The 56,653-nt window shown below is 48.9% G+C and carries 57 protein-coding genes (1 of these 57 running past the window's edge); 15 read left to right on the top strand and 42 right to left on the bottom strand.

Annotation, left to right across the window (positions count from 1 at the left end):
• A partial coding sequence (gene uvrC, locus IEX98_RS17360) for an excinuclease ABC subunit UvrC (protein ID WP_229692239.1) occupies positions 1-1,422 on the bottom strand: 1,422 nt, incomplete at its 3' end.
• 146 nt (positions 1,423-1,568) lie between these two features.
• Between uvrC and IEX98_RS17365 the strand changes: the two genes are divergently transcribed.
• Positions 1,569-1,715, top strand: coding sequence for a YqzM family protein (locus IEX98_RS17365; protein ID WP_188890474.1), 147 nt, complete (start codon positions 1,569-1,571; stop codon positions 1,713-1,715).
• 101 nt (positions 1,716-1,816) lie between these two features.
• Here the strand turns inward: IEX98_RS17365 and IEX98_RS29220 are convergent, their stop codons facing one another.
• From IEX98_RS29220 to IEX98_RS17425, 12 genes are all read right to left on the bottom strand, one after another.
• On the bottom strand, positions 1,817-2,080 hold the full coding sequence (locus tag IEX98_RS29220) for a YezD family protein (RefSeq protein ID WP_229692240.1): 264 nt from the start codon (positions 2,078-2,080) through the stop codon (positions 1,817-1,819).
• A gap of 87 nt (positions 2,081-2,167) precedes the next feature.
• Positions 2,168-3,049 (bottom strand): sulfate ABC transporter permease subunit CysW, encoded by an 882-nt coding sequence (gene cysW / locus IEX98_RS17375; RefSeq protein WP_188890475.1) that lies wholly within the window; start codon positions 3,047-3,049, stop codon positions 2,168-2,170.
• A 13-nt stretch (positions 3,050-3,062) separates the two neighbouring features.
• On the bottom strand, positions 3,063-3,911 hold the full coding sequence (gene cysT, locus IEX98_RS17380) for a sulfate ABC transporter permease subunit CysT (RefSeq protein WP_042165292.1): 849 nt from the start codon (positions 3,909-3,911) through the stop codon (positions 3,063-3,065).
• Positions 3,912-3,948: 37 nt separating this feature from the next.
• A complete protein-coding gene (locus IEX98_RS17385; protein WP_188890476.1) occupies positions 3,949-5,058 on the bottom strand; it encodes a sulfate ABC transporter substrate-binding protein in 1,110 nt (369 codons plus the stop codon).
• 1,003 nt (positions 5,059-6,061) lie between these two features.
• A complete protein-coding gene (locus IEX98_RS17390) occupies positions 6,062-7,054 on the bottom strand; it encodes an ABC transporter ATP-binding protein (RefSeq protein WP_188890477.1) in 993 nt (330 codons plus the stop codon).
• Positions 7,055-7,061: 7 nt separating this feature from the next.
• Entirely contained in the window at positions 7,062-8,081 is a 1,020-nt protein-coding gene (locus tag IEX98_RS17395) for an ABC transporter ATP-binding protein (protein WP_188890478.1), read from the bottom strand.
• Positions 8,048-9,034, bottom strand: coding sequence for an ABC transporter permease (locus tag IEX98_RS17400; protein WP_188890479.1), 987 nt, complete (start codon positions 9,032-9,034; stop codon positions 8,048-8,050). Before IEX98_RS17400 ends, IEX98_RS17395 begins: the two co-directional genes overlap by 34 nt.
• Positions 9,031-10,002, bottom strand: a complete 972-nt coding sequence (locus IEX98_RS17405; RefSeq protein WP_188890480.1) for an ABC transporter permease — start codon at positions 10,000-10,002, stop codon at positions 9,031-9,033. Before IEX98_RS17405 ends, IEX98_RS17400 begins: the two co-directional genes overlap by 4 nt.
• 101 nt (positions 10,003-10,103) lie before the next feature.
• Positions 10,104-11,831 (bottom strand): peptide-binding protein, encoded by a 1,728-nt coding sequence (locus IEX98_RS17410; RefSeq protein ID WP_374705360.1) that lies wholly within the window; start codon positions 11,829-11,831, stop codon positions 10,104-10,106.
• A 515-nt stretch (positions 11,832-12,346) separates the two neighbouring features.
• Positions 12,347-13,303 (bottom strand): primosomal protein DnaI, encoded by a 957-nt coding sequence (gene dnaI / locus IEX98_RS17415; RefSeq protein WP_188890482.1) that lies wholly within the window; start codon positions 13,301-13,303, stop codon positions 12,347-12,349.
• A gap of 36 nt (positions 13,304-13,339) precedes the next feature.
• Complete coding sequence (locus IEX98_RS17420; RefSeq protein WP_188890483.1) at positions 13,340-14,863, bottom strand: helicase DnaB; 1,524 nt, start codon at positions 14,861-14,863, stop codon at positions 13,340-13,342.
• A gap of 145 nt (positions 14,864-15,008) precedes the next feature.
• Positions 15,009-15,296 carry a YuiB family protein gene (locus tag IEX98_RS17425; RefSeq protein WP_188890484.1) on the bottom strand — a complete coding sequence of 96 codons (288 nt, stop codon included), beginning with the start codon at positions 15,294-15,296 and terminating at the stop codon, positions 15,009-15,011.
• 164 nt (positions 15,297-15,460) lie between these two features.
• Between IEX98_RS17425 and hemQ the strand changes: the two genes are divergently transcribed.
• Positions 15,461-16,207, top strand: coding sequence for a hydrogen peroxide-dependent heme synthase (gene hemQ, locus IEX98_RS17430; RefSeq protein WP_188890485.1), 747 nt, complete (start codon positions 15,461-15,463; stop codon positions 16,205-16,207).
• A 316-nt stretch (positions 16,208-16,523) separates the two neighbouring features.
• Here hemQ and IEX98_RS17435 read toward each other — a convergent pair whose 3' ends face one another.
• From IEX98_RS17435 to IEX98_RS17445, 3 genes are all read right to left on the bottom strand, one after another.
• A complete protein-coding gene (locus tag IEX98_RS17435) occupies positions 16,524-17,186 on the bottom strand; it encodes a DUF559 domain-containing protein (RefSeq protein ID WP_188890486.1) in 663 nt (220 codons plus the stop codon).
• Between the two features lie 738 nt (positions 17,187-17,924).
• Positions 17,925-18,188, bottom strand: coding sequence for a hypothetical protein (locus IEX98_RS17440; RefSeq protein ID WP_188890487.1), 264 nt, complete (start codon positions 18,186-18,188; stop codon positions 17,925-17,927).
• Positions 18,188-19,381 carry an NAD(P)/FAD-dependent oxidoreductase gene (locus IEX98_RS17445; RefSeq protein WP_042165335.1) on the bottom strand — a complete coding sequence of 398 codons (1,194 nt, stop codon included), beginning with the start codon at positions 19,379-19,381 and terminating at the stop codon, positions 18,188-18,190. Before IEX98_RS17445 ends, IEX98_RS17440 begins: the two co-directional genes overlap by 1 nt.
• A gap of 360 nt (positions 19,382-19,741) precedes the next feature.
• Here IEX98_RS17445 and IEX98_RS17450 point away from each other — a divergent pair, with 360 nt between their 5' ends.
• On the top strand, positions 19,742-20,749 hold the full coding sequence (locus IEX98_RS17450; RefSeq protein WP_188890488.1) for an NAD(P)/FAD-dependent oxidoreductase: 1,008 nt from the start codon (positions 19,742-19,744) through the stop codon (positions 20,747-20,749).
• Positions 20,750-20,856: 107 nt separating this feature from the next.
• The gene (locus IEX98_RS17455) at positions 20,857-21,096 is read left to right on the top strand and encodes a hypothetical protein (protein ID WP_188890489.1); all 240 of its coding nucleotides are present in this window, start codon (positions 20,857-20,859) and stop codon (positions 21,094-21,096) included.
• Between the two features lie 7 nt (positions 21,097-21,103).
• Here IEX98_RS17455 and sda read toward each other — a convergent pair whose 3' ends face one another.
• The 3 genes from sda to IEX98_RS17470 all read right to left on the bottom strand — a co-directional run bounded on the left by sda (position 21,104) and on the right by IEX98_RS17470 (position 24,746).
• On the bottom strand, positions 21,104-21,247 hold the full coding sequence (gene sda, locus IEX98_RS17460; RefSeq protein ID WP_042165342.1) for a sporulation histidine kinase inhibitor Sda: 144 nt from the start codon (positions 21,245-21,247) through the stop codon (positions 21,104-21,106).
• A 361-nt stretch (positions 21,248-21,608) separates the two neighbouring features.
• Entirely contained in the window at positions 21,609-22,280 is a 672-nt protein-coding gene (locus tag IEX98_RS17465) for a YheC/YheD family protein (RefSeq protein WP_229692241.1), read from the bottom strand.
• 306 nt (positions 22,281-22,586) lie between these two features.
• Positions 22,587-24,746, bottom strand: coding sequence for a DNA topoisomerase III (locus IEX98_RS17470; protein WP_188890490.1), 2,160 nt, complete (start codon positions 24,744-24,746; stop codon positions 22,587-22,589).
• A gap of 183 nt (positions 24,747-24,929) precedes the next feature.
• Between IEX98_RS17470 and IEX98_RS17475 the strand changes: the two genes are divergently transcribed.
• Positions 24,930-26,087 (top strand): metallophosphoesterase, encoded by a 1,158-nt coding sequence (locus IEX98_RS17475; protein WP_188890491.1) that lies wholly within the window; start codon positions 24,930-24,932, stop codon positions 26,085-26,087.
• A gap of 11 nt (positions 26,088-26,098) precedes the next feature.
• Here IEX98_RS17475 and IEX98_RS17480 read toward each other — a convergent pair whose 3' ends face one another.
• The 9 genes from IEX98_RS17480 to IEX98_RS17520 form a co-directional block, all read right to left on the bottom strand.
• Positions 26,099-26,626, bottom strand: coding sequence for a hypothetical protein (locus IEX98_RS17480; protein ID WP_188890492.1), 528 nt, complete (start codon positions 26,624-26,626; stop codon positions 26,099-26,101).
• A gap of 27 nt (positions 26,627-26,653) precedes the next feature.
• Positions 26,654-27,391 carry an AAA family ATPase gene (locus tag IEX98_RS17485; RefSeq protein WP_188890493.1) on the bottom strand — a complete coding sequence of 246 codons (738 nt, stop codon included), beginning with the start codon at positions 27,389-27,391 and terminating at the stop codon, positions 26,654-26,656.
• Between the two features lie 54 nt (positions 27,392-27,445).
• Positions 27,446-27,883 carry a hypothetical protein gene (locus IEX98_RS17490; protein ID WP_188890494.1) on the bottom strand — a complete coding sequence of 146 codons (438 nt, stop codon included), beginning with the start codon at positions 27,881-27,883 and terminating at the stop codon, positions 27,446-27,448.
• Positions 27,884-28,009: 126 nt separating this feature from the next.
• The gene (locus tag IEX98_RS17495; RefSeq protein ID WP_188890495.1) at positions 28,010-29,944 is read right to left on the bottom strand and encodes an ABC transporter permease; all 1,935 of its coding nucleotides are present in this window, start codon (positions 29,942-29,944) and stop codon (positions 28,010-28,012) included.
• A complete protein-coding gene (locus IEX98_RS17500) occupies positions 29,919-30,695 on the bottom strand; it encodes an ABC transporter ATP-binding protein (RefSeq protein WP_042165358.1) in 777 nt (258 codons plus the stop codon). The genes IEX98_RS17495 and IEX98_RS17500 overlap by 26 nt, the downstream gene beginning before the upstream one ends.
• A gap of 116 nt (positions 30,696-30,811) precedes the next feature.
• The gene (locus tag IEX98_RS17505) at positions 30,812-31,870 is read right to left on the bottom strand and encodes a HAMP domain-containing histidine kinase (protein ID WP_188890496.1); all 1,059 of its coding nucleotides are present in this window, start codon (positions 31,868-31,870) and stop codon (positions 30,812-30,814) included.
• Positions 31,867-32,604 carry a response regulator transcription factor gene (locus tag IEX98_RS17510; protein ID WP_188890497.1) on the bottom strand — a complete coding sequence of 246 codons (738 nt, stop codon included), beginning with the start codon at positions 32,602-32,604 and terminating at the stop codon, positions 31,867-31,869. The genes IEX98_RS17505 and IEX98_RS17510 overlap by 4 nt, the downstream gene beginning before the upstream one ends.
• 130 nt (positions 32,605-32,734) lie before the next feature.
• A complete protein-coding gene (locus IEX98_RS17515; protein ID WP_188890498.1) occupies positions 32,735-33,625 on the bottom strand; it encodes a pirin family protein in 891 nt (296 codons plus the stop codon).
• A gap of 79 nt (positions 33,626-33,704) precedes the next feature.
• Positions 33,705-34,154, bottom strand: a complete 450-nt coding sequence (locus IEX98_RS17520; RefSeq protein ID WP_188890499.1) for a MarR family winged helix-turn-helix transcriptional regulator — start codon at positions 34,152-34,154, stop codon at positions 33,705-33,707.
• Positions 34,155-34,442: 288 nt separating this feature from the next.
• Between IEX98_RS17520 and IEX98_RS17525 the strand changes: the two genes are divergently transcribed.
• The 4 genes from IEX98_RS17525 to pstA all read left to right on the top strand — a co-directional run bounded on the left by IEX98_RS17525 (position 34,443) and on the right by pstA (position 38,603).
• Entirely contained in the window at positions 34,443-35,807 is a 1,365-nt protein-coding gene (locus IEX98_RS17525; protein ID WP_188890500.1) for a stalk domain-containing protein, read from the top strand.
• 20 nt (positions 35,808-35,827) lie between these two features.
• Complete coding sequence (locus IEX98_RS17530) at positions 35,828-36,679, top strand: phosphate ABC transporter substrate-binding protein (protein WP_188890501.1); 852 nt, start codon at positions 35,828-35,830, stop codon at positions 36,677-36,679.
• 71 nt (positions 36,680-36,750) lie between these two features.
• Complete coding sequence (gene pstC / locus IEX98_RS17535; protein WP_188890502.1) at positions 36,751-37,713, top strand: phosphate ABC transporter permease subunit PstC; 963 nt, start codon at positions 36,751-36,753, stop codon at positions 37,711-37,713.
• Positions 37,710-38,603 (top strand): phosphate ABC transporter permease PstA, encoded by an 894-nt coding sequence (gene pstA / locus IEX98_RS17540; RefSeq protein WP_229692242.1) that lies wholly within the window; start codon positions 37,710-37,712, stop codon positions 38,601-38,603. The genes pstC and pstA overlap by 4 nt, the downstream gene beginning before the upstream one ends.
• 1,385 nt (positions 38,604-39,988) lie before the next feature.
• On the opposite strand, the gene IEX98_RS17545 is transcribed toward pstA, so the two are convergent.
• Entirely contained in the window at positions 39,989-40,594 is a 606-nt protein-coding gene (locus IEX98_RS17545; protein ID WP_188890503.1) for a TetR/AcrR family transcriptional regulator, read from the bottom strand.
• 189 nt (positions 40,595-40,783) lie between these two features.
• Here IEX98_RS17545 and IEX98_RS17550 point away from each other — a divergent pair, with 189 nt between their 5' ends.
• Complete coding sequence (locus tag IEX98_RS17550) at positions 40,784-42,013, top strand: YhgE/Pip domain-containing protein (protein WP_188890504.1); 1,230 nt, start codon at positions 40,784-40,786, stop codon at positions 42,011-42,013.
• 62 nt (positions 42,014-42,075) lie between these two features.
• On the opposite strand, the gene IEX98_RS17555 is transcribed toward IEX98_RS17550, so the two are convergent.
• Complete coding sequence (locus IEX98_RS17555; RefSeq protein WP_188890505.1) at positions 42,076-42,585, bottom strand: PCYCGC motif-containing (lipo)protein; 510 nt, start codon at positions 42,583-42,585, stop codon at positions 42,076-42,078.
• Positions 42,586-42,636: 51 nt separating this feature from the next.
• The gene (locus IEX98_RS17560; RefSeq protein ID WP_188890506.1) at positions 42,637-43,458 is read right to left on the bottom strand and encodes an alpha/beta hydrolase; all 822 of its coding nucleotides are present in this window, start codon (positions 43,456-43,458) and stop codon (positions 42,637-42,639) included.
• A gap of 406 nt (positions 43,459-43,864) precedes the next feature.
• On the opposite strand from IEX98_RS17560, the gene IEX98_RS17565 reads away from it, so the two are divergent.
• The gene (locus IEX98_RS17565) at positions 43,865-44,818 is read left to right on the top strand and encodes an alpha/beta hydrolase (RefSeq protein ID WP_188890507.1); all 954 of its coding nucleotides are present in this window, start codon (positions 43,865-43,867) and stop codon (positions 44,816-44,818) included.
• An 827-nt stretch (positions 44,819-45,645) separates the two neighbouring features.
• On the opposite strand, the gene IEX98_RS17570 is transcribed toward IEX98_RS17565, so the two are convergent.
• The 4 genes from IEX98_RS17570 to hxlA form a co-directional block, all read right to left on the bottom strand.
• Positions 45,646-46,179: a cysteine hydrolase family protein gene (locus IEX98_RS17570; RefSeq protein WP_188890508.1), complete on the bottom strand. Its 534-nt coding sequence runs from the start codon at positions 46,177-46,179 to the stop codon at positions 45,646-45,648.
• 41 nt (positions 46,180-46,220) lie between these two features.
• Positions 46,221-46,394: a hypothetical protein gene (locus tag IEX98_RS17575; protein ID WP_188890509.1), complete on the bottom strand. Its 174-nt coding sequence runs from the start codon at positions 46,392-46,394 to the stop codon at positions 46,221-46,223.
• Positions 46,395-47,128: 734 nt separating this feature from the next.
• Positions 47,129-47,716 carry a 6-phospho-3-hexuloisomerase gene (hxlB, locus tag IEX98_RS17580; protein ID WP_188890510.1) on the bottom strand — a complete coding sequence of 196 codons (588 nt, stop codon included), beginning with the start codon at positions 47,714-47,716 and terminating at the stop codon, positions 47,129-47,131.
• A 6-nt stretch (positions 47,717-47,722) separates the two neighbouring features.
• On the bottom strand, positions 47,723-48,355 hold the full coding sequence (gene hxlA / locus IEX98_RS17585) for a 3-hexulose-6-phosphate synthase (protein WP_188890511.1): 633 nt from the start codon (positions 48,353-48,355) through the stop codon (positions 47,723-47,725).
• A gap of 188 nt (positions 48,356-48,543) precedes the next feature.
• Here hxlA and IEX98_RS17590 point away from each other — a divergent pair, with 188 nt between their 5' ends.
• Complete coding sequence (locus IEX98_RS17590; protein ID WP_308421804.1) at positions 48,544-48,921, top strand: winged helix-turn-helix transcriptional regulator; 378 nt, start codon at positions 48,544-48,546, stop codon at positions 48,919-48,921.
• Positions 48,922-49,023: 102 nt separating this feature from the next.
• Here the strand turns inward: IEX98_RS17590 and argC are convergent, their stop codons facing one another.
• Both argC and erpA read right to left on the bottom strand, forming a co-directional pair.
• Positions 49,024-49,971 (bottom strand): N-acetyl-gamma-glutamyl-phosphate reductase, encoded by a 948-nt coding sequence (argC, locus tag IEX98_RS17595; protein ID WP_188890512.1) that lies wholly within the window; start codon positions 49,969-49,971, stop codon positions 49,024-49,026.
• A gap of 337 nt (positions 49,972-50,308) precedes the next feature.
• Positions 50,309-50,668, bottom strand: coding sequence for an iron-sulfur cluster insertion protein ErpA (gene erpA, locus IEX98_RS17600; RefSeq protein WP_188890513.1), 360 nt, complete (start codon positions 50,666-50,668; stop codon positions 50,309-50,311).
• 411 nt (positions 50,669-51,079) lie between these two features.
• On the opposite strand from erpA, the gene mqnE reads away from it, so the two are divergent.
• On the top strand, positions 51,080-52,183 hold the full coding sequence (gene mqnE, locus IEX98_RS17605) for an aminofutalosine synthase MqnE (RefSeq protein ID WP_188890514.1): 1,104 nt from the start codon (positions 51,080-51,082) through the stop codon (positions 52,181-52,183).
• Between the two features lie 75 nt (positions 52,184-52,258).
• Positions 52,259-53,329 carry an NAD(P)/FAD-dependent oxidoreductase gene (locus IEX98_RS17610; protein WP_188890515.1) on the top strand — a complete coding sequence of 357 codons (1,071 nt, stop codon included), beginning with the start codon at positions 52,259-52,261 and terminating at the stop codon, positions 53,327-53,329.
• A gap of 6 nt (positions 53,330-53,335) precedes the next feature.
• Here IEX98_RS17610 and IEX98_RS17615 read toward each other — a convergent pair whose 3' ends face one another.
• The gene (locus tag IEX98_RS17615) at positions 53,336-53,599 is read right to left on the bottom strand and encodes a DUF1450 domain-containing protein (protein WP_188890516.1); all 264 of its coding nucleotides are present in this window, start codon (positions 53,597-53,599) and stop codon (positions 53,336-53,338) included.
• 86 nt (positions 53,600-53,685) lie between these two features.
• Between IEX98_RS17615 and IEX98_RS17620 the strand changes: the two genes are divergently transcribed.
• Positions 53,686-53,931 (top strand): NifU family protein, encoded by a 246-nt coding sequence (locus tag IEX98_RS17620; protein WP_042165422.1) that lies wholly within the window; start codon positions 53,686-53,688, stop codon positions 53,929-53,931.
• Here the strand turns inward: IEX98_RS17620 and IEX98_RS17625 are convergent.
• From IEX98_RS17625 to IEX98_RS17640, 4 genes are all read right to left on the bottom strand, one after another.
• Positions 53,855-54,757: a helix-turn-helix domain-containing protein gene (locus IEX98_RS17625; RefSeq protein ID WP_188890517.1), complete on the bottom strand. Its 903-nt coding sequence runs from the start codon at positions 54,755-54,757 to the stop codon at positions 53,855-53,857. The two genes, IEX98_RS17620 and IEX98_RS17625, sit on opposite strands and share 77 nt — an antisense overlap.
• A gap of 294 nt (positions 54,758-55,051) precedes the next feature.
• Positions 55,052-55,822, bottom strand: a complete 771-nt coding sequence (locus IEX98_RS17630) for an SDR family oxidoreductase (protein ID WP_188890551.1) — start codon at positions 55,820-55,822, stop codon at positions 55,052-55,054.
• A gap of 25 nt (positions 55,823-55,847) precedes the next feature.
• On the bottom strand, positions 55,848-56,561 hold the full coding sequence (locus IEX98_RS17635) for a Cthe_2314 family HEPN domain-containing protein (protein ID WP_188890518.1): 714 nt from the start codon (positions 56,559-56,561) through the stop codon (positions 55,848-55,850).
• A gap of 33 nt (positions 56,562-56,594) precedes the next feature.
• Positions 56,595-56,653, bottom strand: the 3' portion of a protein-coding gene (locus IEX98_RS17640) for a UbiD family decarboxylase (RefSeq protein ID WP_188890519.1). Its footprint extends 1,708 nt past the window's final position; 59 of the gene's 1,767 nt are visible here — the last part of the coding sequence; the start codon falls outside the window, past its right edge; it ends in the stop codon at positions 56,595-56,597.

The following is a 56,653-nucleotide window of genomic DNA, read 5'->3' on the forward strand; positions in this document are numbered from 1 at the left end:
GCGTCTGCGGACGACCTCGCGCATTGTCTCGTAGTCATCGGGTCCCTGAACCGTCTTGATCTTATACTTGCGGTACTCTTTCTTGTCGGCTTTGCCGTCAGTGAAGACAACCATCGCAGATACCGGATTCGTCCCCTGAATGTTCGAGTTATCGAACGCTTCGATCCGGCGAACCTCCGGCAGCCCCAGCCAGCCGGCAAGCGCTTCGGAAGCTTTCACACTGCGTTCCTCATCCCGCTCGATTAGCCGGAACTTATCGGACAGCATAATTTTCGCATTGTCGATGGCCATCGACACCACTTCGCTTTTGCGGCCGCGCTGCGGCATTAACACTTTAACCTTAAGCCAGTTATGCAGTGAAGACATCACTTCATCGGCATATTCCGCCTCAACAGCCTCCTCCCCTTCAGCAGTCGTCGTTGCGGCCTCCACTACGGCTGCGGATGCCGGCGGCTGCGGCAGGAAAATCTGCTTCGGCAAAGCCGGATTATCGCTGTAATATTGGGTCACGAACGTCATGAAATCTTCGTATTCCTCGCCGTAGTACGGGAATGTCGTTCCCCGGCGTTCGATCAGCTTGCCTTGGCGCATGTACAGAATTTGTACGCACATCCAGCCCTTCTCCACCGCATAACCAAAAATATCGCGGTCGAGGGCGTCCGCCATCGTAATCTTCTGCTTCTCGATAACGGCATCGATCGCTACAATCTGATCACGGTACTCCTTAGCCCGTTCGAATTCGAGCTGCTCCGCTGCCGCGGCCATTTTACGCTCCAGATCCTGTTTGACCACATCATGGCCGCCGTTCAGAAATTTCGTAATTTCTTGAATCATGGAATCATAAGTGTTTTGCTCCACCTCAAACTCACAAGGCGCGATGCATTGCCCGAGATGATAATAAAGACAAACCTTATCGGGCAGCGTATTGCACTTGCGCAAAGGATATAGCCGGTCCAGCAGCTTTTTCGTTTGCTGAGCCGCGAAGGCGTTAGGATATGGACCGAAATATTTGCCTTTGTCCTTGATAACCCGTCTTGTCACTTCGAGGCGGGGATGAGCTTCATGCGTTATTTTAATATAAGGAAAGTTTTTATCATCCTTCAGCAGCACGTTATAGCGCGGATGATGCTGCTTGATTAGATTACATTCCAGAATAAGTGCTTCCATGTTGCTTGCGGTCACGATAAAATCGAAATCGCGTATTTCCGATACAAGGCGCTGCGTCTTGCCGTTATGGCTTCCGTTAAAATACGAGCGAACGCGGTTTTTCAGCACCTTTGCCTTCCCGACATAAATGATGGTTCCTTCGCTATTTCGCATTAAGTAACAGCCCGGCTGGTCGGGCAGCAGCGCCAGTTTGTTGCGTATTCGTTCTGCGGCGACGGCTCTGGCATTGTCGCTGCTTTGTAATTGCTCGTCCATGCTGCCCCTCCCTTTCAGATCATATGTTCCATTTTAGCACATTCGAAGGTCAGTTCGCCTTAATTTGTCACTCTTATTGCTTTACAATTATTCGGAAAGTTGGGTATACTAGATGAAGCTGAATGTGTTCAAGGGAGGCGTCATCAATGGAAAATGTGAGAGATCCGCGCGAGCATTATAATGAAGAACCGCGCGACGATTTGATGGATGTTGTGTTCGGCTTTGGCGGCATGCTTGGTGTTATGACTGTCATTTTCGCTGTAGCGGTAATCGTCAAATTCGTTATTTCTTAATGGAAAAGCAAGCGAATATGGTCATTACATAAGCGCTTCTATTCAAAAAAAGCTCCGTTCGGATGATCCGAACGGAGCTTTTTTTATGGAAGGAAATGCTGCTATTGAACCGCGCGCAGTGCTTCACTGCTGTTATTCCCGCTCACCGCTGCATTCCCGCTATTGGCATTATCGCGGTTTCTTGCCTGAGGCTCGTGGTTCGTTTGTTTGTGGGAAGGCTGATCGAAACGGGTACGCTCCGTCCGGTCAATCTGAACGATCCGGCCGTCATGCACCGTGATGTTAACCGATCCATACTGCAAGCCGTTTACTTGATCGACGATTCTCTCCAGCCAAAGTTGATCCAATTCCAATGGTTTTGCCATCTTCAATCCCTCCATAGTTTACCGATATACTCGGATTTATAGTTGTGGAGAAAGGACTCTCTTCGAGTCCCTCTCAGCATGCTTCTTTTATTCCACGCCGCTTTGCGGACGTCTTGCCGTCTTCCATTCGAATAACGCTTTTACAAGCAGCGTAACAACTGCCAGCATAACCAGCAGTGAAGCTACGGCGAAGGAAGCTGAAAACTGATATTCATTGTACAAAATCTCAATATGCAGCGGCAGCGTGTTCGTCTCGCCCCGAATATGACCGGATACGACCGATACTGCACCAAACTCGCCCATCGCTCTCGCATTGCTCAGAATAACGCCGTACAGCAAACCCCATTTAATATTCGGAACGGTAACCCGCCAAAAGATTTGCCAGCCTTGAGCGCCTAGACTAGCCGCTGCCTCTTCCTCTTGCACGCCTTGCGCCTGCATAAGAGGAATGAGCTCTCTAGCGACAAACGGAACGGTCACGAATATGGTTGCCAGTACAATGCCCGGTAAAGCGAACACGATTTGAATGCCGCGTTCATCCAGCCATGGGCCGAAAAAGCCTTGAGCGCCAAACATCAGCACATAGATCAATCCGGAAATGACTGGCGATACAGCAAACGGCAAATCGATAAGCGTAATAAGAACATTTTTCCCTCTGAATCTGAATTTGCTGATCGCCCAAGCCGCCGCTACACCAAATACAGTATTGAGCGGCACCGCAATGACGGCAACAATCAGCGTCAGCCTGAGCGCCGATAATGCATCAGGCTCTGTAATTGCCGCCCGGTACACCTCAAAGCCCTTCTTAAAGGCTTCGACAAAAATTGAAACTAACGGAAGCAAAACGACGAGTCCGAGAAACAGCAGCGCAACGGTAATTAACACCCATTGTACGCTCCTCGGTTCTGTAATATGCCGGGGTCTCTTCGAGGCTTCTTCCGATAAATGCGCAGTAACCGCTCCAGCCATATGGTTCCCCCTCCTAATCCGCTATCGTCCGGCGGTTGATCCGCCATTGGAAGAAGTTAATAAGCAGCAGCAGCAGGAAAGATACGACCAGCATGACCGTTGCGATCGCCGTAGCGCCCGCATAATCGAATTGCTCCAGCTTTGTCATAATGAGCAGCGGGGCAATTTCTGTCTTAAGCGGCATGTTGCCTGAAATAAATACGACGGAGCCGTATTCGCCGATTCCTCGTGCAAATGCAAGCGCGAACCCTGTTAACAGCGCAGGCATAAGCTCCGGCAAAACGACCTTCCAAAACGTTCGTAAACGATACGCCCCCAGCATGACCGCCGCTTCTTCCGTATCCTTCTCGAAATCCTGCAGTACCGGCTGTACGGTCCGCACGACAAACGGAATGCCGATAAATATAAGAGCGATGGTAATGCCGAGCGGCGTGTACGCAACCTTCAGGCCGATAGGCTCCAGCAGCTTGCCGACCCAGCCGTTAGGCGCATAGATCGCAGTAAGCGCGATGCCTGCAACGGCTGTCGGCAAAGCAAACGGCAGGTCGACAAGGCTGTCGATAATTTTTTTACCCGGAAACCGGTAGCGCACCAGCACCCAAGCGACCAATAATCCAAATACGAGATTAACGAGTGCTGCGCAAAATGCCGTCACGAAGCTTACCCGGTAGGAGGCAAGCACGCGTGGATTTAAAATAATTGCCCAAAACTCGTTCCAGCTAAGACCGGTCGATTTAATGAAGACACCCGCAAGCGGAATCAACACAACCAAGCTGAGGTAGGTAATCGTAAAGCCCATCGACAAGCCGAAGCCCGGCAGCACGTTTTTCGCTTTCGACCTTACCGTCCTGGAACCTTTCATGAGAAGTCAGCTCCAATCGAATTTGATTGCTTCATTATTATTTGCCCGGCGTGTAGATCTTCTCGAATATGCCGCCTGTATTGAAGTGCTTCTCTTGGGCTACTTTCCAGCCGCCGAAATCTTTGTCGATCGTCAGAAGCTCAAGCTCCTTGAACGTATCTTTATATTTCGCGCCGATTGTTTCGTTAATTGGACGGTAGTAGTTTTTAGCCGCAATTTCCTGGCCCTCGTCGGAGTACAGGTATTGCAGATAAGCTTCTGCTACTTCGCGTGTTCCGCGAGCGTCGGCATTTTTGTCGACAATCGCAACCGGAGGCTCAGCCAAGATGCTCAAGCTAGGATATACGATATCGAATTTATCCGGACCCAATTCTTTCACAGAAAGGAATGCTTCATTCTCCCAAGCCAGCAATACGTCGCCGATTCCTTTTTCAACAAAAGTTGTCGTTGCGCCGCGAGCGCCAGTGTCCAGAACAGGTACATGTTTGAACAGCTCTTTAACGAACTCTTGCGCTTTTGCTTCATCCCCATTGTTCTGCTTCAGTGCGTAGCCCCAAGCAGCCAGGTAGTTCCAGCGTGCGCCGCCGGATGTTTGCGGATTCGGCGTAATAACTTCCACTTTATCTTTGATCAGGTCGTTCCAGTCTTTAATGTCTTTCGGGTTGCCTTTGCGAACCAGAAATACGATTGTCGATGTGTAAGGCGAGCTGTTGTGCTCGAATTGCTTCTGCCAGTCTTCACCAAGAAGACCTGGTTCAACGAGCGAGTCAATGTCATAGCCCAGTGCCAGCGTTACAACATCGGCTTTCAATCCGTCGATAACGGCACGCGCTTGCTTGCCAGAACCGCCATGGGATTGTTTTACCGTCACGACTTGACCGGTTTTGTCTTTCCAATATGTTGCAAAAGCTTTATTGTATTCATCGTATAATTCCCGAGTAGGATCGTAGGAAACGTTAAGCAGTTCAACCGGATCTTTAGGCTTCTCTGTATCTTTCGGTGCATCTGTAGCCGTTGAACCCGCTTCTGCTGTCGGAGACGGAGATGCTGTGTTCTTGCCATTACCGTTGGAGCCGCAAGCTGACAGAACCAAACTTAATGCCAGCACTAGTACGAGCGAAAATACCGTTGTACGTTTTTTTCTCATCGTCAATACACCCCTTGTTTTTATGGGCAGATGAATAATCTCGCGGCTCCGGTGGTCCGGTAGTAAAGTATTATTCCTACCTGTTTAGTTGGTTATGGAAGAATTCTACCAGTGTCCGCATGAACCTGTCAATAGAAAATTGGAAATAAATGAGGAAGCTGCCGAATTATTTGTTTTACGCGAGGTGCATTAGCCTCAGAGGTTCAGCTGCATCAAGCTCAGGGGCGCTGCGCGTTTTGGTTCGTGCGGCCATTCTTGATTTCAATTCCCCTCGTTTACTGGAGGATTATTGGATCGAATCTGCAAAAAGTCCGCCCAAACTCAAAACGCTCCGCTTCCCTCATTTGTGCACAATAGCTGCAATATTCAAACAGACAGACAGACAGACAGACAGACAAACAAACAAACAAATAAGACAAACTCGCCCGCCTTAATTCTGGCTCCGGTTCTGGCTCCCGCTCTGCTAAACGCCTTTTCGAGTGCTGTACAGCAAATTCTCCCACTTGATGCTTCGGGAACTAATCAAAATGTAAAAGTACAGGTTGTCCGGCGATTTTTCGGCGATTTATCCCTTCAAAATGCAAATGTGCAGGTTGATTGGCTCAAAACGCCCCAATAAGGCCGAATTGAGCCATTTCAAATGTATTTTTGCATTTTGATGGCTGTTTGGACCCCTTTGAGCGCAAACAAAATGTACTTTTGCATTTTGTTCGAAGTTTAGCCTGATTGGTAACGTTTATGGAGAGGTAATGGGGTGTTGGATCGTTTTCGCAACCGAGAGTTCGAGTACAACGAGAGGAATTAGTTGTTTTCTTTCTCTTGTACGCCAGCATCTTGGATGAGATGACTTTTTAGGTTCTTTTCTTTCCTGGTTCATCACGTATAAGCTACCATAAAACATGGAGAGATCAGCCTGAAACTTCGGCTTCCTGTTTCTGTAATTTCATATGAAAAAGCCCTGCGTTTCTAACAAACGCAGGGCTTCTCCTCTTTTCAAAATGTCTTAAAACTCGCCGCCCAAAGGAAAATGGCACGCCACTTGGCGATCACCGGCTGCTTCCCGAAGCAGCGGCTCCTCCCTGCTGCATCGCTCTTGAGCCGATGGGCAGCGCGGGTGAAAACGGCACCCGGCCGGCGGGTTGGCCGGTGACGGGACATCGCCCTGAAGCACGATCCGCTCCCGCTTCCGGTTCGGGTCGGGGCGCGGAATCGAAGATAGCAGCGCCGCCGTATAGGGATGGAGCGGCTCATCGAACAATACCTCCGTCGGTGATACCTCGACGATTTTTCCCAAGTACATAACGCCGACACGGTCGGAAATATGGCGGACGACATTCAGACCGTGAGCGATGAACAGAAATGTAAGGCCCAGCTCCCGCTGCAGCTTCGTGAGCAGGTTCAATACTTGCGATTGGACCGATACGTCGAGTGCCGATACCGCTTCATCCGCTACGATAAACTCCGGATTGAGCGCAATCGCGCGGGCGATGCCGATCCGTTGACGCTGACCGCCAGAAAACTCATGCGGATAACGGTTGCGCCGTGAGGCATCCAAGCCGACTAACTCCATCAGTTCCACTACTTTACGATCGATTTCCCCCGACCCCAGACGTTCATGCAGCCGAAGCGGCTCTCCAATAATGTCACGGACCAAGAAACGTGGATTCAATGAGCCAAACGGGTCCTGAAAAATAATTTGCATCTGCTTTCTTAACCGGCGAAGCTCCTTCCCGCTAACCTGTTGAACATCGGAGCCGTGAAACATAACCTGTCCCTCTGTCGCCCGCTGAAGATTAAGCACGACGCGGCCAAGCGTCGATTTGCCGCAGCCTGACTCGCCTACCAGCCCAAACGTCTCTCCTTTTCGGATCGACAACGATACCCCGTCCACCGCTTTCACCTGGCCGACGACACGGTTCAGCAGTCCGGTTCGAATCGGAAAATATTTTTTTACATTGTGCAGCTCCAGCAAGTACTCCGAATCCAACGCGTTCATGATATCCTCAGCTCCTCTGCTCCAATTCCTGTCTCCATGCTTCAGAATCACCTCCGCTTGCATACATCCAGCAGGCCGCTTGATGGTCGGAATTTACTTTAAAAACAGGCGGCTCCGTGCTCTTGCAACGCTCCCTCACATGGGGACAGCGAGGATGGAAACGGCAGCCTGTCGGCAGCTGATTCAGACTCGGAATATTGCCCCGGATCGTATAGAGCTCCTCGCCTCTTGCTCCTTCCAAACCCGGTACCGATTGAAGCAGCCCGATCGTATAAGGATGGCTCGGATTCGCGAAAATATCGGCAACAGCGCCTTCCTCCACAATAACCCCTGCGTACATAACGGCGATCCGGTCGCCCATCTCAGCCGCAACGCCCATGTCATGCGTAATGAGCAGAATCGACATGCCCAAATCCTTCTGCAGCTTGCGAAGCAGATCCAATATTTGCGCCTGAACCGTAACATCAAGCGCTGTTGTCGGCTCGTCCGCGATTAGCAGATCGGGATCGCAAGCAAGGGCAATTGCAATAACGACACGCTGACACATCCCTCCCGACAATTCATGGGGATACTGCTTGACCCTCATCTCCGGTGCCGGTATGCCTACCAGTCGCAGCAAATGAACCGCGGTTTTCCAAGCTTCTTTCTTGCTCTTCTTCTGATGAAGCATGACGCTTTCAGCGATTTGATCGCCTACGCTATAGACCGGATTGAGTGCCGACATCGGATCTTGAAAAATCATTGCGATTTTATTGCCCCGAATACGGATCATTTCCTCTTGGCTGCGGCTTGTAAGGTCATCGCCTTTAAACCCGACATCGCCTTCCAGAATGGCACCGCCGCCGTATTCAATCAAGCGCATAACCGCAAGCGAGGTTACGCTTTTACCGCTGCCGGACTCTCCAACTAGACAAACGGTCTCACCCTTGTTCAACGTCAGATTTACCCGATCCGTCGCTTTCACTACGCCGTTATCCGTCTGAAAGCCGACGGTCAGGTTCCGGATTTCGAGAAGCTTTTCCGCCATCTTTCCAGCCTCCTTCCGGTTAACGTCGTATTTTTACGCGGATTTAACGCATCTTGGATACCGTCACCTATGAAATTGACCGCGAGCACGACAATGAGAATGCACAAACCCGGGTAGACGGCTTGCATCGGATCGACAAGCATAAATTCCTGTGCATTGCTAAGCATAAGACCCCAGCTCGTTTGCGGAGCTTTTATTCCCAATCCGAGATAGGAGAGCGCAGATTCGCTTAAAATAGCTCCGCCCACCATCAGAGTTGCGTTCACGATAATCGGAAAGCTTGCGTTGCGCAGCAAATGGCGGAAAATAATGCCCCAGCTGGACACGCCAATTGCCTTGGCCGCTTCTACATATTGCATTTCCCTCAGTTGAAGGAAATTTCCCCGTACCAGGCGCGCAACACTCATCCAGCTTGTCAGAACGAGCACCATAATCAAGTATTTAAACTCCGTCCCGAAAATCGCCAGTACGAGAATGTTCAGAAACAGCAGCGGGATGGAGTTCATCACATCCACAAGCCGCATAAATACCGTATCAACGAAGCCGCCGAAGTAGCCCGATATGGAGCCCACAACGCTTCCTATTAATACAGACCCCAGAGCGACCAAGAATCCGACCAGAAGGGAGACGCGGCTGCTGTACAGCAAACGGGTAAATGTATCACGACCGAGTTCATCGGTTCCCAGCAAATGTCCGTCCGTGCCCGCTTTCAAGTTAGCGGCCAGCAAATCAATTTTTGCGGGGTCATAGCTTGTCAGAAATGGCGCAAACAGACCTACCAGAATAAAAAAACTAAGTACAATCAAACCAGCCATCGCATAAGGATTGCGGCGGAAGGAAGCCCATGCGATACGCCACGGCCCTGGGGGCTTGCGCAGCTGTTTACCCGGCGGCGTATTTGGCTCTAATTTTGCCGGCCGATTGGTTTGTACACGAGAAGATGGAGAGGTCATGCGGCTTTCCCCCCTCTCTTGTTGAGTTGGACACGCGGGTCAACGATCGCATAAAGCACGTCCGCGACAAAGTTTCCTACAATAACGATGACGGCAACAATCATTGTAATTGCCATCAGCACCGAATATTCACGGGCGACCGCCATTTCGACGAACAGACGTCCCATACCCGGCCAGTTGAACACATTTTCTGTCAAAGCCGCACCTGCAACAAGCAAAGGCAAATCAAGCGCCACTACTGTAATAATAGGAATAAGGGCATTGCGCAAGGCATGCTTGTAAATAACGCGCCCCTCCCTAACCCCCTTCGCTCTAGCGGTCCGGATATAGTCCTGATGAAGCACTTCCAGCATGCTTGCACGCGAATATTTGACGTAAGCCGCCAGAAATCCGAGCGTCAGTACCGTAACGGGCAGTATTAAGTGCATCAGAAGATCACCGAGATCGCCTTCCTTGCTCATCGTGTACATATCGGATAAAGGAAGCCAGTCCAACTTGAGCGAAAAAATTTGCTGTAAAATGATTCCGAACCAGAAGGTCGGCATCGCAAAGCCTAAATACGAAATAAATGATGCGCTCTGATCGGACAAGCTGTATACGCGAGTACTGTTGTATATCCCCCATGGAATGGAGATCAGCAGGGTCAGAAACCACGCGGCTCCCATCAGAACGATCGTATTGCTGACAGTGGGCCAAATAATTTGACCTACTGGAATATGGTTTTTGAACGTGTAGCCCAAATCGCCCTGCAGCAAATCGCCTAGCCATCTGAAGTATTGAACCGGAACCGGATCGTATAGGCCAAGATTACGAGCCTGTGTCTCCATCGCTTCGGGTGACAACCCCGGAGAAAGCATAATTTGGAACGGTCCGCCTGGAGCCAGATGGATGAGTGAAAACGTTAAAATCGTAATGAGGATCAATACCAAGACGGATTGCAGCAATCTTCTAATGATGAATTCAGTCATCGCCATCCTCCTGACGAATGCCGCTGGCGGAGTGCCGGGATACCTTCACTTCCCGGCACTCCGCTTCAGGCATACGGATTATACTTCTACATGTGCAGCAATTATTCGGTCAGCCACCATTTGATGATGTGGTAGAAGTATCCCGTCTGATGGGACGGCTCCGGCGCGTCTTCTTCGGCAAAGTTGACCTTTGGCCCGATGCCTTGCGGATTGCCGTATTGGTACAAGAAAATATAAGGAAGATCGGTCGAAATTTCTTTGGCCGCTTGATCATAGATTTTTTTACGCTCGGCTTGAACGACTGTCGAATAGCCGTCAACCCAGAGCTTATCCAGCGTCTCGTTTTTGTACCAGCCGGTATTTTGTCCAGCAGGCGGGAAGTACTTGGAGGAGAAAATACTTTCCGAATCCGGATCCGGATTGCTGAGCTGCCAGCCAAGCAAGATAGCAGGGTATTTGCCCGGTGTAATATTCTGATCAATCCACGTTGCGAAATCCATCGCTCTCGGCTTCACTTCGATGCCGACGTCCTTCAGATTTTGCTGGATAACTTGCGATACCTGCTCGCGGCGGCTATTGCCGGAGTTGTATTGAAGCTCAAAGGAGAACCGTTTGCCGTCCTTCACCAGAATGCCGTCTTTGCCGGCTACCCAGCCGTCCTCGGCAAGCAGCTTCTTCGCTTGTTCGGCGTCATAGTTATAGTTGACCGCTTCAGGACTGTCAGCCCAAGAGCCCGGCATGAACGGCGAATTCATCAGCGCGCCTGAGCCTTTCAGTACATTATCAACCATTCCTTGACGGTTCAACGCATGCGCAATTGCCTGTCTTGCTTTTTGCGAGGCGAATGGCACGAACTTATCCGGGTGGTTGTTCGGATCAAAGTTAAAGCTGACATATTCATAGGAAGATGTCCGGCCAGTAATCAACTTGATTTTATCGTTTTTCTTAACGGCCTCAAGCTGTGTAATCGGAATGGCCAGTGTCGTATCTACGTCGCCTTTGAGAAGCGCTTGAACCTCGGTGTTTTGATCGGCATAAATTTTGTAAACGATCTTCTGGATATTCGGTTTTACTTCGCCCCAATAGTTCGGATCGGCATCAACCGTAATATACTGGGCTGTTTTCCACTCTGTCCATTTCCACGGTCCACTTGTGACCGTTTTGGCCGGATCTTTGCCATAAGGATCTTTTTGCAAATCTTTCGGGTTGATGTCCTTCAAAATATGAGCGGGAACTGGACTTAACATCAAGGAATATTGAAACGGCGCAAACACCTGTTTGAGCGTAATTTTCAAGGTGTAGTCGTCGATTTTTTCAGCTTTATCCACTTTATCCAGCGTTGCAATTCCTGGTGAGCCAACGTCAGGATTAATGGTTGTATTGATGGTATAGATGACGTCATCGGCCGTTATTGGCTGTCCGTCACTCCATTTCGCATTATTTTTCAATTTAATCGTATACGTCTTGCCATCTTCCGATATTTCAGGAAGCTCGGCGGCGAGCGACCAAGGCTCGGCTACGATATTGCCGGAACGGTCCAAGTTATATAGTGCTGCATAAAGAAGGTAGTTGATATCGCCGGACGCGGTATCTTGTAAGAACAATGGGTTGACCGACACGATGTCGCTGAATGTACTGACTGTGAGCGTACCGCCAGCTTTCGGCGTATTGCCGTCGTCCTTAGGCGTTTCCGAGGGAGCGGCAGTAGCTGAATCCGTAGGCTTGGGCGTATCATTAGCGCCTTTGGGTTCATTATTTTTACTTGTGCATCCTGCAAGCAGTACAACAACCATACATAAGGCCAGCAAATATTTCGCTTGTCGACTCATTAATAACATAGCTACCATTCCTCCTAAAAAGTTTTGCGCAGCAAAACTTGCTGCGTAAGGATATGCTTAAGTTTTACGCAGTAAAACTACTACGTAAGGATATGCTTAGTTTTGCGCAGCAAAACTTGCTGCGTAGGCATAAATCCCCGAACGATATTCCGACATAAGTCCTTATTTGTTCAACTATTTTAAATTTTCTGACTATTTTTGTCGTAACTATTGCAATTAGACAAATTCACACCTAATATGGAAATGTTGACAGGCCGGCTTCACTCCGAATTATTAAATAGAAAATTGTTCACCCATTTATGTACAACCCACTTTTGGAACATATTCTCATTCCCTCCTTTTTGAAAAAGTATACTACAATATATTAACGCGGTAAATGGTTAAAGCAATAATTATTTTAACCTTGTAAATATAACAAGACTTACAGTGAGCTGCTGCTCCATAAAAAAGGGACAGTTCAGGGGTAATGCCCCCGATCTGTCCCTTGTCGTATGCAAAAAACTCCGTTACTTCCGTCCGCGTTTATTGTCTCCTGTTACCATAACAACCTGTACGTAAGGCCGAATCCGATCCATCAGCCGCTGGCCTTTATGCCTTTCGTCCCCGTCCTTGCTTGTAAAGCTGAAATGCTGCTCCAGCGCATCAAGACCGTAGTTAGACGTATACAGCGTCGGCTTGCGGTTCATTCTGTAATTCAAAATCGAACCAAGTACATGATCGCGTACCCATGGATTCAAATTTTCCGCGCCGATATCGTCGAAAATGAGTAAATCGGTCTCCTTCATCATCTCGACCGTCTCTCTGAGCTTGCCAGGCTCATGCATCATCGACTTCAAATCCTCGACAAACTCCGGCATATAGACAATCGCTCCGGAAAATCCCGCCTTAGCGAGCTCGTGCAGCAAGTAACACATGAGAAAAGTTTTGCCTGTTCCGAATGTGCCGGCAAGATAAAGCCCCTCCTGTTGCAGTCCCGCTTCCTTCGTACGGACGATATAGTCCAATATTTGATAAGCGGCTTCTGTCCGTTTCGGATCTTTGAACAGAATCTCATCGGCCGAATAGCCGTTTTGCAACGCCGTCTCATCGACGTAAAAGCTGCGTATCCGGCTTTTAATCTGATCCTCGTTGCGCCGCGCAATAAACTTCTTGCAAGAAACCTTGCGGTCGTAAATTTGCGGCTGATCGTTAACGGTCTCGCAGGAAAGCAGCGTATAATGGCCCTCGAAATCATTCGGGCACTTCTCAAGACCCGGACAATTGGTACAGTTGCGATATTCCGTAACATATTGATAAACACGGTTCAAGTTGAGACGAACCGCTTGCTCGTCAAGCTCGGGATGTTTATCCAGCAGTCTTGCAACTAGCGGATCGGCCATCAACTCGGCGAGCTTCTGCTCCGCCTGATCGGTAATTTTTTGCCCCGTCGGCCATGACTTCAACAAATCGCCAAGCGATTCCATTCTCCTTCACCCCGCATCCATAAATTTCGTATTGCTTTATTTGCCGTCCAGCTTGCGCGCCAAATTGCGCATTTGCTCCAGCTTCTCCGGCGAAATCGACGACTGGCCATCGACCGGACTGTCCTGCACGATCGGAATGGACGGCTTGCGCGACGTTCCTCCTGCGCTCCGGCCTGCACCGGCTCTTGTGCCCGGTCTGCCTGAAGAAGCAGCTTCCTTCCTCCGCTCCTTGTCCGCCTCTACCAGCGTCTGCTCGCGGACATACACGACCGCTTTCTCAAAATTGTCGATCTGCTTCACCAGCATGTTGGAGACGACCGCTTCGACAAAGGTTTTCGTAACCCGCTGTGCGTCATTCATTCCGATGACATAATGAATAAGAACATTAATAACCGGCGCTGGCAGACGGTAATTCAAATCGATCCGCTCGAACGTTCTCTCGATCCAATCCGGTACTGCGCCAGGGAAGAAACGCTGCATAAACCGTGTATGAGGCTCGTTGCGCATCAGCATGTTGTACTGCTGAATGTCGCAGCGTCCAGTCAATTGGCTTGGCACGCCCAAATAATATTCTTCAAGCACGCCTACCTCGTCCAGCTCCGCGTCGCCCTCTCCGTCTTGAGCGGATATGGCTTGCATTCTAGCTACCGTTCGCTGATTGTCGCCTTCCCGCTTCTTGTCCTGACGGTAGAGCTGATTAGCACGCAGCTGCAGCTCATCCACATTCAATCCTTCTTGCTCGGAAAAAATACCGTCCTCGTCCAGCAGACGGCAAATATCGGCGACGGATAAGTTGTATTTATAGGCAACATAGTTGACCTGCGCCAACTGCTCCGCGTCACTGCGAAGCCGTTCCACATAGCGGCGGTTTTCCGAGTTGCGCGGAAACCGCAAAATAATGTCGCCATAAGGAATGCCTGCCGTTTCGAGCTGCGGCCGCAAAGCCGCCTGTCTAGCCGGGGCCACTTCACTCAGCGCTTGCTCTAGTTCGACATCAATCGACTGGATGTTGAGCTGGAACAGTTCATAGAAAGGCACAGATATATTTTCTTTCGTCATCGACTGCTTAGCGTTCATCAGTTCTTCCGGTTCTTGCGCACCAAACTGCTCGCGCAGCGAAATGACGGCATACTTACCGATCTTGTCACGCAGCAGCATTGTCAAATGCTGATTACGGAAAAACTCGGCTGGCGACAACGGCTGAGACAATTCATATTCGTAAATAACATCGGCCTGATCCGGCATGCCGAGCCGCGAGGTTTGCAGCAGCCCAACCGCCTCCAGACGCGAGGCTTGATCAATTAGAAATTTGCGGCCCCGTTCATTCATATCCATGCCAAGGCCAAGAAACAATTTACGTTGAGATTCGATCGGCGAATAGCCGGTCATCCCCTCGGCAATTCCGTGATACAGCTGTTGAAATAAGGCGACGGAAAACCCGCCGATCATCGGTTGATAGATGAGCGACAGCATTTTATAGTCCAGACTGTTTAGCGAAAAATCACGAAATATGTAATAACGGTGGTGTTCCGTGTATTGCAACAGATTTCCGATGCGCATTGCATCTACTCCATCCCATCCATACTTTCTATCATTCTATCATAAAACGAACCAATAAGGAGGGCTCGAAAAATAGAAAAATCCCCCGAATGAGGGATTTTCGTCATCTTGCAAATCGCCTGTTATGGTGGCGTTTGTACGATTACTAGAACATTTTATAGCCGCCGCGCCGTAAAGCACGAATCGCCCAGCCGCTAACATAAGCGCCTGCCAGCGCTCCGATAACAGGGATCAGGTCGACGAAAGTGAAGGCAGCAAAATTACCGGCAAACGACTCGGAATTATCCCAAGTCTGCCATATGTAGAGGGGAATTAGAACAATAATAAACACATAAATCGGAAACCAGGTTGTTTTCAATAGCATATTAAGAATAAAGCCGATGCCGAACATCATAACCAAAAACAGCACCGTCGCTACAATGAGTTGAAGCATGTACTCTTCTCCTTTATTTTCAGGCTCTCGCTCTTCAGTTTAAATAATGGGAAACCGGAAGTCAATTGGCATTATCCAATTGTCACAAGTCAGACATTTGCTCTCAACGGAAATTCTAAGCTACAATATGGAAAGCGATTGAAATGAGAGGAGATTGAAGATAAATGAGTGAAGTAGCGATAACTTTAGAAGGCTGGTATGCCTTGCACGATTTCCGTACGATCGATTGGACAGCTTGGCGCAATGCAAGTGAAGCGGAACGCAGCCGCGCACTGGACGAGCTTCATACGTTCTTGAATCAATGGGCAGAGGTCGATGCGGACAAAAAAGGCAGCATCGCAGTATATTCCATCCTTGGCCAAAAAGCCGACTTTGTATTCATGCATCTGCGCGAGACGCTGGAAGAGCTTAACGATGTAGAAATTGCATTCAACAAAACGTTGTTTGCGGAATTTACAGTGCCTACCTATTCCTATGTCAGCGTCGTAGAGCTTAGCAACTATGTAAACCAACCGGGCGCCGATCCGCTGCAAAATCCGGACATCGTCGCACGTCTGAAGCCTTCGCTTCCGAAAGCTAACCATATTTGCTTCTATCCCATGAACAAACGCCGCGATGGCAACGACAACTGGTACATGCTCAGCATGGACGAGCGCCGCACGATGATGCGCAGCCACGGCATGATTGGCCGCCAATACGCGGGCAAAGTGAAGCAAATCATTTCTGGTTCCGTCGGCTTCGACAACTGGGAGTGGGGCGTAACGCTGTTCGCAGACGATGCGCTGCAATTTAAAAAGCTTGTCTACGAAATGCGTTTCGACGAAGTAAGCGCACGCTACGGCGACTTCGGCGACTTCTACGTCGGCAACCTGCTCACGGCGGACAAGTTTTCCGCTATGCTCAAGCTGTAAGACCTAAACACCCTGCAAGCGCGTAAATACGCGCTTGCAGGGTGTTTTTTATTCCCTCCTTGTTACCCGTTCTTTACCCATTTAGTGCTTACGGGCCGAAGAGCGAAGCTGGTTCGCTAAATAACGAACCAACTTTCGCTGTGCGCTTGACCATATGCACCACGCTTTCGTGCAACGAAGCTATTTTCGCTATTCGGGAACCTAGGTTCTCCAATTGCGAAAGCAGCTTCGTTGCAGACACTGGCCGCCCACCAAAAACCCCTTATAGCGAACTTGCCTTCGTTAAATAACGAAGGCGCTTCGCTAACTAACCACTTCATTTAATATAGTTGGGCAGACGGTAGAGGGTTACGCGATACGGCGAGGGAACAGGGATGATGGCGCCGTCAAATTCGAATCTTTTCAGCCAATTGGTGGCCGAGCGGTTACTAATCTTGAACTGTCCTGCTATATCGGACGCTTTAATTTTGCCATCTTTCCTCATTGCCATTTGTAAAACAAGCTGCTTCCGTGACTCCCAAACCTGCTTACTGTGCCCTTCGTCTTCCCGGTATGCTTGCGACCACCATTGCCCGATCGCCTGTTTAATTTGACGTTCACATTGCTTCGGCTGATTTTCCACCTGCCATGCAGAGAATCGTAGAACGAGCCAGCCCGATAGCACGAGATCGTTCTGGCGGAGCAGGTGATCGTTAAACTCCCCCGGTGATATATCCCGCGCATGCGTAGTAAAGCCGTCGATCTCCATAATGAGCTTTACCCCGTGCTTCACAAAAATGAAGTCCGCAAATCGTTGTCCGCCCTTATAGTCCAGGAATGGATGCTCCGCCTTCAACCCTTCGTAATTGTAACCAAACGCCGGCCCCCACACCTGTTCTAGAAATTGCAGTTCAATTTTACCTAACTTATTGCGAAACTTACCGTTAATTGCCGCCTCCCGATTAAACGCCTCAATAAAGTTGTCCATTTGCTGCTGCATCGCTGTCTCCTCCTTATCATAGCTTCATCTGGTTTGGTCCCTAAAACAGAAAACACCCTGACCGCAGACGAATATCGCCGCAATCAGGGTGTGCTTCACTCCTAGTTACCTACCAATTTAGTATAGTAGATATTGAAAATACTGGCAACCAAAACATAGTATTGAAGGTCTTTGTTATGTTCCTTCAATCTCCAACGAACCAGATTCGCTATTTAACGAATCCATCTTCGCAAAAGTAGCATCAATAACTACCCGCTAGAACATTTAGCGAACTAATTTTCGCTTTTCATGAACCTAGGTTCACGAAAAGCGAAGCTAGCTTCGCTGCTCGTCAAAATCAGGCGGAAAGCCACGGTACAGCGAAGACAGGTTCCTTAATTTGCGAAGGAGCTTCGCTAATGGGGCTAGTACGGCACTAATGCGGCTGGTGCGGGGCTAATCCGGCTACTGCAGGGCTAGTGCAGTTAGTGTAGCTAGTGCTGGGCTAGTGCAGCTAGTGCTGGGCTAGTGCAGCTAGTGCTGGGCTAGTGCAGCTAGTGCTGGGCTAGTGCAGCTAGTGCTGGGCTAGTTGGCTTTAAGATTAGCTGACGGAAGGATACTTAGCGAAGTTAGCGAAGAAGTTAGTTAAGACATAAGAAATTAGCATTGGCTGCAGGCACAATAAGATGTAATTAGCCATCAAAAAAAGCTTTCCCCTGCCGAACGCGAAACGTTCGGCTGGCGAAAGCCCATCATGTATTAGTCCTCGTCTTCCTCGTCCTCAATAAGCGCGAGGCGCTTTGCATCGAGGTACTCCTGCGTCGCGCGATCGCGCTCGCGGCCTTTATCCTTCAGACGCTCGATTGCGGGCTGAATGAGCAGGTCGACTTCCTTTTGCACCGTATAGGCCAGATCGTAACGGCTTTGCGACTCCAAGAAGGAGCCCACTTCCATTAATGCGTTGTACCGGTCCAGCTCATCCCGGGTCAACAAGCCTCGAACTTGCACGCTGCAATGGCGCATTATAGAAACTTGCCTTTGCGCAGCACGAGCGGAATACCGCCGATAATGAACAGGTAACGCAGGTCGATCATTTTTTTCAGCCAAGCCGCAACGCGGCCTTTATATTTTTTACCGAAGGCGATGCCGATCGCTTCGCCTTTGCCGAGCGAGGCAACCGTACCCTTGTTGCTGAACACAAAGCCTTTCAGCGGCTGGTTGCGGATCGAAGCGACCAGGTTATGCGCACATACGACGCCTTGCTGCATCGCGATTTGCGCAGTTGGCGGGTAAGGGCGGCCTTCCGGATTGAACATCAGCGAATTGTCGCCAACGATATAGATGTTCTCATGACCCGGAGCACGCAGGTTGTCATCGATTTTCACACGGCCGCGCATCGTTTCAAAGCCAGCATCCTCAATAAGACGGTTGCCGCGGATGCCGCCAGTCCAGATAACGGTTTGCGATTTGATTTCTTCGCCTTCGCCAACAACGACGCCATCCGGCGTGCATTCTTTAATGGCTGTGCCGATGCGGAACGTAACGCCTTTTTTGGACAAGACGTCCATTGCGTATTCCACAAGCTCAGGATCAAAGCCAGGCAAAGCGGTTGGAGCCGCTTCAATATTGTAAATTTTCACGAGAGCAGGATCAACGTCAAACTGTTTGCAAAGCTCAGGAATGCGGTCGGACAGCTCACCGATAAATTCAATGCCGGTAAAGCCTGCTCCGCCTACGATGAACGTTAAGTAATCCGTACGATGAGGCTCGCGTTTATAGCGGGCAAATTGATATTCAATATGTTCCCGGATCAGACGAACCGAGTTGATGCTGCGAATATTCATCGCATATTCACCAAGACCCGGAATGCCGAATGTTTCCGGCTCGCCGCCTAGGCCAATTACAAGATAATCATAAGAAAGAGTGCCGTCTTCCAGAATGACCTTTTTGTCTTGCGGACGAATTTGAACAACCGTCGATTTGACGAAGTCGATCTTAAATTCGTCGATCAGTTTGGAAATGCTGACACGGGCATTTTCCGGATTATCGGTCCCGGCAGCGGGCATATGCAAATGTGTTGTAATGTAGTGATAGTCATGCTTATTTACGAGGGTGACGTCGGCTTCGTTGTAATTAAGCTCCTTTTGGAGACGCAACGCAGTCAGTACTCCACCGTACCCTGCACCTAAAATAACGATTTTCGGTATGTTGCTCATCGTATGATCCCATCCATTCCTGTGCTTTTTTTCTCTGTGAAAAATTACACAAACCCGTATGCTAATTTATAATATCTATCGGTAGCTTGTGCAATTCGGTTCCTCTTTATAAGAACTGGGCTTTGACATCTTCATCTCTCATCGCAATCGTGGTTTTTTAGGTAAAATCCATACATTTTGACGGTCCAAGCTTCCAGTGACTTACGTAATATACATCAGAAATATTACATAGTTTTCTTTAAAAGTTCAAGAGCAAAATATACGAAAAACTTTAGAGAGGCATACAAATTCGCGGTTTCAATCCTGGCTGTCAAAAGCTTATAATGAAGTAGCGTTTAATCCAAAATTGGAGGTGCATCCATGCCTAATTCCGAATCCTTGGAACAAACCGTCGACATTGCCATTATCGGGGGCGGGCCCGCCGGCTTGTTTGCTGCTTTTTACGGAGGAATGCGTCAAGCATCCGTATTATTAATAGAAAGCATGCCTCAGCTAGGGGGACAATTAGCAGCCCTTTATCCCGAGAAATATATATACGATGTTGCCGGATTTCCGAAAGTAACAGCCCAAGAGCTCGTTGACCGTCTCATTGAGCAGCTTTCCCTGTTCAAACCGGACATTCGTCTCGAAGAAAAGGTATCCGCGGTTACGAAAAAGGACGATCGGCTGTTCGAGATCGTTACGAACAAATCGGCTTATTATGCCAAAGCGGTCATTATTACGGCTGGCGTTGGCGCATTTGAGCCCCGCAGACTGGAACTGCCCGAAGCTGCGCAATATGAGAGCAGCAATCTTCATTACTTTGTTGGTGATCTTCAGCGGTTCAAGGATCAGAACGTGCTGATCAGCGGTGGCGGCGATTCTGCCGTCGATTGGTCGCTTATGCTAGAGCCGATTGCAAAAAGCGTCACGCTCACCCACCGCCGCGACAAATTCCGGGCGCATGAGCATAGTGTCGAAAACCTGATGAGTTCCACCGTTAAAATCGCGACGCCAAAAGAAATTACAGCGCTCCATGACGATGGCAGCGGCCGGATCGGACGGGTAACGCTGACCGACGTCAAAACGAAGGAAACTACAGAGCTTAATGTGGATGCAGTTATCGTCAACTTTGGCTTCGTCTCCTCGCTTGGCCCTATCGCAGATTGGGGCATTCACATCGAAGGCGGCTCGATCGTTGTCGATACTCGAATGGAAACGAACATTCCGGGGATTTTTGCCGCTGGCGACATTACCACTTACCCGGGCAAACTCAAGCTCATTGCCGTTGGCTTCGGCGAAGCTCCTACTGCAATTAATAATGCAAAGGTGTACGTCGATCCAAGCGCAAAGCTGTCTCCAGGACATAGCAGCAACATGAAGCTGTAAAAAACGTGTATGCGCGTATATGATCAAAAAAAGGGTATCCTAACCTTGGCTTTTGCAATTCCCGCAGCGCATTTCAGCGCTCGAGTCCAGCCAAGGAGGATACCCTTATGTTATGTCCGGTTTGCAACGGCTTGCAGCCCCTTTTTGCACAATGCGAAAATTGTCATGAACCATTAAGTGATTTGGGACGGATAGCGGATTGGACTGGCCCTTATGCGCCATACGAGCCATGGGAAGCGTCAGAGCAACAATATGAACAAACGGCGGAGACAACACATTGCAAGCATATTGCTTTCTGCCTGAATTGTGAGCGAACCGTAGATGTGGGGATAACGGAGTGGATGTAATTCTTGTCTAAGCCGTTACGAGCTCTTCGCGCAAACCTAGCTTTCTGCGCCTCATTTCCAATTGCAGCATGTAAATAAATTCAGGCTCTAACTCAAATTGGACGGCCGCGATATAGGTGTCTTCCAGCAATTCATCGTTAAGCAATTCCATAGCGGACACTTCCTTTCCTCATGGATTATCCTAATTTCTTCCTCATAGTAGCATTGATTTTTCAATCCAACAACAGATCGAATTATACACAACCACCTGTGGACATGCTGTGCATGATTTGTGGACATGCGTCGAAAAATAAGGAAACTCAACGTGGATGATGTGGATATCGTTATACACAGCCTATTTTTCGCTAAGTTCAATAAAAAACTTTAATGGGAATTCCCAACTCCATTAATGGAATATATTGACCATATCTATCATATAAAAGTAGGTTCTAGCCTTCTCCCGGTCTCCATCGCGCAAAAAAATAAACCCGCCAAGGGGTTTATTTCATACTTACCCATCCATTCTTACTCTCTTATTGAGGCCTCGTATTCACTTCAAAAATCCATATCTTTCCGCTCGTATCGATGCCATAGTCAAACCCAAGCTGTCCAATTCCGGGAAATTTCGCTTCCAGAAGCTGAGTGGAAAGGACGGTAAGCTCCCGCATTTTCTGCTTCTTCGCGCCAACGGCCGACGCTCCAATTGATCGTCTTATACCTTGCGCAGCCGTTACCATCGTACCTCCCCGGCAAATGTTCGTTACGAACAAGCCTGGCTTGGCTATCCGCCCAACCAAAGAGCGATATACCCAGCCGTTATCGGTTTTCACATATTTCACGCGATAATCGATCGGACGTCCGCCAACCGTCGCCAAATAAATACCCTTCTGAATCAAATATGCCCGTTTCTTCTTGCACTGATCCAGCGAGCGCTTCATGCTCTCGAAACTCGTAAAGCTTCTCGTCTTGGCATAGTATGAGTAGGAATAGCCCCCGCTCGTTTTCGAAACTTTAATGACTCCGTTCCCCCCGGCACCGCGCACCGGCTTGACGACAACCATCTGATGCGTATTCAGCATGCTTCTCAAATTCTCACTCGTATAACGGCTAGTAGGAGGGATATGGGGCGCAATTTGCGGATTCGAGCGAAGCACGGCCGTTTTAGCCCATTTGCTGGCTAATTGCCTGCCTTGATGTTCACCCAATACTTTCAATCTCCTTTCCTGCGGCTTCATCCATAGCATATGACAGAGAAGTATCTATCTCTTGGATGAATGTCGGAGGATAGAAGCCCCAATTGCCGAGCATATTAGCGCCTTCCAAGCAATCTGCCTAGCGAATGGGTGATTGTCAGACGAATAGTTGAACTATATTAATAGAAGAAATTATTCAATAACGTTACATGAGGCAGCTGAAAATGCAAAAAAAAGGTACAGTTCCTCCTTTAGTGGAGGTGGCTGTACCTTCTTCATCATTGAATTTTGATCCGAATAGCCTGGTTCAAGACTGAACTATTCTTTATTTTTCTCCATAGCGGCCTTTAAAGCATCGGCCAAACTATTCGACAAGCTGACGTTGTCGCTGAATTGCTCGATCATTTTTTTCTGCTGATGCTTGTTCACTCGTCCGCCTTGCTTGTCCCCCAGCATCTCGATCACGTTGCAGGGGCGGCATTGCGCATACTTGCCGGCTTTGCCGTCATGGATCTCCATCTTCTTATGGCACTGCGGACAGCGCTTGTTAGACAGCGCCGGCTCGGTCGCGCGGCGATAGCTGCACTCCCTGTCGGAGCAAACGAGTGATTTGCCCCGCTTCCCTTTCACTTCCATAAGCAGCTTGCCGCATTCCGGGCAGCGGGAGTGGGTCAAGTTATGCGGCTTGTATTCCTTCGTCTCGTTCTTGACCTCCGTTACCCATTTGCTGGCCTGCTCGCGAATGGAAGCCATAAATTTGGCGGGCTCGCCTTTGCCTTGCGCAATGCGCTCCAGCTCACGCTCCCATTGCGCCGTCAAATCCGGACTGCGCAATTCTTCGACCACCAGTTCAATCAGTTGCTTCCCTTTGCCTGTCGGGATAAGCCGGTTTTGCGACCGTTCAATCGTATCGGTGGACAGCAGCTTCTCAATAATGTCCGCGCGGGTAGCCGGCGTTCCTAGCCCATGCTTCTCCATCTTCGACAGCAGCGACGCCTCCGTATAACGGGCAGGCGGCATCGTGCGAAGCTCCTTGACCCGGCTTTGCTTAACCGGTACCGTCTGACCCTGTGTCAGAGCAGGCAGAAGCTGCTCGGGCTGCCGTTCCCCTTGCCCGCTGCGTCCGTCTTCTTCCTCGTCCTCATCGTCGTCGGCTGCGCGGAGCGCTTCTCCGCTGTAAAGCTCCTTCCAGCCCATATCCTTCATGATCTTCCCTTTGGCATAGAGCTTGTCGGTTCCGACCGTAAGCGTCACGCTCGTCTCGTCATACCGGTACGGAGCATAGAACAATGCGATAAAACGACGTACGATCAAATCATAAAGTCTGCGCTCCTCATTGCTTAGCGCCGATAAATTGACGAATTGCTCCGTCGGAATAATAGCATGGTGATCGCTCACTTTGCTGTCATCAACGAATCGCTTCGTCACCGGAAGCTGACCGCGCAGCAGCTTGCGCGCCAAAGCCGAATAAGACCCCACTGCAATGCTTTCCAGCCTGCCCTTCAGCGTCGGTACGATATCACTGGACAAATATTTAGAATCCGTGCGGGGATAAGTGACCAGCTTATGCTGCTCATACAGCTTTTGCAGCACATTCGAGGTTTGCTTTGCGGAGAAGCCAAGCCGCTTGTTCGCATCCCTCTGCAGCTCGGTCAGATCGTAAGCCTGCGGATGAGGCTCTGTTTTCTCAACCGTGCGCAGCTTGTCTACTTTCGCGCCTTTGCCATTCAACCGGCCTGCCGCAGCTTCCGCCGCCTCGCGGTTCCAGACTCTGCCGTCATGCGAATCCGATTCCCGCCATACCGCTTGAAAACCGCCCAGATCGGCAGAAATCGTCCAATACGGCTGCGATTGAAACTGTTGAATCTCCTTCTCCCGGTCCATCATAGCGCCAAGCGTCGGCGTCTGAACACGTCCGGCCGCAAGCTGAGCATTATATTTAACGGTAAGCGCACGGGTTACATTCAATCCAATCAGCCAGTCTGCCTCTGCCCGGCATACCGCCGAGGCGTACAAATTGTTGTAATCTTTGCCTGGCTTCAGTGCCTGGAAGCCGTCTTTAATCGCCTTGTCTGTCTGCGAGGAAATCCAGAGCCGCTTGAACGGCTTGCGCCAATGAACGAGCTCCATGATCCAGCGTGCCACAAGCTCGCCCTCACGTCCGGCGTCCGTCGCAATAATGAGCTCGCCGATATCCTGTCTGCGGCAAAGCTGAGCAACGGCTTTATATTGATGAGAGGTTTCCTTCATCACCTTCAAGTTCATTTTGGGCGGAAGCAGCGGCAAATCTTCCAGACTCCATGTCTTGTATTTCGCATCATACTCTTCCGGTTCAGCCAATGTGACGAGGTGGCCAAGCGCCCAGGTTACGACATATTTCGGGCCTTCGATATAGCTTTTATTTTTTTGGCTGCAGCCAAGTACGCGGGCAAGCTCTCTGGCCACGCTCGGTTTTTCCGCCAGAACAAGTGATTTCATTGCTGTTTTCTCCAATCGTATCGGGTATTGTATTCCTCTTATTCTACCATAGGAAAGAGAAACCGCCGACTATCCTGCTTTCTCTTACCCTTCCACTCTATTTTACCCGGCAATTCCGAGTGTGCTATAGTATTTTCATTATCTACTATTCTAAATTTATGAATGAACTAGGAGCGTGTCCGAATGAAGCCCCGCTTAATTGCCGTCATCACATCGGTTTTGCTTATTTACGGCCTCATCAACTGGTACATCGGCTGGAACGGCTGGGTGTATGCTTCAACCCTGTTCGGGTGGGAGTCGCCAGTACTGTACAGCATAGTTATTGTCGTTCTCGCGCTTGGCTATATACTCGGGCGAATCGGACAATCTAACTTCACCCGGCCGTTTGCCCGGCAATTGAAACTGCTAGGCTCTTACTGGATTGCCATATTCGAATACGGCGTTCTTCTGCTTCTGCCAGCCGACTTGATCGCCTGGCTGCTGACGAAAACTTCCGTTACGACAGAGACATCCATTCTTGCTGTAGGGACAGTAGTTGTCGTCATACTCGCTGCGTTGCTTATTCGAGGCTCATGGAATGCTTGGACACCGATCGTTCGGGTCTATAACGCTGTGATTCCGAAGCAAGCTGGCAATCTGAAAAAGCTAAAAATCGGGATGGCTTCCGACATTCATCTCGGAACGACGGTCGGCAACCGTCATCTGCAGCGTCTTGTTGACGAGATGGAGAGAATAAAGCCGGACATCATTCTGTTGCCCGGTGACATTATCGACGACGATATCGATCCGTTTATCCGCTACAAAATGGCAGATGTCATGAAACAGCTGAAAGCGCCGCTTGGCGTATATGCCGTACTTGGCAACCACGAATACATCGGCGGGCATATCGAGCAATTTGTAGCGGAAATGGACGCGATCGGCATCCGTGTATTGCGCGACGAGAACGTGCTTATTGCGGACAGCTTCTATATTATCGGCCGTAAAGACGCCTCCGCTGCTTCCGGCCGCAACGACAAAAACGGCAGGCTGCCGATCCGCAGCCTTGTAGCCGAGGTCGATGCAGCACTGCCGCTCATTATGATGGATCACCAGCCCTCCGATTTGGAGCAGGCTGCCGTTAACGGTATCGATCTTTCGTTATCAGGCCATACGCATCGCGGCCAAATGGCACCTAATCATCTCGTTACCCGCAGACTGTTCGAGCTTGATTGGGGCTACAAACAGAAAGGCGGCCTGCATGCAGTCGTCTCCTCCGGCTTCGGCAGCTGGGGACCGCCAATCCGAATCGGAAGCCGTTCAGAGGTCATTCAGATCGATTTGGAGTTTAAGAATAGAGGATAAAATAATTCCGGTTACTGATTATTTTCTCTTACTTGCAGCGCCGTACGGCGAAGCCAGCCATAGATGACGTCCGCCTGCAGCAGCAGCACTGCTGCCAGTGCAAGCTTCGCTAACTGTACAACTAGACTGCTCCATGCGCTGACTAGGAAAGGCTGAGAGATCGTATACGACTGCGCATAGACCTGCAACACTTGAGCGACGCTGCCAATCAAAGTTGGCAGCGTCGTTATTATAATAACGATCGCCACCAGCGAAAAGCCAAAGCGATATAACGTGCCCTCTGGAACTCGATTCCAATCGAAATTTGCTTCCCCTTTATCCCCCACGATGCGTAAAGCAGCCCAACCGGCTTTTTTCCAGAACAGAGCACTTCCCCCGATTAGCAGCAACGCTGGCAAGAGAGAAATCCCCCATATCATCATGCCTTCACTTCCGACTACAATCATTTGAATGGTCGTGCCGACGAATAGCAAAGCACGTATAAGCATCCATACCGCCAGCAATCTTACGGCAACAAAGGTCAATTCATGAAGCTTCATCGTAAGTCCCCCTTCGTTTCTCGTTACTCACTCCTCAAACAAGGTTCGAAAATATCGTCCGCGATTGTTCAAAAAATCTTTCGTCAGCCGGTAATGCTCCGTCTCCTCGTAATCTGCCCGCTTGATCGGATCATGATCGAAGCTCCATATCGTGGCGCCCGGGTATGACAGCAGAATCGGCGAATGCGTCGCAATAATGAATTGCGACAGTCCTTCGCGCTCCATTTCCCAGATCCGCCGGATAAAGGCTAACTGATTTTGCGGCGAAAGCGCCGACTCTGGTTCATCAAGCAGATAGATGCCCTTGCCGCCTAGGCGATTAGTAAACAACGACAAGAAAGCCTGCCCATGCGACTGCTCATTCAATGATTTTCCGCCATAGGAATCGTAGGCTCTTCCATCCTCCTTAGCCAATTCGTCAATATAATCGGCGAAGGCATCAAATGTCTCGGCGCGAAAGAAAAATCCATTGCTCACCTTCGGTGTCCAAGACAGCTTTATAATGGAAGCCAGCGACACATCATCCTTCTCTTTAGATAGAAGTGAGCTTTTGCCGCCAACAATATTAAATCCGCAAAGATGCGCAATCGCTTCCAGCAATGTCGACTTGCCGGAACCGTTCTCACCGATAAAGAAAGTAATGTTGCTGTCCAGATCCAGTTCGTCTACCCGCTGCAAGGCTGGTATGTGAAAAGGATAGCTTCCCAGCCTGCCGTCTGCTTCCGCAGCTTTCCAGTCGAAGGAAGCCCGTTTCAAAAATGTCATTCTGCCTGCTCCCTTCACTAGCACGAGGCTTGCTGATTGATTGCGGAATGTAGTCTACCCGCTGTTTGCCGATGAGGGCTTTTCCCCAAAATGTCCGTCCTGCTTCTCAATGATTCGCTTTAGTTTCGCAGAAGAAGAACGGCTTAATGTATACGTCGCTGCCGATTCACCCGGTTTCTGAATTAAAGCCAATGAGGTGGAGGGATAAATCCATAGCAGATAGGGTTCACCGCCAAGCTTGAATTGGTACGGCGGGGAAGCGATGTCGTAATCGCCTTTATTTTTCGAAGCAAATCTTTCCGCATAGGCAAAGGCCTTTATTGTTTTACGATCCTGCAGCGTCCATTGCTCCTCCACACCCCGTTCGGTGTCCGTCAAACCGTCCAATCGCTCCAAGACCACTTCATTCACCGAAATCCGGAAGGATTGGATGCCGATCACTATAGCTGCTGCAATAATTACGATTAGGGAGATTAATAATCCTTTCTTCAACGGAATCCCTCTTCTCATCAGCTTCATAATATTCAAATATATGTATATAGACGTTTTTTTCAGGAAAAAAGTTTCTCTACTGCAAAAAAGCCGCGCTTCATAACGAAGCAGCGACTTTATAAAGTTTTATGAAGCCGGACCTGGCCGGTTAATGCTCTTCATATAGCTGACGGAAGCGATGATGAAGTAAAACGTCTGCATAATGATAAAAATGCCGATGACCACAAAGGAGTACAACCATACAGAAGAATCCATTAACGTATCCAGAGCTTTCATAGCGACAAGAGCGTGAATTGTACCTACGACGCAAGGAATATAGAACACGATCGCGATTTGCGACACCGAAATCCGTTTGATTTCCTGGAGTGTCATGCCGATCCGCTTCAAGGCGCGGAATTGCTGTTGATCCTCTTGCAGCTCCGTGAACAGCTTGAAGTAGATCAGACTGCCGGCGGCGATAAAGAACAGCAAGCTAATGAATAAACCGATAAACAACGTTAAATTTCCGTTTTGTATATAATCCTGATACATAGACGCCCGGGACATATGTGTCTGATCGCTTTTGTTCTCAGGAACGAGCTGCTGCACTTTATCAACGGCTCCTGCCGCGCTTTCCCAATCTTTCACTTCAAAGCCGTAAGCAACAATCTGCTTCTCTTCCGGTATAGAAGCCATCATCTTGCTGTAAGCAAAATCATCCATAATAATGGTGAAAAGATGGGTGGTCATATTCATAATTGTAGTACGAATATTCTCTGACACTTTAAAGTCCACCGGTTTTCCATTGATTACACCCTGAACGGATTGCGGAGCTTTCATCCAGCTCGCTTGCATAATAACCGTATCCTGCTCCACCGCAATTGCCGGTAGACCGAGAGCAGCCGCATTATGATTATATGCAGAAGCCGAAATAACAAAGCCTTTAGAATGGCTATAGTCATGGGATTGATCATCTTCGGTAACGAACTTCAGCTTCGTGATCTCTGCGCCTACCAGTTTATCCTCTCTAGTGACCGGGTGACCATTTTTCTCCAATATGCTGGCCATTTGCGCCGGATCAACGACCTCATGAGCATGAAGGCCGCGCTCGACGAATGCAATTGTATAAGGCGAGAAATCCGTCACGACATGCTTATATCCAACCTGCATTAAATAAAAAGTACCCGAAGCGGTCAAAATGACGGCGCTCATGATGGACACCATAAATAAAATACGCGCGTTGTCTCTCAGCTTATAGCCAAGCTGGGACAAAATAATCATGTTGGTCCGGTTGTAAAAAACCGAATGTTTACGCTGCAAAAAACGGATAACCAGGACGCTCAACTGCGTAAATAGAAAATAGGTTCCGATCGTGACCGTAATCAGTATCGGCAGCGCCAACAGCAAGAACGTATTCACCGTCATGTTCAGTGCCATGCCGTACGCGGCTCCCAAACATAATACGGCCAGTACGACGAGCCATTTCGAGAAGACAAGATCGCCTTTCGGTCTGCGGGCCGCTTTCAGCAGGTCAACAATTTCCGATTTGCCGATGCGCAAGGACGTTAACAGCGCAATGCCCATGGATAAGGCGAAAAAACCGATTCCGGTCAGTGCAATTGCCAGGATGGGGGCTGCGAACGGAATAGGATCCTTCACGCTTAGTATGGCCCCCAGCGCCATAAAGAACAATTTGCTGAACAGCATGCCAATCGCAATGCCCGTGACGAGAGACAGCAGCGCAACGGCTGCATTCTCATAAATGACGAGTCGCCGCAGTTGCGACCGTGTCATCCCGAATAAAGAGAACAGGCCAAACTCCTGCTTTCTCGTCTTCAGAAACGCCGAGTTCGCATACAGCACGAACAGGAACGAGAAAACAGCAATCAGGTAGAGACAGAACTGCATGCCGGTGCGAATCTTTTGCGCCTGCATAATGTTGCCGTTGATAACATCCGGATGATAGATAAAGGCGGCGTACATGTAGAAAATGATGACGGAAAACACGCTGCTCCAGAAAAACGCGCTGTAGGACCGCCAGTTGCCGCGGATATTGCTAAGCGCGAGCGAACGGAACGTCATCGAAATTACCTCCCAGCACGCTCAGTGCGTCCAATATTTGTTGGAAGAATGCCTGCCGGTTCGAGCCGCGCCGAATTTCCGAGAAAAACTTTCCGTCTTTAATGAAGACGATCCGCTGGCAGTAGCTGGCGGAGAACGGATCATGCGTAACCATCAGAACCGTCGCTTTTAGCCGCTCATTCATATCCTTCAACGAGTCCATTACATCCTTCGCCGACTTTGAATCCAAATTGCCGGTCAGCTCATCGGCCAATACAAGGGAAGGCTGGTGGATGATCGCCCGCGCGATAGCTGCCCGCTGCTTCTGTCCGCCGGACACCTCATAGGTCCGTTTGCCGAGAATGGCTGTAATTTGCAGCAGTTCGGCAATAGGCCGCAGCTTCTCATCGATTTGCCGGGGAGAAACGCCCTCCAGCACGAGGGGCAAAATGATATTTTCCTTGATCGACAGCGTGTCGAGCAAATTGAAATCCTGGAACACAAAGCCGAGCTCTCTGCGCCGAAACAACGCCAGCTTGCGTTCGTTCAATCTTGCTGGATTAACGCCGTTAATTTCAAGCTCGCCCGAAGTAGGCCGATCAATTGTCGACAGCAGATTGAGCAGCGTCGTCTTCCCGCTTCCCGACGGTCCCATTACCCCGACGAATTCTCCAGCTTCGACCTTTAAATCGATATCTTCCAGCGCTTTATACGAAACATTGCCCTTTGAGCTGTATATTTTGCCTAACCCTTTCGTATGCAATACACTCATTTTCAACTAGCCTCCCAAAGCTTTCTATCGTTGCTTGCATGAATAGTATATCCTTGAGCGCACATAGGCTCCCATCGATTTCCCTTTCATGCGGGACGGCTAACCTTACAATGTTGTCACCCAAGACGATGGATACCGCCCGGGTAAAAGGAAACCGTTGCCGTCGTGCCCTCGCCTGTCCGTGACTCGACGGACAATTCATGACCAAGCCGCCCGCATACTTGCTTAGCCAGATAGAGGCCCATGCCGGTCGACTCCTCAACGGCCCGTCCATTCTCGCCTGTAAAGAAAGGATCGAATATACGCGGCAAATCCTGCGGCTCGATGCCGATGCCTTCGTCCTTGACCGACAGCTTAACCGCATTGGCCTGCGTAACAATCCGAATCGTAAGCTTCTTGTCGCCAGGTTTGCGCTTGGCGTATTTAATTGCGTTGTTAACGAGCTGATTCAGAATGAACGTCAGCCATTTCTCATCCGACTCCGTCGCGGCTTCCCCTTCGATTCTCGGATAGATCGAGTAACGGATGCACTCCCTTTTATGCCCGTTGATGACCGTCCGCGCAACTTCATGCAGCTGCAGCTGCCGCGGATGCAAGTCGAGCTCGAATTTATCCAGCCTTGCTGTATGCAGCATCATTTCCAGCCCGCGCGTCAACCGGCCAGTCTCCTCCCGCAAACTCGTCAGCAGCTCGGTTTGCTTCTCTCCAGACAGCTGCTGCTCTTTGCCCTCCTGCGCAAGCAGATCGATGACCGATACTGGCGTTTTCATATGATGCACCCACTGCATGACAAAATGATTATGCTGCTCTTGCTGACGCCGGTATTTGTTAAGCTCAGTCATATAAGCGCTGTGCTGCGCTTCAAGCAGTTGCTGTACCGCCTTCTGCTCCACTGTAATTCCTGACCGGACTAGCGTCGAAGCATTTAGCCTTACCGGTTTCTGAAGCGCTTCTCCCAGCTGTTTATAATAAGCACGCTGCCTCATATAATCGACAGTAAGACCCACGATCAGAAGCAGCAGCGCTAATTCGATAAAATAATAGAGCAAGCCGGGATCGGCCTGCTCCGCATAACGCAGCTTATCTAGCAAGAAGATGACGGAAGCAATTCCGATGCATCCCAAATAAACGGCAAGCATTATTTTACGATCCCATAAATAAGCTTTCCAGCTCATGCCTCGGCCCCTTTCTCTATATCCGACAAAACCAGCTTGTAGCCTTGACCGCGTACCGTCTCAATCGCCTTCACGACGCCAAGCTCCTCCAGCTTTTTGCGCAGTCTCGTCACATTGACTGTCAGCGTATTGTCATCGACGAACTGCACGTCATCCCAAAGCGCCTCCAGCAGCTCTTCGCGGCTTACGACGTGCTCCGGCCTGCGGAGGAAACATTCCGCCAGCAGCAGCTCGTTTTTCGTCAGCTCCACCCGCTTACCCTGCCATTCCAATTCATTGCGGCTAAGATACAGAGTAAGGCCATTTGCCTCCAGATCACCGCTGGCAGTACCGCTGCCAACTCCAAGGCCAGGTGTGCCTGCTGCATATTCCCCATAAACGCGGCGAAGCGCGCCTCTCACTTTAGCCATCAGTAAATCCAAGTGAATCGGCTTGGCCACATAATCGTCGCCGCCATTCTCGATGGCCATCACTTGATCCATCTCTCCGGCGCGTGCCGAAATAAATATAATCGGTACATTAGAGCGCGTACGGATTTGCCTGCACCAATAAAAACCGTCGAAATAAGACAAATTAATATCAAGCAGCACGAGATGCGGATCATAATCGATAAATTCGGCCAGCAGCTCCTTGAACCGTTCTGCCCGCCGCACCTCGAAGCCGTATTTTTCCATATTCGCTTTTAAAATTCCGCCGATCTTATCATCGTCTTCTACTATAAATATACGATACATCTAAAGACTGCCTCCGAATCAAACGCGACATTGATATTGAACTTGAACACCCTTATGATAGCAGTTTCAATGAAAGCGTTCAAACGAAAAAGCCCCGGCTGCGCAAGAGGCAGCCGGGGCTTTGCCGACATTAGAAATTCGGATTTCCGAAAGCTCCGGTCCGGAAATCATGGAAAGCTTGCGTAATTTCCCGATCGGTATTCATAACGAACGGCCCGCGCTGAACCATTGGCTCGTTAATCGGTTCACCGCTTAATACGAGCACAAGCGCATCCTCCGTCAGCGCCTCGATCCGAATCCCGCCAGGTTCGTTCCGGAATAGAACGAAATCATTTTCCGCTGCTTGTTTGTGTTCGTTGATCATCACTTCGCCTCGCAGCACGAGCAAACCAGCATTATATGAGACTGGAAGTGTAAAGCTCGCTTGCCCGCCCTGATTGAAATCAATATCGAAGAGATTGAGCGGTGTATAGGTGCTTGCTGGTCCCCGCACGCCATTATACTCGCCAGCAATAATACGTACGCTGCCGCCTTCATTAGGCAGTTCAACCCTTCCCATTGCGGAAGACAACAGCTCCTGATAGCCTGGTGTTGTCATTTTATTCGCCTGCGGCAAATTGACCCAGAGCTGAATCATTTGCATGACGCCTCCCTGCTCGGAGAAGCTTTTCTCCTGATATTCTTTATGCAGCACGCCGGACCCCGCCGTCATCCACTGCACGTCGCCAGGACCAATGATGCCATGATTGCCCGCGCTGTCATGATGCTCAATGCGGCCTTGATAGGCAATCGTCACCGTCTCGAAGCCGCGATGCGGGTGGGCTCCGATACCTTTCACCTCGGCGCCTGGCGGAAATTCAACCGGTGCGCCGTAGTCCATCAGCACGAACGGGCTGATTCGCTGCTCAAATGAATTGCCTCCAGGGAAATAATTCGATACGCGAAAGCCGTCGCCTACCATGTGGAAGGGCGAGCCTTGAAATGTGCCTTCGATCTCGCGATAAGTTGCAGTGTTGGTCATGAGAACCATCTCCTTATTAATAAGTTTATTGGATTTTATCTTCAATTAAAGATATAAGGCCGGTATAAACCGCCGAGAACTACTTTCCGGCGGCTCCTTTGCCTAATGCTTTTAACAACGCAATAGCCTGCTTCTGCTCCTCTAAAGTCAAGCTGCCCATCACTGTTTCAATCCGCTCCGTATGCTGCGGGAAAATTTCATCGAACAATTGCCGTCCAACGTCCGTAATTTCCGCGTACGTCACTCTTCGGTCTGTACTGCACGGCACACGCTTCAAGTAACCCTTGTTTTCAAGTTTATCGATATTGTACGTCATCGTACCGCTCGTTATTAATATCCTGTCCCCTATCTGCTGGATCGGGATACGGCCTTTCGCATACAACACTTCCAATATGGCAAATTCGGAGGAAGATAAACCATAGCTTTTTATATCTTTTACCGCAACGTCCATAATGCTCTTAAATGATTTGGACAATACAACTAACAATTTCAGCGCTGTCTGCTGTTCCTCACTCATCGCTTCCTTCATCCGCTCACCCCCTCATCAGTAGTTATCTTGAATTAAAGATATAATAAATTTCCTTTGCTGTCAAGCCTTTGACCCGTTTACGGTCCATTCATAGGAATAGCAACCAGCCTATAGTTGGAAAAGTTAACCTTTGCTATCCGTCGTATGCAGCAATTTCAATCTTGAAAGAAGGACTCTATTCCCACATTCCTTCACAAAATCATTACAAATTCTAAATAATGGGATAATAATCGACTGTTAAACTGACGTTGAATAAGAGATCGATATCGAGAAAGGTGACGAAAACCGATGCAAATGAAAAAAGTAGTGGTCATCTCCATGCTGGCGGCGGCAATTGGTACAACAGCCGTAACTCCGGTAATGGCACAAACGAATGCAGCTTCGCAAACCCAGCAGGCACTGCAAATCAAGAACGCAACCTTTACCGTTAATGGCAAAGCAGTTGCAATCCGCACCATTAACAAAAGCGGGACAACACTCGTCTCGGTGCGTGACATTGCCCTGGCAATCGGAGCTGAGATCAATGTTTCCAAAGGCGTGATCAAAGTTCAACTGAATCACAAAAGTGCAACCCTGACGGGCAGCGCGGTTACGTCTGTTGGCGGCAATTCGTTCACTGAGCCAAAAGCGCTGCTTGAAAAGCTTGGCGCAACGTATGTAGCAGGAAGCAATGTAGTCACTTCGATCAAACTGCTTGCTGACATCGAACAAGCCGCATGGATTAACCCTTCCACCTTGCTTGCATCGAAAACCATCGAAGGCGGACGTGAAGACTACCTGATCGATACAGCGACAGGCCGCAGCGAATTGCTGCTTGCTTCCTCCAATACTTCTGACCTTGTGATCTCGAATGACGGCACTAAAGTTGCTTATACGGATGAGAACGGCGCTGTATACGTGATCACGCTTGCTACGAAGCAGACGGTTCAAGCCAGCACGGACAACTCGATTAAAAACGAGCTGCAATGGTCCGCTGACGGTTCCGCATTGTTCTTCCTGCAAGGCGACAAAAACTCTGTAATCGCCAAAGTTGATCTGGCAGACGGCAAAGTAACGAAAGTGCTGGAAGACAAAGTCGACTACAAGGCTGATCTCAGCGTATCCTCCGACGGCGGCAAATTCGCTTTCACGGTTATCAAACAGCCTAAAGTTACAGCCGACGCTGGCAAGGACGTTAGCCTGGATGACGTAGCGATCGATGCAACAGGAACAGAACCACAGTTGTACTTCTATGACGCAGCGAAAGCCGACAACAAGCCGGTTCAACTGACTAACGATAAAACGGATAAAGCGTTCCCGCAAATCTCTGCAGACGGCTCGAAAGCCTACTTTGTAAGCTTGAGCGACGACGCTAACAGCACAGGTACACTTGAAGTTGTTGACATCGCTGGCAAAACGGTAAAACCGCTCTTCAATGAACAAGACGTTTACCAGCTTGCAGCGAAAGGAAATAAACTTTACTTGCTTACTGCCAAAGGCGAAGGCAATGCCATTTACAATATCGACGCCGCAACCGGCGCAGCTACACTTGTACATACCGTATCGGACGGTGTCAGCGAAATCATCGTATCGAATAACGACCAGCTTGCAGCTATCAGCAACGGATTGCTCGCAGTAGCCATCAACGGCAAATTCACAACCATCACAAAATAATTTATTGGAGGAAAAACGCAATGAAATGGTTTAAACAAATTACGATAGCGGCACTTATCGCCGTAATTGGCTTCAGCTCGGTGCATGTTGCAGACGCAGCAAGCAAACTTTCAGGCAAAATTGTTATCAATGGCTCTTCCGCACTGCTTCCATTGACTCTTCAAGCAGCTAATGAGTTCAAAAAAGCTAATCCGAAAGTTAAAATCTCCGCATCCGCTGCCGGTTCGATTACAGGCCCGCAAGCGGTTCGCAAAGGTATCGCTGATATCGGCGCAGTAGACTGGGATGCTACGAAAGACGTTCCTGGCTTCAAAAAATTCGACGGTCAAGTTGCACATAAAGTCGCTGTTATTCCTTTCGCAACTGTCGTGAACAAAAACGTTGGCGTATCGAACCTGACGACGAAGGATCTGCAAGGCATTTTCTCCGGTAAAATTAAAAACTGGAAAGACGTTGGCGGCAAAGATGCTGAAATCATCGTCGTAAACCGTACGTTTGGTTCCGGCACACGCGTTAACTTCCAAGACAAAGCACTCGCTGGCGAAGACTTCATGACTAAAGGCGACAACTACAAAGAAGTAAAAACGAGCGGCGATATGAAGACGGCTATCGAAACTACGCCAAACGCTATCGGTTATATGGACCTTGCTTACGTAACGGACAAAATGTCAGCTTTGAGCGTTAACGGCGTTGCTCCAACTGAAGCTAACGTAATCAACGGCAAATACAAAGTATGGGGCTACGGCTACTACATGACTAAAGGCCAGCCTACTGGCGCTGTGAAGGAATTCATCGCTTACGTACAAAGCGCGAAATTCCAAAACGGTTCGCTCAAAAAGCTGAAATTCATTCCGATTTCCGCAATGAAATAAGAAGGAAAGAGCGGCCGGCTTGCGCATATGGCGCGTAGCCGGCTGTTTTTATCCAAAGGAGCCGAACTCAAATGTTAGAATCCTCCGTCGCTGCCCGTACGGGCTCTAAGCCATCGGAGCTTGGCGGCAGTATTATAGCCGGAAGCGGCAAACCGTTCGACCGCAAAAAAAGGCTGTTCGCCATGAACCGTTTTTTTCGCTACATATGCATAGCCAGTGCATGCTTCGTCTGCCTCATTCTTTTCCTTATTCTTATCCTGATGTTCCGTACAGGCGTCTTAACGTTCCGCGATATTTCATTTGCTGACTTCTTCTTTTCCACCAACTGGAATCCGATGGAGGAACAATACGGAGCGCTAATCTTTATATTCGGAACGTTTGCTTTAACGGCGCTAACGCTGCTCATCAGCGTACCGCTTTCTATTGCAATCGCTGTTTTTCTATCCGTCTTCGTGCCTGGCTGGCTGAAAAATGCGCTGCGGCCGATACTGGATCTGCTCGTTGGCATTCCATCCGTCGTATACGGCTACCTCGGCCTCACCGTTCTTATTCCGATGATCCGCAATGTGACGGGCAGCGGCATGGGCGATGGCATTCTGGCGGCGGCACTCGTCTTGACGATCATGGTACTGCCGACAATTAGCCGGATTAGCGATGATGCTATTTCTGCTGTACCCAGAAAATATAGCGATGCTTCTTACGCTCTAGGAGCTACCCGTTTCCATACCGTTTGGAAGGTGCTGCTTCCTTCCGCGCGCAGCGGTATTATGTATGCCGTGATTTTAGGCATGGCCCGCGCGATCGGCGAGACGATGGCTGTCGTTATGGTTATTGGCAATACAGCTCAGCTCGCAGACAGCTTGCTCAAACCGACATCCGTTCTAACAAGTAACATCGTTATGCAAATTTCCAACGTTCCATTTGACTCCACCTGGAACTATGCCCTTTACCTGATGGGCTTCCTGCTGCTTGTTATTTCGATTCTGATGATTGCTACCGTTCGCTGGCTGCAACGCAAGGGGGTACAAGGATGAAGTCGACACAAACGGCCAACCCCTTTCAAGGCGTCGGTAAAATGAACCGATTGAACAACCGCGTCTTCACGCTGCTGGTCTGGATTATCGGTGCGGCAGCTATTCTATTTATTTTCGGCCTGCTGTTTCTCATCTTGGAGGCAGGACTGCCGAATTTGACTTGGGACTTTCTGTTCGGACTGCCGAGCGAAATCGATGAAGGCGGCGGCATCGGCCCTACGCTGATCAACTCGTTCTACATCCTTGGCATTTCCCTCATCATTGCCATTCCGCTCGGCATGGCTGCCGGCATTTATTTGGCCGAATTTGCGCCAGACAACAAACTGATCGGCTTCGTGCGCATTTGCGTAGAAGCGCTGGCTTCGGTTCCGTCGATTATTTTCGGCCTGTTCGGCATTGCGCTGTTCGTGGAATTTTTCCAGATTGGCTTGACGATTCTCGGCGGAGCGGTCAGTCTTGCATTCCTGAACCTGCCTGTCTTGGTAAGGGTGACCGAGGAATCACTGCGCGCTGTGCCGAAGGAGCTCAAAAGCGCTTCCTTCGCACTTGGCGGCACGCATCTGCAGACGATCTCCCGCGTTCTGATCCCGGCTGCGCTGACCGGTATCGTCACTGGTATTTGCCTTGTGGCGGGCCGTGCATTCGGCGAGAGTGCTGTCATTATTCTGACTGCCGGCGTAACGACGTCCGGGGAAATGTGGGACTTTAATTTGTTCTCGCCGGGCGCGACGCTTGCCGTTCATCTCTGGTATGTACAATCGGAAGCGATCGTACCCGATGCTCAGCAAATTGCCCAGAAGGCGGCGGCGGTTCTTGTCTTCGTCGTGCTGTTCATCAATTTGGTGTTCCGGATTCCGCTTTGGTTGAAGGCTAGGAAGATGAAGGGCTAGGGCTGTTTGACTGCTAGTTTAAAAGGCTGTCGAGAATTTCTCTCGGCAGCTTTTTTTAATGTATTGTGGTGCCCGTATGCTGGGGTCGCTGCGCGTTTCGGTCCGTGCTGTCGTTCTTGATTCCATTTCCCCATCGCTAACACGATATAAAATGGACAGAACCTGCGAAAAGTCAGCCCGAACTCGAAACACTCCGCTCACCCTCTACTGGTGCAAATAACTTAACAACACTCAACCTAACTCCTGTGTTCTCCCGCTAATTCTTTTAACAGCAAATCGTTTTCTGCCAAGTCACTTTGAACATCGCTGCGCGTTTCGGTCCGTGCTGTCGTTCTTGATTCCATTTCCCCCATCGCTAACACGATGTAAAATGGACAGAACCTGCGAAAAGTCAGCCCGAACTCGAAACACTCCGCTCACCCTCTACTGGTGCAAATAACTTGATCTATCGGAGGCGAATTAGTCTAGGTGGCTAGTACGAAGGTTTCTTGGCCTCTCACATAAAATTCATGCTACTGCCATAGAACGAAGCAGCTTCGCTATATAACGAAGGTCGGTTCGCAAATTATGTGGAATCCCCCCCCATTGGGGAACTCTCCAGCATTAGCGAAGAGAATTTCGCTTTTGGAAAAGCCAGGTTCACCAGTTGCGAAGTTTTCTTCGCTGTAGCTTTTGCCGCAGCTATTTGGCTCTCCTGCAGCGAATTCGAATTCGCTCTTATGCGAACCAGGTTCGCAATGGGGTAAATGCTGACCCTTCTAACGGTTTTATTCCGTTTGCTTAGCCATACTCCCAGGTTACACCCGGACTTTCACAGGTAACATCAAGCCGGATACCAGGGAACGAAGCAACTTCGCTGTATAACGAAGGTCGGTTCGCAAATTATGTGGAATAGACCCCCATTTGGGGAACTCTCCGGCATTAGCGAAGAGAATTTCGCTTTTGGAGAAGCCAGGTTCACCAGTTGCGAAGTTTTCTTCGCTGTAGCTTTTGCCGCAACAATTTGCTGCTCAAATAGCGAATTCGAATTCGCTCTTTTGCGAACCAGGTTCGCTATAGGGTAAATGCTGACCGATCTAACGGTTTTATTCCGTTTGACTAGCCATACTCCGAGGTTCCCTACAAAGAAGCTTGATTAGCTCTTTTGTGAAGCAGGTCGCTAATATGTGGTAGAACACCGTCATGCTACGCTACAACACATCACACGCTGGGAGCTGTGCGTGGTAATAAATGTTAGTTAAGGGGCCACTCACCATACGTGGTTCTGAACAAAATTTGGGCATAAGCAGCAGCTTCGTTTTTAACAGCCGCAGCGGAGAAGTTCATTAACTGTTGGTTTCGTTTCAGTCCGGAAACTCCGGCTCCATACGATGCCGGGTGGTTCGTTATTCAATGATTCGAGAAACGGCCAACGGTCCACGGTACATGATTCGGGTCAGCAGCAGCGCAAGCTCCTCGACCGGGAGGCTCATGCCGCTGCGAATCCAGTGTGTCAGCATGCCGATGTTGGCAGAGGTCATAAAGGCGATCAAATATTCTTTTGGAAAACCCGGGTCACGTTCGCCCACGATTTTCATAAACGCCTGATTGTACATTCTTTCGGTCATAAATTCCCTGATCCGCATCGGAAACCGGGCATCCCCGTTAGGTCCCAGTATGACACGAAAAAAATCAGCATGCTCCGCAAAATAATTGAGCACGTTCAAGCTAACCGGATAAATTTGATCTTTCTCGGCATAGCGGATCATATCATATGGATTCAAGTGGCTCATTACACCTGTAAGACCTACAAAAACCTCTTCCTTGATCTGATCCATCAAATCCGGCACATCCCGGTAATGCAAATAAAACGTCCCCCGGTTAATTTCCGCTTTCTCCGTCAACTCACTTACGGTAACCCGCTCAAGTCCTCTTTCATCCACAAGCTCAAGCAACGCGCTGCGAAGCAGACGCCTCGTTCTTTTTTTGCGCAGATCCGTTTTTTCTCCCATCGACCAGACTCCTTTTTTTCAAGTTAATGAACACAAAAAGCTCCTAATGCCGATTACTCGACAAATGGTGCGACATTGATTATTGAATGGTTTCTTTCGATCATTATAATTAACACTGTGATCCTTAATCAACAAATTGTCTATTATTTTACAAGAAAATGATAAAGAGAAAAAAGGAGAGAATCAACGATGAATGGTTCAAAAAACATGTTCCGCAACAAGTTAGTGTGGATCGGATTAGCTTTAGTGGTCGGCGTTATTTTTATTATGGGTTTGGCGCAGCTAGGCTCATCCTCCAATCCTGTGCCCAAAAACATGCCGGTAGCGCTCGTCTCGCTCGATAAGGAAGTGCAACTCCCTAATGGGCAGACTTTGGCTATCGGAAAAATGATCGAACAGCAGCTTATGACAGCCGCTCCCTCTCAGGGTACAGAGCCTCCGCTCAAGTGGGAACGGGTTAATAGCAAGGATACCGCGATGCAAGGTCTCGACGACAAAAAATATTACAGTGTGCTGATTCTGCCGGAGTCGCTCAGCGCCGATATTGCTACCTTGTTCAGCCCGCAGCCAAAAGCAGCAGCGGTAGAGGTTTACCTCAATCAGGGCATGAACATAACCGGAGCCAATCTCGTTTCCCAGGTACTTACCAAGATCGGTGAAGGCATGAACGGACAACTGCGCAAACAGGTGCTCGAAGGCGTAAAGGCTCAAGGCGATATATTAAATAGCGCGCAGGCTGCTGCGTTGGCTTCGCCAATCACGCTGCAGACGGAAATCGTACATCCCGTACCCGCACATAGCGCCAACGGCAATGCCCCAGTCGCTTTTACAATTCTGGCTTGGTTCGGTGCTATGATTGCATCCGTTCTTACGTTTCAGGCTTCAGCCAAGGCCCGTTCCACAAGCAAACTAAGCAATGCAGGCGTCGCTGTCTCGCAAGCTGTTATCGGTCTGCTGTATGTGCTGGTGGCGCTTGGCGCAACACTTTTACTGGCAAAAAGCACGCTAGGAATGACGATTGCGGACAGCTGGCAATTCAGCATTTACTTTACATTCATTAGTTATTGCTTCTTCCTGATGCAATCTTGTTTGTTAAACTGGCTTGGTATGAACGGCATGCCGATTATGATTCTGATCTTCTTCTTCGGATCGCCGATACTCGCATTACCGTCTCAAATGCTGCCTGCCTTTACGCAGGATTGGCTGTACTCGTGGATTCCGCTTCGCTTCGGTACCGAAATATTGCGCGAAGTTCTTTACTTTGGCGGCAGCTCATTCTCCTCTGCCTCTGCAGTTACATTGATTATTATTGGAGCCGTCGCCCTTTGTCTCTCGCTGCTCGCTGCAGTCGTCAAACCTTACAAGGATAAGAATAAGGCGAAGGAAACCGCAGCTGCAGAAAGTAAACTGGCCGTTTAAACGAAAGATAGCAAACATAAAAAAAGGCAGGAACCGTCATGGTTCCTGCCTTTTTGCGTTAATTAAGCTGTTGGCATTTTCGTATCGGTCGGCTTGGCAAAGCCTTTGCCATAAGCCTCGTCAATCCACTCGCGAATCTCAAGCGTCGTTTTGCCTGCTTGCTTCATCGTCACTGCCTGTGCGGCAATTTTCAAACAGACGCCACAGCGCGTGCCATGATCGTCCCAGACTACTGAGCCATCTTCTTTCATTTCCGCGATAAAACAGTTCAAATTGCTCTTATGATTCGCACTCTCGCCGCAGCCGCAGAAGCAAGGAATCCACTCCAGCAAATCAGCAGCTTGTCCCGCCGCCTGATATACGATTCGCATATCCTCGCTTTGACCGTCCAAAAACTTCGGAAGTACTGCAGCAGATGCTGTCTCCTCCTGCAAATCACCGTTTACAGCGTGACTGCTATGCCCGTCATTTCCATGTCCAGCATGTTCGTTGTTCGTGCTGCCGCTGTTGTTCCCGCCGCAAGCGGATAACAAAACGAGCGACAGCAGAGCCAGAACCGCAAGCTTTTTCATCGTTCTATACCTCATCCCTATTAATAAAACCGTTGTTTAGATTCATCTGATTTATAACTCTTGCTGCTGCAGCTCTATGATTGGCAGCTCGTCCACAAAGCCTCTCCGTTTGAGCCAATTCGCGCAATTAAGCGTCCAGGTATGCGCCTCTGGATGATCATAGGCAAGGCCAAGACCGTGATGCCCGCTCTCATAGACATGCAGCTCGAAAGGGACGCCATTTTCACTAAGCGCTTGCGAGAACAGCAAGCTGTTTTGTACAGGAACAGCGCTGTCGTCGGCTGTATGCCACAGAAAAGTAGGCGGAGTGTCGGACGTTACCTGCAGCTCGCCTGACAGCGAATCACGCTGTTGCTGAGAAGAGTCCTCGCCAAGCAAATTCACTAATGAGCCCGGATGGGTGTACTTGCCTAAAGAAATAACAGGGTAACACAGTACCATGAGATCCGGTCTGCTGCTGACCCTCTCTATAGGATCAGCGCTCTCTACATCACCGGCATCGTACTGCGTACCCGCGGTAGAAGCAAGATGTCCGCCCGCCGAGAAACCTAGTATGCCAATACGGCTCGGATCCACGCCGAATTCCGCAGCCCGGCTGCGCACAAGACGGAGGGCCCGCTTCGCGTCATTTAGCGGATGCGGATGCTGATTCGGGGCCACCCGATAATCCAATACAAAAGCATGCAAGCCAATATCGTTCAGCCATTCCGCTATAGGCTTACCTTCATGTTCCGCCCGATAAGCATAGCCGCCTCCCGGCAGCACGATAATGGCCGCAAGCGGCTTGTCCGTTGCTTTCAAATACGGGGTCAAAAACGGAATTTCACTAGCCTCATCAACCGCACCCTCTGGCCAAATCGCAAATTTCTCCATTTCTTTGGGCACCTCCATTAAAGCGTTGTCATCTTATGATAACAGGTTGCTGGATTTTTTTACAGGTTGGATTGAATCAGAAAGTTTATTAAATTTCGTGAACATTTTAAAGGAGAGATTCCCTTGAAAAAACTTAATTATTGGGAGAAAAGACTGCTGGTCAGCTTAGCGGCCTTAGCTATTATTGGTGTTGTCGCCTATATCAGCAAGCATTTTTGACAGCCGGCAATGATAATTCGACAGAATATAGCCAAAAGCACCTATTCCATTTGAATATGGAGGGTGCTTCTTGCTATCATTAGAATTAGCTATCACAAGCCACGGTCTCCCGGCAGTACAGGAATTGGCTTCGCGTTCGTCTGTCTTGCACGCGTGCATGAAGCATCCAACGTATGGGAGGTTATGTATGAAAAAAAGGGTGTTGAAATTGGTACTTTCCATTGCAGCTCTTCTATTAATCGTGATTATAGGAGCAAGTTTTTATTTCTACAATGTCGCAATCGCGAGAGCTGATAAAAGCTTTCTTAACGGCAATCCCGATCTCGCCGTTACGGCAGCAGCAGCAGAGGCTGTTGAAATCGATGGGGATGAGTTATGGTGGGAGAAGCAGACCTTCGAGACGTGGACCCTCGTTTCCGAAGATGGTTTGAAACTGCATGCCTATTATTTGCCCGCTGCCATAACGACGGACAAAACGGTCATTCTCGCACACGGTTATTCAGGCCAAGCCCCCCAAATGAACAAGCTGGCTCAAATGTACAGGGAGAAGCTTGGCTACAACGTCCTTTTGCCTGATGCACGCGGACATGGCCGCAGCGAAGGACGCTATATCGGCTTCGGCTGGCCGGAACGTAAGGATTACCTCGGCTGGATCGCGAGCGTGCTTGAACGCAGCGGGACCGGCTCTCAAATCGTCCTCCATGGCGTCTCTATGGGCGGCGCGACCGTCATGATGACCAGCGGTGAGGAGCTTCCGCCTCAAGTGAAGGCCATTGTAGAAGATTGCGGCTATACTTCCGTCCAAGATGAATTATCGTACCAGTTGAAACGGATGTATCGTCTGCCTTCCTTTCCGCTGCTGCAATCCACCAGCCTGCTCACTAAAATACGAGCTGGCTACGCATTTAATGAAGCTTCAGCGTTGAAGCAAGTGAAAAAAACGGATAAGCCGATGCTGTTCATCCACGGTGACGCCGACTTGTTCGTTCCGACCGACATGGTCTACGAGCTGTACGAGAATGGCCCGCAGCATAAGAAGCTCTATGTCGTGCCGGGGGCGGGACATGGCCAAGCCCGGCAGACCGACCCGGTCGCTTACGATCGGGAAGTATCGGAGTTTATTGGGGCTTATGTGAAATAGTGATATGAAAGGCTGTCGAGATGATCTCGGCAGCCTTTTTCCTTGCACGCATCACCCCCGGGATCGCTACGTGTTTCGGTCCATGCCGGCGTTCTCGCTCGCAACCCCCGGGTTCGCTGCGCATTTCGGTTCATGCCGCTATTCTTGATCCCATTGTCCAATCGTTTTCACGATGATAAATGGATTGAATCTGCAAAAAATCGTCCTGAACTCGAAACACTCTGCTCACCCTATGCCGCACAGTATCGACAGATCAACAACAAACAACACATAGGGATAATTACACTTACAACTAAGACTACAGCGCGTCAAATCAACATATACTACTTCCTAGTCAACTCTGCTCTGAACCGTCCACCCGTTTCCAATTAGCGGGATAGTTGTTATGCGATTGTTTTCCATATATTAACACAAAAACTTCTCAATACTACCAGGAAACGAATCTGTTTCGCTAATTAACGAAGACCGGTTCGCTGATATGACTCTAAAACCTGTGAATCGGAGCTGCACTTCAGCATTAGCGAAAAGACTTTCGCTATTGGAGAAGCTATGTTCTCGGAAAGCGAAGTTTAGTTCGCTGCAGCTTCTGCCGCCGCAATTCACCTCCTGCAGAACGAACTTTGATTCGTTATTTTGCGAAGCAGGTTCGCTAAAGTTCTCGGCCGCCACAGTGCCCCCAGTAATCAACTCAGGTTGTGCGACGAGAGAGCAAAGTAGTCCACACCTCTGAATAGTTGCATGACCACGTAATTTAGTGTGCTCCCTAAAATAAAAAGAGACTGCCTTCCGCAGGCAGCCCCTTGTATTTTATAGATTTACAACTTTGTTCAGACGCTGGCAAACGATATGTCGTTTGTTGCTTTGGCAGCCACGATGCGGCCGAGCTCTTCATTGCAGCGGGCAATAATCGCTGGAGCCGTACTTTCAGCATTGTCCCAAGTACTGTGCGCATCCGTTACGAGGGTAACAGAGTAGCCCAGCCCGATAGCGCCTTTGCACGTTGCTTCCACACAATACTCGCTTTGCATTCCTGCTAAGATGAGATGACGAATACCCGACTGTTGAAGGCGCTCATGCAAATCCGTATCAAGGAATGCATTCGGCGTCGTCTTGTGAATGATGGAATCAGCCTTTTCTGGAGCTAACTCGCTATGGATTTCCCACGGCCTCGTTCCCTTAACCAATGGGCCGTTTTCAGGCGGCTCGTTATGCTGGATGTAGTAGATCGGAGCCCCATTTTTTCGCGCTTCGGCCAATAGCTGCTTCATATTATCGAGAACCGTACGGGCATTGTATACCGAATTACCCTCCGCCAGCATATCGTTTTGTGCGTCAACGATCAGCAAAACTGTTGATTCCATGCGTGACTCCTCCTTCACCCAGAGAGCACTCTAACTCTTTGCTATCCAATAAATTGGTTGGCATGCAGCTTAACTTCCTCGATGCTCACATCTTTTATTTTCTTATCACGAACATCTTTCCAGTTCTCGTAATAATCTTGCTTCATATAGACATTCATATCGAATCTGCCCATGCGGAACATAACTCTATAACCAATGATTTTTTCACTTGCCATCGTGCACCTCCTGAAGAACTGTGCAAACAGTGCCGCAAAGCCTATCGCTGCTCTATTTCTCCATTATAATAGCTATATGCTTTAACTTCTATCATTGGAATCATTACTCCTACATCGTATCATAATTCAATACCTGAGCCGCAATACCTTCGAAAATTGTTATAAAGATTGAATTCATTCTTGCGTAAAGAACTCATTATCGCCACTTTCTTACTCAACGCTCCCCAAACGTGAAATACCAATAACTTCACTGTCTCTTATGAGAGGGTTCTCCGTACCATCACTAGAGCAAAATCAAAGGCCGCCATAATCGAAAGGCTGGATCTCACAGCCTACATCTCGCATGAATCGTTCGCCCACTTCCCCAGCGATATTCTGGCTGAAGCCAGCAAGCTGGGTGTATAGCTCCCTCGGCTTGCGGCTATGAAGCGGTATTTCCAATAAACCATAAGCGATACTCTAACGGCGAAACATATAGATTCCATATTGTAGAATCTCGAAAGGTTTAATTCAAAGCACACTAAAAGGGGCTGTCCCAGAAGCAGTTTACAAAAAATTAGCCCCCACTTTTTGTGCGATATTCAAGTAAAAAAGAACCTTCAGATCCACTTTCTTCGTGGTTTTGAAGGTTCTTTTGCACATACTATGGGATTCTCTCACTCGGGCTTCCCCTTTTGGGACAGCCCCTTTTTATTTAATGAACAAGATAACAACTATTACAGGCTGCACTTATCCTACTCTAGATTAGCATGTCTGCCATACATCGTCGCGGAATCCAACTGCCGGCTCTCCATTAACTTCAGCACAACCGCGTCGCAAAAAACTAGCAGCGTCTGCTCGAACAAGGCCCCCATAGGTTGGATGGACTTGTATCCATTGCCTGATGGTTGGATGGTCTTGTATCCATTGCCTGATTGCTCTTTAGTAGACCCCGGCAATCTGACGATGATATCTGTCATTTTTCCAATGGTTGATTCGGGAGAAATCGTAATAATCGCAACTGTTCCGCCTAAGCTTTTGGCTTTCTCGGCCATGGGCACCAGGCTTCTTGTCTCTCCCGAACCGGATCCGATAATGAATAGATCCTCTTTTCCTAAGTTTGGAGTTACTGTCTCACCTACCACATACACTTCGATACCCATTTGCATCATACGCATGGCAAACGCCCGTATCATCAAACCCGATCTTCCCGCTCCCGCTACAAAAACTTTGCTCGCTCGAAGGATGTGATCCGCCAATATGCTGGCTTCTTCCTCTGCAATGAGAGCTAACGTTTGATTCAGCTCTTTTACAATTTCAGCTCCATACTCATTTATTCGCATCAGGCATTATCCTTGTTTAATTAATTTTTGCATTTCAGCGGCCGTAGCCGGTTTATCTTCCGAACCGGTAATTCCGCCGCCTACAATAATAAGATCAGGCTTCGCTTTAATGACCTCTGGCAATGTACTCAATTTAATGCCGCCTGCGACTGCTACTTTTGCATGCTTCACGACGCGCTTGATCGTCATCAGATCCTCAAACGAGTTTTTGCCTATAGCTTGAAGATCATAACCCGTATGCACACAGATGTAATCCACTCCAAACGCATCGAGCTCCTTCGCCCGTCCTTCAATATCGTGAACGCCAATCATATCGACCAAAATCTGTTTCTGTTGTTTCTTAGCCTCTTCCACTGCGCCCTTGATCGTCATATCCTCAGCTACGCCAAGAATCGTGATAATGTCAGCACCAGCTTCAGATGCCTTCATCACTTCATAACCAGCGGCATCCATCACTTTGAGATCCGCCAGCACTTTCAGGTCAGGGAATGCCTCTTTAATTTCCTTAACAGCTCTGAGTCCCTCATTAATGACAACCGGCGTGCCGATCTCAACGATATCGATATAAGGCTCGACTTCTTTTATCAGTTGCTTCGCTTCCGGGATATTGACCAAGTCTAATGCTAGTTGCAGTTCCATTTATATTTCTCTCCTTATGCATTTTATTTATGGAATGAATCTTTGGTATAATGATGCGACTATCATTCACAATCATGCTAGCTGCCGGCTGTTCAAATACTAAAGGATGTATTCACAAAAGAGAAGAATGCACTTTAATGTGCGGTGGTTACAAAAAAGTAACCTTTGTGCTGGGAGGAGGAAGTCAGATGTCCGATCTACGAAAAGAAATTATGGACAAGGTCAGCAATGGGGATTTCAACTGTGAAAAAGAATTGACTCTGTCCGTTATTGGCGGCAAGTGGAAATTGATTATTCTCTGGCATTTAGGAAAACAAGGTCCCCAGCGCTTCAGTGAACTTCAGAGGCTGCTGCCGAAAATTACGCATAAAATGCTGACAAGTCAGCTGAAAGAATTAATGGATGACGGCATTATTCATCGAGAAGTATTTCCGGAAGTGCCTCCGAGGGTCGAATATTCGATGACTGAGCTTGGAATGACGCTGCTGCCGATTTTGGAGATGATGTACACATGGGGCAAAAACCGAATAACGGATATTAAAAAAATGCAGGAACAGCCTTCATAACAATAGGAATAGATATCGCTGGGACAAAAAAACGGACTCGCCTTAATAATGGCAAGTCCGTTTTGTTTATAACTTTCAATAATCGCACATTAAACGCTTTTCTTAGATCAAACCATTACCTTCATCGAATCCGAGCATGAGATTCATACTTTGTATAGCCGCACCTGATGCCCCTTTGCCTAAATTATCGTATCTTGAAATAATATTGATTTTGTCTCCTTGTCCAAAAACAAAAATTTCGAGCTGGTTCGTATCATTACACTCCGACAACATAAAATGGCCTTCATCGAGATAAGCCTCTGAGTCGTAAGGCATGACATGCACGAAACGCTCTCCTTCAAAATACGCCGACAATGCATCATGTACATCTTTTGCAGTGGCATTCTTCATATACCTGCTCGCTAACGGAATCGACATCGCGATTCCTTGTGCATAATTCGCTTTGATAGGTGTAAATATCGGCTCATAGGCAAGTCCGGAATACAACTTCATCTCGGGGAGGTGCTTATGATTAAGCTGCATGGAATAATGCCTAGGCACATTCAGCTTTTTCTCAGCCGCAATGGTTGGATTCTCGTATTCCTCAATGCCGCTTCGTCCAGCACCGGAATAGCCTGTCAGAGAGTTGCACGTAACCGGATAATCTTGTGGAAGTATGCCCGCCTCAATCAGCGGTCTTGTTGAAAGAATAAAACCGGTAGCATGACAGCCGGGAACGGAAACTCTGGTTGCGCTGCGGATCAACTCACGTTGATTTTTCAACTCAGGCAAACCATAAGCCCAATGACGATCCGTTCTAAACACGGTACTCGCATTAATAATCTTCGTTTTTTCATTCTTTACAAGCGCAACAGACTCTTGTGCAGCCGAATCGGGAAGACAAAGAAATACGAGATCCGCTGCATTCAAATATTCGCTTCGTGCTTCGGCATCTTTTCTTTTGCTTGTGTCTATTCTAAGTATTTCGATATCCGACAGTTTGGATAAATACTCAAAAATCTTCAACCCGGTCGTACCCTCTTGCCCGTCAACAAACACTTTATACGGCATGATCCTTCTCCTCAATGAATAATTATACTCAATAATGATTAATTATACATATATCCGTCATTTATTCAATCACTCATGTCACGTAAAACATTGAAAAAACTTGCTTACCCCGCTTTTGTCTTAGTCACTGTATTAGGAATAACTGCCGACTCTGCTTATAGACTAATCTGCTGACGAGCTCGTGAAAGCCGAGCGAAAAGCAACCCAGCGACCGCTTAATCAGCGGTTTTTTTATTGTTCGCATTTTGCAGCCAACGAAAAAAACCTCCCTAACGATGAGCGTTAGGGAGGTTTTAGCTGTAGCTATTTATGGAATTGTTAATGCGCAGTTAAGTTCTTAGCAAGGATCAGCAGCCGGGTTGCCCGCTGCCGTAGCCGTACGGAACGACGAGCCGCAGCCGCAAGTTGCTGTAGCATTCGGATTGTCGATGGTGAAGCCGCCGCCCATAGCGGAGTCCTTCCAATCGATCAGCAAGCCGTTCAAATATTTCATGCTTTCCTCGTCCACAACGACCTTCAGCCCGGACAATTCAAGCGATTTATCGCTGTCGCTTTGTTCGTCATCGAAGCCCATGCCGTAGGAGAAGCCGCTGCAGCCGCCTTCCTTAACGCCAATACGCAGGAACAAGTCCGGTGTACCTTCCTCTTCCAGCATTTCTTTTATTTTATCTGTTGCCGAATCACTAATCGTGATCATGCCGCATCCCTCCAATTTTCACTAATTGCATCCATCAGGTTACGGATAAAAAAAGCCGTTACCTACCTGTAGTATACTCCTCTTCTGGCGCTTCCTCAAGAGAATAACGCCTGTCTCATGGAGCACAAACTGCAACAATCATGTAAGCACAGTGAATTCACTTTAATGGTTGCCCCTGTTTCGGAACAGGTTTATAATAATGACAGCTTCTTAATCGGTATAGCAAGTTCTTTTTTTCACAATCGTATTCGACAAACGAATCGAGTCGTTATAGGATTCCCTTCGAACAAACAGAATCAGCTGCGCCTTCTATCAGAGACGCGGCAACCTTTTCGTTACGCCATGAAATAGAAGCGTATTTATTTAGATGATGCCTATACGAATTGTATTTAGACAAAGGAGGCTGTCAGCATGAACACAGCTGTACAAAGCGACAATAAGCAAATGCAGGAAATCGTTGAGAAGGTCCGCCGGGGCGAGAGGCTCACGCTGGAAGACGGTGTGTTTCTATATAAATCCGACGATCTGCTTACGATTGGACAGTTGGCGAATGAAGCCAATTTGAAGAAAAACGGTAAAAAAGTTTATTTTATCGAAAATATGAGTCTCTATTTCACGAACGTATGCGAAGCGCATTGCGCGTTTTGCAATTTCCGCAAGGATGAGGGCCAGGAAGGCGCCTATACGCTTTCGGGAGAACAGATGATTGAATATGTCGAACAGCACATTCATCCGGGCGTACGCGAATTTCATATCGTAGGCGGCCATAATCCGCATGTGCCATTCCAATATTACGTCGATTCGATCAAAGCGTTGCATGAAAAATATCCGGAAGTAACTTTGAAAGCCTATACCGCAGCCGAGATTGATTTCTTCTCGCGCATTAGCGGATTGAGCTATAAAGAAGTGCTGCAAGAGCTCATGAAGGTCGGCTTGAAATCACTGACCGGCGGCGGCGCGGAAATTTTATCCGATCAGTATCGTAAAAAAATGCGTGTCGACAAAGCCGATGTCAGCCAATATCTCGAAGTACACCGTACCGCTCATGAGCTTGGACTGCGGACGCATACGACGATGCTGTACGGCTCCATCGAATCCCATGAAGACCGCATCAAGCATATGCTGCAAATACGGGATCTCCAAGACGAAACAAACGGCTTCCAGGTGTTCATTCCGCTGTCGATGCAGCCGATTAACCCGAAAGCAGGCATTCGCCGCCGGAACTCGGCGTTCGAGGATTTGAAGACGATCGCGATTAGCCGCTTGATGCTGGACAATATTCAACATATTAAAGCTTACTTCATTAATATCGGTACGCAACTGACGCAGGTCTCGCTCACAATGGGCGCTTCCGACGCACACGGCACGATTGTGAAGGAAAGAATCAGCCACGCAGCAGGCGCATTGACACCTGAGGGCATCACACGCGAGGATCTGATCTGGCTCATTAAAGGTGCAGGGCGCATCCCGGTAGAACGGGACACCTTCTATAACGAAATCAAAGTATACGAGTAATTGACCATACGGACGCACATATTAGTATCATAAAATCGGCATCATTACAGACATTTGATAGGGTAGGGAACCGGAATGAGAAAATTTGTGATTTTAGGCGGCGGTTATGGAGGTCAGGCTATTGCAGCGGATTTGCTGGATAAGCAGCTCCCGCTTGACGTGGAAATTATTCTGATCGACCGTATGCCGCATCAGGGATTAAAAACCGAATATTATGCGCTTGCCGCTGGCACCGTATCTGATCTGGAATTGCGCGTAAAGTTTCCTCACGATCCAAGAATAACGACGAAATACGGTGAAGTAACTGGGCTCGATTTGGACGAAAAGATCGTCCATATTGAAGGACAAGATTCGATCGCTTATGAATGGCTGGTCATCGGACTTGGCTGCACGGACAACTATCACGGCATTGAAGGCGCCGAGCAGTTCTCCACGAGCATCCAGTCCTTCTCGGCGGCCAGACGCACTTATCAGCTGCTTAACGATGTGAAGCCTTACGGTCAAGTATCTATTATCGGCGGCGGTTTAAGCGGCGTTGAGGTAGCTGCCGAGCTTAGAGAAAGCCGCGCTGACCTGAACATCCGGATTATTGACCGCGGACCAAGTGTCCTGTCGGCTTTTCCCAATCAGCTTCAAAAGTTCGTAGCCGCATGGTTCAAAGAGCACCAAGTAGAGATGCGCAGTCACGTCTCTCTCTCACGTGTAGAGAATGGCGCTTTGTATGACCATAATGCCAACGAAACGATTCTAACGGACGTCACCGTCTGGACAGCGGGCATTCAACCTGTCGAGCTCGTTCAACGGCTGAACCTTCCGAAGGACAATCAAGGCCGTCTTATTATTAATGAATGGCATCAGCTGCCGGATCATACCGACGTCTTTATCGTCGGCGACTGCGCTTCTCTTCCGCTTTCTCCAAGCGGTCAGGCAGCCGGCGCACAAGGCAAGCAAATTGCGGAAGTGATGCATGCCGTATGGCAAGACAAAACGCCTCCTAAGCTTGGCAAACTCAAGCTCAAAGGCGTTCTCGGATCACTTGGCAAAAAAAGCGGATTTGGTCTTATGGGCGGTACGCCGCTCGTCGGCAAAATTCCGCGGCTCGTCAAAAGCGGCGTGCTCTGGAAGTCGAAACGGCATTTCGGGTAATGCTAATCAGGAGCGTCCCCCGCTCGTCTCTCGTTCGTTAGCGTGGCAGACCTGCTTCATCACTCGTTCCTTAAGCTGCGGCACATCTGCAGCCGAGACGATTAAGCAGTCGACAAGCGCGAACGGAAGCAAATAACATTCGCCGCAATTGCCGAGGCAGCCGTATTCAATCACTTGAAGAGAGGTATCCTTCTCCAGCTCCTGCATGAAGGCCTCGGTGCCATCATGGTGCATATTGCCGGCGCAAAATTCGATTGTCGTCTTACTCAATTTTGCTCACCACGCCTTAAAGGTTTGATATCCATTTTCATTCGCTTCACTTTGTACTATAATAGGGGAGAAAGGAGATGATTGCAATGAGTGAACAAGTACAAGACACTATGTACGACGAAGTATTGGACGTACTCGATAAATTGCGTCCGTTTCTGCAACGTGACGGAGGCGACGTTGAACTCGTGGATGTGGAGGACGGCATCGTCAAACTCCGCTTGATGGGTGCTTGCGGCAGCTGCCCAAGTTCAACGATCACACTGAAAGCCGGTATCGAACGGGCACTGCTCGAAGAGGTAGAAGGCGTTCAAGAAGTCGTTCAAGTATTCTAATGAAAATGGCGGAGCAGGGATTATCCCTGCGCCGCCATTTTTTAATCAACCAGCTTTTTTTGATTTTTCTCCAGAAGCCCGCATTCCTCCGGTTCACATACTTCTCATTGTTGATCAGCAGATCATAGGTGGTCCACAGCGTAACTGTGCGGATGAATAAATAGGCGCCCATAGCAATTAACACGACGCAAATCGGATAATAAGGCACCAGTGCACCCTGAGCGATCCCTTCTTTCTCCAGTACAAAAGCCATTCCGCCTATCGCAACCATAGCAGCACCAACAATAATTACAGCTGCGTACTTTCTTTTCAACCGATTCATACGGTCCGTCAATTGCTTCACATATCCCTGATCCAGCAATAGAGGTTCTTTTTCCAGCACATGGTACCGCTGCTCATCTCCCAATATGGCGGACATGAAGACAACGACACCCGCCGCCCCCAGCAATAGAATAAGGATCGAATAGACAATTGGTTCTTCACGGAAGATCAAATATGGCAAGCTGGCCAGGATAAGCAGCCCCATGCCTGCCGCAATTCGATTGGATATTTTCTGCTGATAGCTCATAAACCCTTCCGCCATCTCTTGGCTGACATAATAGCCGCGTTCTTCACGCCCGCTATTCTCCTCAGTCTCCTTCAGCAAATAATCGATGGAGACTTCGAACAAATTGCCGATCATAAGCAGCTTTTCAGTTTCGGGGAACCCTTGACCATTTTCCCACTTGCTGACTGCCTGTCTGGTCGTGCTCAGCTTTTCAGCCAGCGCTTCCTGAGAATAGCCTTTTTCTTTTCTTAACCGAAACAATTTCTCGCTAAATGCCATATGCTTGCTCTCCTTTGCTTTTTGTTACCTGAATTATAGAAAAACAAAGGGGCGGCTGCTATATCATTCAGGTTGCGTTTGCGCCATTTGCGGTTGCAAATGCGTAACTTCGGGCATTTTTCTGTTCATTCAGCTTCTAAAACAGCTTTGCTTACACTTTTGCACAACGGTCTGGTCAGTACTTCCAGTTTACCAGAATACCACTTCTTTTTACTGTTGTACGGAAAATAGCCCAAGATATTGCCTATAAAAAAAGGAATGCCCCTCGGGCACTCCTTCTTGTCTATCATCCATTCAAGACAAAATATTGTTGCGGATCGGATCAAAGCCGCCCGTCACATTCATAATATTGCCGGTTAAAAAATCCGATTGCGGGTGACAGAGAAAGCTGATGACACGAGCTACATCCTCGCCCGTACCAGGACGGCCGACCGGCGACTCGCAATCCCGCTCGCCCGCCACCTCCCAGATGGAACGCTCTTTATTCGCTCCCTTGATGTCGCCTGGCCCGACCATATTGACTGTAATGCCATATGGCGCCTCCTCGACAGCGAGCGTTTTCGTGAAAGAGACGAGTCCGGTCTTCGCAGCGGCGTAGACGGCCCTGTGCGGCCATGCCCGGGCTTCACCTGCGTGGCCGAAGCCCAGATGGATCACACGGCCCCAGCCCTTCTGCCGCATTCCTGGGAGCAAGTGATGATCCAGTAGCATAGTACCAAGAAGATTGCCGTTCATCAATCGGATGATCGTCTGCTGATCATAATCGGCAAACAATATCCGTTCGCGGATAAAAGGGCCAGCATTGTTGACTAGAATATCGATGCCGCCATTCCACGCCTCCGCTTCGACAGCAAGCTTTTCCGCTCCCTCTGCGGTTGCAATATCGGCCTGAATGATGGTTGCCCTAACCTTCAGTTCTTCAATTTCCTTCTTCGTCTGCAGCGCCTCATCCTCGCTGTCTACGTAATTCAGTACGATGTGGCAGCCCAGCTCAGCGAGCTGCAGCGCCGTTCGTTTGCCAAGTCCCTTTGCGCTTCCTGTAACCAGTGCCGTCCGGCCATTCAGCACCACGAGTATTCCCCCCTCGCAATTAACCTTGCTTGGTTCGCAGCTTGTCGCAAGCATACTGGAATGTGAGCCGGAGAGACTCCGTAACCAGCTCCAATCCTTGCGCCAGATCCGCCGATTGCGAAGCGATGTTTTCCAATTGCACCTCTTCGCCGTACTCTTTGTGGCTTTGCGCCAGGTCATCCTGCATTTCTGAATTCATATAATGAATTTCTACGTTGCGTCTTTTGCGCAATCGGCCCGTGGACTCCTTGAACTTCTCCTTCACATCATTCAGCTTCCAAGTCAGATTTGGATGCGCATTTTTCTCCCGCATATTACGCAATACCGTAAAGTAAGAAAAATGCGGCTTGATCTTCTCTGTCTTCATCTCCAGGAAATCGTTCAGAAAAATACTCAATTTGTCCATTAAAGAGAACACCCGGATAAACGCGTTTTTGTCAAAATAGACGTAACGGCGGTAATCCAGCAGCTCCTCGGCCGACATATCGCTTACGGTATTGGCTTTAATCCGTCCGCGGAATGCATGAGCCGCATAGCAGCTCTGCTCCAACTCGTTCAGAGAAGCAATTAAGCCTTTGGTCCATATTTCATACGTTCGAAGTTTGTGATCAGTATCTTTGCCTGCCTCCACCCTGCTTTGCAGCATGGAAATGAAGTTTTCCATGAGGTTGATGGCATTTGCCAAAGAGCCCTCGGCTTTCCGTTCAGACTCGCCAAACATGAATCGCAGCATACGGATCAGCACCCTTCTCTATTAGCCATTTCGTTATTTGTTGAAGTATTCCTTCCAGCGATTGTCAACGAGCGAAGAAATATCTTCACGCG

The sequence above is a fragment of the Paenibacillus radicis (ex Gao et al. 2016) genome, from assembly GCF_014641555.1.
GTDB lineage: Bacteria > Bacillota > Bacilli > Paenibacillales > Paenibacillaceae > Pristimantibacillus > Pristimantibacillus radicis.

Excerpts from the sequence above, each read along its gene's own strand:
- IEX98_RS17450 (WP_188890488.1), top strand. The coding sequence starts at position 19,742 with ATGCCTAATTCCGAATCCTTGGAACAAACCGTCGACATTGCCATTATC.
- IEX98_RS17435 (WP_188890486.1), bottom strand. The coding sequence starts at position 17,186 with ATGCAGCAGCAAATGGACAACTTTATTGAGGCGTTTAATCGGGAGGCG.
- IEX98_RS17365 (WP_188890474.1), top strand. The coding sequence starts at position 1,569 with ATGGAAAATGTGAGAGATCCGCGCGAGCATTATAATGAAGAACCGCGC.
- IEX98_RS17420 (WP_188890483.1), bottom strand. The coding sequence starts at position 14,863 with ATGCGCATCGGAAATCTGTTGCAATACACGGAACACCACCGTTATTAC.
- IEX98_RS17410 (WP_374705360.1), bottom strand. The coding sequence starts at position 11,831 with ATGAGTCGACAAGCGAAATATTTGCTGGCCTTATGTATGGTTGTTGTA.
- IEX98_RS17445 (WP_042165335.1), bottom strand. The coding sequence starts at position 19,381 with ATGAGCAACATACCGAAAATCGTTATTTTAGGTGCAGGGTACGGTGGA.
- IEX98_RS17455 (WP_188890489.1), top strand. The coding sequence starts at position 20,857 with ATGTTATGTCCGGTTTGCAACGGCTTGCAGCCCCTTTTTGCACAATGC.
- IEX98_RS17530 (WP_188890501.1), top strand. The coding sequence starts at position 35,828 with ATGAAATGGTTTAAACAAATTACGATAGCGGCACTTATCGCCGTAATT.
- IEX98_RS17575 (WP_188890509.1), bottom strand. The coding sequence starts at position 46,394 with ATGGCAAGTGAAAAAATCATTGGTTATAGAGTTATGTTCCGCATGGGC.
- IEX98_RS17500 (WP_042165358.1), bottom strand. The coding sequence starts at position 30,695 with ATGAGTGTATTGCATACGAAAGGGTTAGGCAAAATATACAGCTCAAAG.
- dnaI (WP_188890482.1), bottom strand. The coding sequence starts at position 13,303 with ATGGAATCGCTTGGCGATTTGTTGAAGTCATGGCCGACGGGGCAAAAA.
- IEX98_RS29220 (WP_229692240.1), bottom strand. The coding sequence starts at position 2,080 with ATGGCAAAACCATTGGAATTGGATCAACTTTGGCTGGAGAGAATCGTC.
- IEX98_RS17385 (WP_188890476.1), bottom strand. The coding sequence starts at position 5,058 with ATGAGAAAAAAACGTACAACGGTATTTTCGCTCGTACTAGTGCTGGCA.
- IEX98_RS17620 (WP_042165422.1), top strand. The coding sequence starts at position 53,686 with ATGAGTGAACAAGTACAAGACACTATGTACGACGAAGTATTGGACGTA.
- pstA (WP_229692242.1), top strand. The coding sequence starts at position 37,710 with ATGAAGTCGACACAAACGGCCAACCCCTTTCAAGGCGTCGGTAAAATG.
- IEX98_RS17590 (WP_308421804.1), top strand. The coding sequence starts at position 48,544 with ATGTCCGATCTACGAAAAGAAATTATGGACAAGGTCAGCAATGGGGAT.
- IEX98_RS17480 (WP_188890492.1), bottom strand. The coding sequence starts at position 26,626 with ATGAAGCTTCATGAATTGACCTTTGTTGCCGTAAGATTGCTGGCGGTA.
- erpA (WP_188890513.1), bottom strand. The coding sequence starts at position 50,668 with ATGATCACGATTAGTGATTCGGCAACAGATAAAATAAAAGAAATGCTG.
- IEX98_RS17495 (WP_188890495.1), bottom strand. The coding sequence starts at position 29,944 with ATGACGTTCCGTTCGCTCGCGCTTAGCAATATCCGCGGCAACTGGCGG.
- pstC (WP_188890502.1), top strand. The coding sequence starts at position 36,751 with ATGTTAGAATCCTCCGTCGCTGCCCGTACGGGCTCTAAGCCATCGGAG.
- IEX98_RS17400 (WP_188890479.1), bottom strand. The coding sequence starts at position 9,034 with ATGACCTCTCCATCTTCTCGTGTACAAACCAATCGGCCGGCAAAATTA.
- IEX98_RS17565 (WP_188890507.1), top strand. The coding sequence starts at position 43,865 with ATGAAAAAAAGGGTGTTGAAATTGGTACTTTCCATTGCAGCTCTTCTA.
- mqnE (WP_188890514.1), top strand. The coding sequence starts at position 51,080 with ATGAACACAGCTGTACAAAGCGACAATAAGCAAATGCAGGAAATCGTT.
- cysW (WP_188890475.1), bottom strand. The coding sequence starts at position 3,049 with ATGGCTGGAGCGGTTACTGCGCATTTATCGGAAGAAGCCTCGAAGAGA.
- IEX98_RS17515 (WP_188890498.1), bottom strand. The coding sequence starts at position 33,625 with ATGACCAACACTGCAACTTATCGCGAGATCGAAGGCACATTTCAAGGC.
- argC (WP_188890512.1), bottom strand. The coding sequence starts at position 49,971 with ATGCCGTATAAAGTGTTTGTTGACGGGCAAGAGGGTACGACCGGGTTG.
- IEX98_RS17395 (WP_188890478.1), bottom strand. The coding sequence starts at position 8,081 with ATGGCGGAAAAGCTTCTCGAAATCCGGAACCTGACCGTCGGCTTTCAG.
- cysT (WP_042165292.1), bottom strand. The coding sequence starts at position 3,911 with ATGAAAGGTTCCAGGACGGTAAGGTCGAAAGCGAAAAACGTGCTGCCG.
- hemQ (WP_188890485.1), top strand. The coding sequence starts at position 15,461 with ATGAGTGAAGTAGCGATAACTTTAGAAGGCTGGTATGCCTTGCACGAT.
- IEX98_RS17390 (WP_188890477.1), bottom strand. The coding sequence starts at position 7,054 with ATGAACGCGTTGGATTCGGAGTACTTGCTGGAGCTGCACAATGTAAAA.
- IEX98_RS17405 (WP_188890480.1), bottom strand. The coding sequence starts at position 10,002 with ATGACTGAATTCATCATTAGAAGATTGCTGCAATCCGTCTTGGTATTG.
- IEX98_RS17625 (WP_188890517.1), bottom strand. The coding sequence starts at position 54,757 with ATGGCATTTAGCGAGAAATTGTTTCGGTTAAGAAAAGAAAAAGGCTAT.
- IEX98_RS17505 (WP_188890496.1), bottom strand. The coding sequence starts at position 31,870 with ATGAGCTGGAAAGCTTATTTATGGGATCGTAAAATAATGCTTGCCGTT.
- IEX98_RS17475 (WP_188890491.1), top strand. The coding sequence starts at position 24,930 with ATGAAGCCCCGCTTAATTGCCGTCATCACATCGGTTTTGCTTATTTAC.
- IEX98_RS17610 (WP_188890515.1), top strand. The coding sequence starts at position 52,259 with ATGAGAAAATTTGTGATTTTAGGCGGCGGTTATGGAGGTCAGGCTATT.
- IEX98_RS17545 (WP_188890503.1), bottom strand. The coding sequence starts at position 40,594 with ATGGGAGAAAAAACGGATCTGCGCAAAAAAAGAACGAGGCGTCTGCTT.
- hxlA (WP_188890511.1), bottom strand. The coding sequence starts at position 48,355 with ATGGAACTGCAACTAGCATTAGACTTGGTCAATATCCCGGAAGCGAAG.
- IEX98_RS17635 (WP_188890518.1), bottom strand. The coding sequence starts at position 56,561 with ATGCTGCGATTCATGTTTGGCGAGTCTGAACGGAAAGCCGAGGGCTCT.
- IEX98_RS17550 (WP_188890504.1), top strand. The coding sequence starts at position 40,784 with ATGAATGGTTCAAAAAACATGTTCCGCAACAAGTTAGTGTGGATCGGA.
- sda (WP_042165342.1), bottom strand. The coding sequence starts at position 21,247 with ATGGAATTGCTTAACGATGAATTGCTGGAAGACACCTATATCGCGGCC.
- IEX98_RS17525 (WP_188890500.1), top strand. The coding sequence starts at position 34,443 with ATGCAAATGAAAAAAGTAGTGGTCATCTCCATGCTGGCGGCGGCAATT.
- IEX98_RS17510 (WP_188890497.1), bottom strand. The coding sequence starts at position 32,604 with ATGTATCGTATATTTATAGTAGAAGACGATGATAAGATCGGCGGAATT.
- hxlB (WP_188890510.1), bottom strand. The coding sequence starts at position 47,716 with ATGCGAATAAATGAGTATGGAGCTGAAATTGTAAAAGAGCTGAATCAA.
- IEX98_RS17425 (WP_188890484.1), bottom strand. The coding sequence starts at position 15,296 with ATGCTTCAACTCATTGTAGCGACGGTGCTGTTTTTGGTTATGATGTTC.
- IEX98_RS17520 (WP_188890499.1), bottom strand. The coding sequence starts at position 34,154 with ATGAAGGAAGCGATGAGTGAGGAACAGCAGACAGCGCTGAAATTGTTA.
- IEX98_RS17470 (WP_188890490.1), bottom strand. The coding sequence starts at position 24,746 with ATGAAATCACTTGTTCTGGCGGAAAAACCGAGCGTGGCCAGAGAGCTT.
- IEX98_RS17560 (WP_188890506.1), bottom strand. The coding sequence starts at position 43,458 with ATGGAGAAATTTGCGATTTGGCCAGAGGGTGCGGTTGATGAGGCTAGT.
- IEX98_RS17555 (WP_188890505.1), bottom strand. The coding sequence starts at position 42,585 with ATGAAAAAGCTTGCGGTTCTGGCTCTGCTGTCGCTCGTTTTGTTATCC.
- IEX98_RS17485 (WP_188890493.1), bottom strand. The coding sequence starts at position 27,391 with ATGACATTTTTGAAACGGGCTTCCTTCGACTGGAAAGCTGCGGAAGCA.
- IEX98_RS17440 (WP_188890487.1), bottom strand. The coding sequence starts at position 18,188 with ATGCGCCATTGCAGCGTGCAAGTTCGAGGCTTGTTGACCCGGGATGAG.
- IEX98_RS17570 (WP_188890508.1), bottom strand. The coding sequence starts at position 46,179 with ATGGAATCAACAGTTTTGCTGATCGTTGACGCACAAAACGATATGCTG.